This is a genomic window from Curtobacterium sp. MCBA15_013 (assembly GCF_001865095.1).
Lineage (GTDB): Bacteria > Actinomycetota > Actinomycetes > Actinomycetales > Microbacteriaceae > Curtobacterium.
Genome location: NZ_MJGQ01000015.1, coordinates 57877 through 114820, shown reverse-complemented (window position 1 = coordinate 114820; position 56944 = coordinate 57877). Strand labels below are relative to the sequence as shown.

At 72.1% G+C, this 56944-nt stretch carries 50 protein-coding genes (2 of these 50 running past the window's edge); 30 read left to right on the top strand and 20 right to left on the bottom strand.

What is annotated here, in order from left to right:
• From BIV01_RS10040 to BIV01_RS10005, 8 genes are all read right to left on the bottom strand, one after another.
• On the bottom strand, positions 1-1904 hold the 5' portion of the coding sequence (locus tag BIV01_RS10040) for a bifunctional rhamnulose-1-phosphate aldolase/short-chain dehydrogenase (RefSeq protein WP_083413942.1). Its footprint begins 184 nt before the window's first position; 1904 of the gene's 2088 nt are visible here — the first part of the coding sequence; it begins with the start codon at positions 1902-1904; its stop codon lies off the left edge, out of view.
• A 5-nt stretch (positions 1905-1909) separates the two neighbouring features.
• Positions 1910-3079, bottom strand: a complete 1170-nt coding sequence (gene rhaI, locus BIV01_RS10035; protein ID WP_071302718.1) for an L-rhamnose isomerase — start codon at positions 3077-3079, stop codon at positions 1910-1912.
• A gap of 189 nt (positions 3080-3268) precedes the next feature.
• Positions 3269-5584, bottom strand: coding sequence for a family 78 glycoside hydrolase catalytic domain (locus tag BIV01_RS10030; protein WP_071302717.1), 2316 nt, complete (start codon positions 5582-5584; stop codon positions 3269-3271).
• Positions 5585-5705: 121 nt separating this feature from the next.
• Complete coding sequence (locus tag BIV01_RS10025; RefSeq protein ID WP_071295632.1) at positions 5706-6509, bottom strand: carbohydrate ABC transporter permease; 804 nt, start codon at positions 6507-6509, stop codon at positions 5706-5708.
• Between the two features lie 86 nt (positions 6510-6595).
• On the bottom strand, positions 6596-7450 hold the full coding sequence (locus BIV01_RS10020) for a carbohydrate ABC transporter permease (RefSeq protein ID WP_083295454.1): 855 nt from the start codon (positions 7448-7450) through the stop codon (positions 6596-6598).
• Positions 7451-7529: 79 nt separating this feature from the next.
• The gene (locus tag BIV01_RS10015) at positions 7530-8852 is read right to left on the bottom strand and encodes an ABC transporter substrate-binding protein (RefSeq protein ID WP_070418239.1); all 1323 of its coding nucleotides are present in this window, start codon (positions 8850-8852) and stop codon (positions 7530-7532) included.
• 437 nt (positions 8853-9289) lie between these two features.
• Positions 9290-10384 (bottom strand): LacI family DNA-binding transcriptional regulator, encoded by a 1095-nt coding sequence (locus BIV01_RS10010; RefSeq protein ID WP_071302716.1) that lies wholly within the window; start codon positions 10382-10384, stop codon positions 9290-9292.
• Positions 10385-10731: 347 nt separating this feature from the next.
• Positions 10732-11742, bottom strand: a complete 1011-nt coding sequence (locus BIV01_RS10005; RefSeq protein WP_071302715.1) for a LacI family DNA-binding transcriptional regulator — start codon at positions 11740-11742, stop codon at positions 10732-10734.
• Between the two features lie 123 nt (positions 11743-11865).
• On the opposite strand from BIV01_RS10005, the gene BIV01_RS10000 reads away from it, so the two are divergent.
• From BIV01_RS10000 to BIV01_RS09985, 4 genes are all read left to right on the top strand, one after another.
• Positions 11866-13227 (top strand): MFS transporter, encoded by a 1362-nt coding sequence (locus BIV01_RS10000; RefSeq protein ID WP_083413939.1) that lies wholly within the window; start codon positions 11866-11868, stop codon positions 13225-13227.
• Between the two features lie 56 nt (positions 13228-13283).
• Positions 13284-13625 (top strand): L-rhamnose mutarotase, encoded by a 342-nt coding sequence (locus BIV01_RS09995; protein WP_071302714.1) that lies wholly within the window; start codon positions 13284-13286, stop codon positions 13623-13625.
• Positions 13626-13728: 103 nt separating this feature from the next.
• Positions 13729-14643 (top strand): metallophosphoesterase, encoded by a 915-nt coding sequence (locus BIV01_RS09990; RefSeq protein ID WP_071302713.1) that lies wholly within the window; start codon positions 13729-13731, stop codon positions 14641-14643.
• A 147-nt stretch (positions 14644-14790) separates the two neighbouring features.
• Positions 14791-15852: an NADP-dependent oxidoreductase gene (locus BIV01_RS09985; RefSeq protein WP_071302712.1), complete on the top strand. Its 1062-nt coding sequence runs from the start codon at positions 14791-14793 to the stop codon at positions 15850-15852.
• Here BIV01_RS09985 and BIV01_RS09980 read toward each other — a convergent pair.
• The 3 genes from BIV01_RS09980 to BIV01_RS09970 are packed head-to-tail and all read right to left on the bottom strand — an operon-like array spanning position 15849 to position 18743.
• Positions 15849-16739 carry an ABC transporter permease gene (locus BIV01_RS09980; RefSeq protein WP_071302711.1) on the bottom strand — a complete coding sequence of 297 codons (891 nt, stop codon included), beginning with the start codon at positions 16737-16739 and terminating at the stop codon, positions 15849-15851. The two genes, BIV01_RS09985 and BIV01_RS09980, sit on opposite strands and share 4 nt — an antisense overlap.
• A complete protein-coding gene (locus BIV01_RS09975) occupies positions 16726-17676 on the bottom strand; it encodes an ABC transporter ATP-binding protein (RefSeq protein ID WP_071302710.1) in 951 nt (316 codons plus the stop codon). The genes BIV01_RS09980 and BIV01_RS09975 overlap by 14 nt, the downstream gene beginning before the upstream one ends.
• Positions 17673-18743, bottom strand: coding sequence for a LolA family protein (locus BIV01_RS09970; protein WP_071302709.1), 1071 nt, complete (start codon positions 18741-18743; stop codon positions 17673-17675). Before BIV01_RS09970 ends, BIV01_RS09975 begins: the two co-directional genes overlap by 4 nt.
• 122 nt (positions 18744-18865) lie before the next feature.
• Between BIV01_RS09970 and BIV01_RS09965 the strand changes: the two genes are divergently transcribed.
• Complete coding sequence (locus tag BIV01_RS09965) at positions 18866-20344, top strand: FGGY-family carbohydrate kinase (protein WP_071302708.1); 1479 nt, start codon at positions 18866-18868, stop codon at positions 20342-20344.
• Between the two features lie 83 nt (positions 20345-20427).
• Here BIV01_RS09965 and BIV01_RS09960 read toward each other — a convergent pair whose 3' ends face one another.
• The 4 genes from BIV01_RS09960 to BIV01_RS09945 form a co-directional block, all read right to left on the bottom strand.
• Positions 20428-20910 (bottom strand): ribose-5-phosphate isomerase, encoded by a 483-nt coding sequence (locus tag BIV01_RS09960; RefSeq protein ID WP_071302707.1) that lies wholly within the window; start codon positions 20908-20910, stop codon positions 20428-20430.
• Entirely contained in the window at positions 20907-22649 is a 1743-nt protein-coding gene (locus BIV01_RS09955) for a dihydroxyacetone kinase family protein (protein WP_071302706.1), read from the bottom strand. Before BIV01_RS09955 ends, BIV01_RS09960 begins: the two co-directional genes overlap by 4 nt.
• Positions 22650-22720: 71 nt before the next feature.
• On the bottom strand, positions 22721-24034 hold the full coding sequence (locus BIV01_RS09950; protein ID WP_217642546.1) for an MFS transporter: 1314 nt from the start codon (positions 24032-24034) through the stop codon (positions 22721-22723).
• Positions 24035-24062: 28 nt separating this feature from the next.
• On the bottom strand, positions 24063-25199 hold the full coding sequence (locus BIV01_RS09945) for a zinc-binding dehydrogenase (protein ID WP_071295623.1): 1137 nt from the start codon (positions 25197-25199) through the stop codon (positions 24063-24065).
• Between the two features lie 105 nt (positions 25200-25304).
• On the opposite strand from BIV01_RS09945, the gene BIV01_RS09940 reads away from it, so the two are divergent.
• Together BIV01_RS09940 and BIV01_RS09935 are read left to right on the top strand one after the other, a co-directional pair.
• Positions 25305-26111 carry a GolD/DthD family dehydrogenase gene (locus tag BIV01_RS09940; protein ID WP_071302705.1) on the top strand — a complete coding sequence of 269 codons (807 nt, stop codon included), beginning with the start codon at positions 25305-25307 and terminating at the stop codon, positions 26109-26111.
• A gap of 25 nt (positions 26112-26136) precedes the next feature.
• Positions 26137-27099, top strand: a complete 963-nt coding sequence (locus BIV01_RS09935) for a sugar-binding transcriptional regulator (protein WP_070418254.1) — start codon at positions 26137-26139, stop codon at positions 27097-27099.
• 72 nt (positions 27100-27171) lie between these two features.
• On the opposite strand, the gene BIV01_RS09930 is transcribed toward BIV01_RS09935, so the two are convergent.
• Entirely contained in the window at positions 27172-27696 is a 525-nt protein-coding gene (locus BIV01_RS09930) for a DinB family protein (protein ID WP_071302704.1), read from the bottom strand.
• Between the two features lie 189 nt (positions 27697-27885).
• Here BIV01_RS09930 and BIV01_RS09925 point away from each other — a divergent pair, with 189 nt between their 5' ends.
• Complete coding sequence (locus BIV01_RS09925) at positions 27886-29406, top strand: MFS transporter (protein WP_071302703.1); 1521 nt, start codon at positions 27886-27888, stop codon at positions 29404-29406.
• Positions 29407-29584: 178 nt separating this feature from the next.
• On the opposite strand, the gene BIV01_RS09920 is transcribed toward BIV01_RS09925, so the two are convergent.
• Positions 29585-30607, bottom strand: a complete 1023-nt coding sequence (locus BIV01_RS09920) for a GTP-binding protein (protein ID WP_071302702.1) — start codon at positions 30605-30607, stop codon at positions 29585-29587.
• Positions 30608-30667: 60 nt separating this feature from the next.
• On the opposite strand from BIV01_RS09920, the gene ykgO reads away from it, so the two are divergent.
• Entirely contained in the window at positions 30668-30790 is a 123-nt protein-coding gene (gene ykgO / locus BIV01_RS09915) for a type B 50S ribosomal protein L36 (RefSeq protein ID WP_022905672.1), read from the top strand.
• Positions 30791-30818: 28 nt separating this feature from the next.
• Positions 30819-31475: a histidine phosphatase family protein gene (locus tag BIV01_RS09910; protein ID WP_071302701.1), complete on the top strand. Its 657-nt coding sequence runs from the start codon at positions 30819-30821 to the stop codon at positions 31473-31475.
• Between the two features lie 73 nt (positions 31476-31548).
• On the opposite strand, the gene BIV01_RS09905 is transcribed toward BIV01_RS09910, so the two are convergent.
• Positions 31549-33291, bottom strand: a complete 1743-nt coding sequence (locus tag BIV01_RS09905) for a glycerol-3-phosphate dehydrogenase/oxidase (RefSeq protein ID WP_071302700.1) — start codon at positions 33289-33291, stop codon at positions 31549-31551.
• A gap of 180 nt (positions 33292-33471) precedes the next feature.
• On the opposite strand from BIV01_RS09905, the gene BIV01_RS09900 reads away from it, so the two are divergent.
• From BIV01_RS09900 to ald, 4 genes are all read left to right on the top strand, one after another.
• Positions 33472-34434, top strand: coding sequence for a sugar-binding transcriptional regulator (locus tag BIV01_RS09900; RefSeq protein WP_022905765.1), 963 nt, complete (start codon positions 33472-33474; stop codon positions 34432-34434).
• Between the two features lie 50 nt (positions 34435-34484).
• Positions 34485-35471: an AraC family transcriptional regulator gene (locus BIV01_RS09895; protein WP_083413936.1), complete on the top strand. Its 987-nt coding sequence runs from the start codon at positions 34485-34487 to the stop codon at positions 35469-35471.
• A gap of 9 nt (positions 35472-35480) precedes the next feature.
• Complete coding sequence (locus BIV01_RS09890; protein WP_071302698.1) at positions 35481-36869, top strand: FAD-binding oxidoreductase; 1389 nt, start codon at positions 35481-35483, stop codon at positions 36867-36869.
• A 120-nt stretch (positions 36870-36989) separates the two neighbouring features.
• Entirely contained in the window at positions 36990-38090 is a 1101-nt protein-coding gene (gene ald, locus BIV01_RS09885; RefSeq protein WP_071294590.1) for an alanine dehydrogenase, read from the top strand.
• Positions 38091-38213: 123 nt separating this feature from the next.
• Here ald and BIV01_RS09880 read toward each other — a convergent pair whose 3' ends face one another.
• Entirely contained in the window at positions 38214-39017 is an 804-nt protein-coding gene (locus tag BIV01_RS09880; RefSeq protein WP_070418264.1) for a tryptophan-rich sensory protein, read from the bottom strand.
• Between the two features lie 189 nt (positions 39018-39206).
• Between BIV01_RS09880 and BIV01_RS09875 the strand changes: the two genes are divergently transcribed.
• The 9 genes from BIV01_RS09875 (at position 39207) to BIV01_RS09835 (ending at position 48866) form a co-directional block, all read left to right on the top strand.
• Positions 39207-40190 (top strand): magnesium and cobalt transport protein CorA, encoded by a 984-nt coding sequence (locus BIV01_RS09875; RefSeq protein ID WP_070418265.1) that lies wholly within the window; start codon positions 39207-39209, stop codon positions 40188-40190.
• A 106-nt stretch (positions 40191-40296) separates the two neighbouring features.
• Positions 40297-42552, top strand: coding sequence for an alpha-galactosidase (locus BIV01_RS09870; RefSeq protein WP_071302697.1), 2256 nt, complete (start codon positions 40297-40299; stop codon positions 42550-42552).
• Positions 42553-42651: 99 nt separating this feature from the next.
• Positions 42652-43944: a chloride channel protein gene (locus BIV01_RS09865; RefSeq protein WP_071302696.1), complete on the top strand. Its 1293-nt coding sequence runs from the start codon at positions 42652-42654 to the stop codon at positions 43942-43944.
• Between the two features lie 97 nt (positions 43945-44041).
• Entirely contained in the window at positions 44042-44254 is a 213-nt protein-coding gene (locus BIV01_RS09860; protein WP_070418268.1) for an antitoxin, read from the top strand.
• 121 nt (positions 44255-44375) lie between these two features.
• Entirely contained in the window at positions 44376-45668 is a 1293-nt protein-coding gene (locus BIV01_RS09855) for a SufS family cysteine desulfurase (RefSeq protein WP_071294586.1), read from the top strand.
• The gene (gene sufU / locus BIV01_RS09850) at positions 45665-46114 is read left to right on the top strand and encodes a Fe-S cluster assembly sulfur transfer protein SufU (protein WP_071302695.1); all 450 of its coding nucleotides are present in this window, start codon (positions 45665-45667) and stop codon (positions 46112-46114) included. Before BIV01_RS09855 ends, sufU begins: the two co-directional genes overlap by 4 nt.
• The gene (locus BIV01_RS09845) at positions 46111-46755 is read left to right on the top strand and encodes a uridine kinase family protein (protein WP_254790700.1); all 645 of its coding nucleotides are present in this window, start codon (positions 46111-46113) and stop codon (positions 46753-46755) included. The genes sufU and BIV01_RS09845 overlap by 4 nt, the downstream gene beginning before the upstream one ends.
• Positions 46756-46939: 184 nt before the next feature.
• Entirely contained in the window at positions 46940-48343 is a 1404-nt protein-coding gene (locus BIV01_RS09840; RefSeq protein ID WP_071302694.1) for an LLM class flavin-dependent oxidoreductase, read from the top strand.
• Positions 48344-48347: 4 nt separating this feature from the next.
• Complete coding sequence (locus BIV01_RS09835; protein WP_071302693.1) at positions 48348-48866, top strand: GNAT family N-acetyltransferase; 519 nt, start codon at positions 48348-48350, stop codon at positions 48864-48866.
• A gap of 4 nt (positions 48867-48870) precedes the next feature.
• On the opposite strand, the gene BIV01_RS09830 is transcribed toward BIV01_RS09835, so the two are convergent.
• On the bottom strand, positions 48871-49446 hold the full coding sequence (locus BIV01_RS09830; RefSeq protein WP_083413933.1) for a VOC family protein: 576 nt from the start codon (positions 49444-49446) through the stop codon (positions 48871-48873).
• Between the two features lie 179 nt (positions 49447-49625).
• On the opposite strand from BIV01_RS09830, the gene BIV01_RS09825 reads away from it, so the two are divergent.
• The 7 genes from BIV01_RS09825 to BIV01_RS09795 all read left to right on the top strand — a co-directional run.
• Positions 49626-50345, top strand: coding sequence for a VIT1/CCC1 transporter family protein (locus BIV01_RS09825; RefSeq protein ID WP_071302691.1), 720 nt, complete (start codon positions 49626-49628; stop codon positions 50343-50345).
• Between the two features lie 167 nt (positions 50346-50512).
• On the top strand, positions 50513-52072 hold the full coding sequence (locus tag BIV01_RS09820) for an NCS1 family nucleobase:cation symporter-1 (protein WP_070418275.1): 1560 nt from the start codon (positions 50513-50515) through the stop codon (positions 52070-52072).
• A gap of 49 nt (positions 52073-52121) precedes the next feature.
• The gene (locus BIV01_RS09815) at positions 52122-52886 is read left to right on the top strand and encodes an aspartate/glutamate racemase family protein (protein WP_071302690.1); all 765 of its coding nucleotides are present in this window, start codon (positions 52122-52124) and stop codon (positions 52884-52886) included.
• Positions 52883-54280 carry an allantoinase AllB gene (gene allB, locus BIV01_RS09810; RefSeq protein ID WP_071302689.1) on the top strand — a complete coding sequence of 466 codons (1398 nt, stop codon included), beginning with the start codon at positions 52883-52885 and terminating at the stop codon, positions 54278-54280. The genes BIV01_RS09815 and allB overlap by 4 nt, the downstream gene beginning before the upstream one ends.
• 43 nt (positions 54281-54323) lie before the next feature.
• Entirely contained in the window at positions 54324-55583 is a 1260-nt protein-coding gene (locus BIV01_RS09805; RefSeq protein WP_071302688.1) for a pyridoxal-phosphate-dependent aminotransferase family protein, read from the top strand.
• Positions 55580-56839, top strand: coding sequence for an allantoate amidohydrolase (locus BIV01_RS09800; RefSeq protein ID WP_071302687.1), 1260 nt, complete (start codon positions 55580-55582; stop codon positions 56837-56839). Before BIV01_RS09805 ends, BIV01_RS09800 begins: the two co-directional genes overlap by 4 nt.
• Positions 56836-56944 carry the beginning of a MurR/RpiR family transcriptional regulator gene (locus BIV01_RS09795; RefSeq protein ID WP_071302686.1) on the top strand. The gene runs 725 nt beyond the window's last position, so only the first 109 of its 834 coding nucleotides appear in the window; it begins with the start codon at positions 56836-56838; its stop codon lies off the right edge, out of view. Before BIV01_RS09800 ends, BIV01_RS09795 begins: the two co-directional genes overlap by 4 nt.

Below are 56944 nucleotides of genomic sequence, written 5' to 3'. Positions count from 1 at the left end.
TTCGCCCGGTTCGCACCCCAGCCGGACGCGAAGATGCCCGAGCCACGGACGACACCGTCGGGGTTGATGCCGTTGACGCGCACCCCGTGCTCACCGAGTTCGGCCGCCAGCAGTCGGACCTGGTGCGCCTGGTCGGCCTTGGTCGCCGAGTAGGCGATGTTGTTCGGGCCGGCGAACACCGAGTTCTTCGACGAGATGTACACGATGTCGCCGCCGAGGCCCTGCTCGATGAGGACCTTCGCGGCCGCCTTCGACACCAGGAACGAGCCCTTCGCCATGACGTCGTGCTGCAGGTCCCAGTCCTGCTCGGTGGTCTCGAGCAGGCTCTTGCTGAGGCTCAGCCCGGCGTTGTTCACGACGAGGTCGAGGCCGCCGAAGTGCAGGAGCGTCTGCTGGACCGCGTGGTCGATCGCGCCGGCGTCCGTCACGTTCGCGGCGACGCCGATCGCCGTGTCGGTGTTCCCGATCTCGGCCGCGGCCTCCTGCGCCTTGGCGAGGTCGAGGTCCGCGATGACGACCGCGGCGCCCTCGGCCGCCAGGCGCTTCGCGATGGCCTTGCCGATGCCGCTCGCGGCTCCGGTGACGAGGGCGATGCGCGTGGCGAGCTTCTTCGGTGCGGGCATGCGCTGGAGCTTCGCCTCCTCGAGGGCCCAGTACTCGATGCGGAACTTCTCGGCCTCGTCGATGGGGGCGTAGGTGCTGAGGGACTCCGCACCACGCATGACGTTGATGGCGTTCACGTAGAACTCGCCGGCGACGCGGGCGGTCTGGGCGTCCTTGCCGTAGGAGAACATGCCGATGCCCGGGACGAGCACGATGAGCGGGTCGGCGCCGCGGATCGCCGGGCTCGTCTCGTCGGCGTGCCGGTCGTAGTACCCCTGGTAGTCGACGCGGTACTGCTCGTGGAGCTCGTGCAGGCGCGCGGTCTGCTCCTCGACCGTCGCCGTGGCGGGCAGGTCGAGGATGAGCGGCTTCACCTTGGTGCGGAGGAAGTGGTCCGGGCAGCTCGTCCCGAGGGCCGCGAGCTCCTCTGCCCGTGACGACGCGAGGAAGTCGAGCACGACGTCGCTGTCGGTGAAGTGACCCACCACCGGCTTGTCGTGCCCGGCGATGCCCCGGATCGTCGGGGCGAGGGCTGCGGCACGCTCGCGGCGCTCGTCCGTCGGCAGCGCCTCGAAGCCGCGGCGGACGGGGCCGAACGGCTGGTCCTTCCCGTGTTCGGCGATGAACGCCTCTGCCGTGTCGATGATCCAGCGGGAGTTCGCCTCGGCCTCGGCGCTGGTGTCGCCCCAGGCGGTGATGCCGTGGCCGCCGAGGATCGTGCCGATCGCCGCGGGGTGGTCCCGCTTGACCGCCGCGATGTCGAGCCCGAGCTGGAACCCCGGTCGGCGCCACGGCACCCAGACCACCTTGTCGCCGAAGACCTGCTCGGTCAGGGCCGGGCCGTCGGCGGCGGTCGCGATGGCGATGCCGGCGTCCGGGTGCAGGTGGTCGACGTGCGCGGCGTCGACGAGGGCGTGCATCGCGGTGTCGATGGAGGGTGCTGCGCCACCGCGACCGAACAGGGTGTGGTCGAACGCGGCGACCATCTCGTCCTCGCGCTCCACGCCGGGGTAGACGTCCTGCAGTGCGCGGACCCGGTCGACGCGCAGGACTGCGAGGCCCGCCGGGGTGAGGGTGCCGAGGTCGCCCCCGGAGCCCTTCACCCAGAGCAGCTCCACCGGTTCGCCCGTGACCGGGTCGGTGTCGGTGCCCTTGGCGGAGGTGTTGCCGCCCGCGTAGTTCGTGATCCGCGGATCCGAGCCGAGCGCGTTCGAACGTGCGACGAGCGCACTGATCGTGGTGTCTGCGTCGGTGCCGTGCGTTGCGGGGTCCACCCGTGCCTCCAGTCCTGTGCTTGTCATGATGTCTACGCGCCCCAGCCGGCCTGGACGCCGCCGACCCGGTCCTCGGCGATCTGCCGCTGGTAACCGGAGTCGAGGTAGGCGCGCATCGGGTTCGCAGGGAGACCGCGGGATTCGCGCCACGCGGCGAGGTCGGCGCGGACGTCGGTCTGGTACGCGTCCATGAAGATCTCGTTCGCGCCGAGGACGTCGTGCGCCTCCTGGGCGGCGGTCAGTGCGACGCGGTCGAGGAGCAGTGCTCGGGCCGTCATCTCCTGGACGTTGAGCACCGAGCGGATCTGCCCGGGGATCTTGTCCTCGATGTTGTGGCACTGGTCGAGCATGAACGCGACGTCGGGGTTGTCGTAGCCGCCGCCGCGGATGACCTCGACGAGGATGCGGAACAGCTGGAACGGGTCGGCGGCGCCCACGATGAGGTCGTCGTCGGCGTAGAAGCGCGAGTTGAAGTCGAAGCTGCCGAGCTTGCCGAGGCGGAGGAGCTGCATGACGATGAACTCGATGTTCGTGCCGGGGGCGTGGTGGCCGGTGTCGAGGCAGACCATGGCCTTCTCGCCGAGCGCCGCCGTCTGCACGTAGCTCGTGCCCCAGTCCGGGACGTCCGTGTGGTAGAACGACGGCTCGAAGAACTTGTACTCGAGCACGAGGCGCTGGTCCGGGCCGAGTCGGTCGTAGATCGTGGTCAGCGAGTCGTGGAGGCGGTCCTGGCGGGAGCGCATGTCCTCCTGGCCGGGGTAGTTCGAGCCCTCGGCGAGCCAGATCTTCAGGTCGCGGGAACCCGTGGCGTCCATCACGTCGATGCAGCGCAGGTGGTGGTCGATCGCCTTCTGCCGGATCGTCTCGTCGACGTGGGTCAGGGCGCCGAACTTGTAGTCGTCGTCCTGGAACGTGTTCGAGTTGACGGTGCCGAGGGAGACGCCGTGCTCTTCCGCGTGGCGCTTCAGGTCGGCGAAGTCGTCGACGAGGTCCCACGGGATGTGGAGCGCGACGGTCGGTGCGAGCCCGGTGTACCGGTGGACCTGGGCGGCGTCGGCGATCTTCTCGTAGGGGTCGCGCGGGGTGCCGGGGGTCCCGAACACCTTGAAGCGGGTGCCGGAGTTGCCGAACGCCCAGCTCGGGAGCTCGATCGCCTGCCGGGCCAGCTGGTCGGCGACGGAGCTGAAGTTCGCTGATGTCATCGTGTCACTTCCTCGTGTCGATTGAATCGTTTCATACGGTACGTGCTGCGCGGGGTTCGCGCAAGCCGGGGTGTGGTCGCGCGCTCCGTGGTGGCGGTTCGGGGCGGTGCTGCACAACCACAGTGCGTTCGAACCGCGCGATCGCGCGGCGCAACGTGACTTTGGTTGTGCGCCGCCCCGCGGCGGCCGCTACCCCGCGGGGACCGCGGCCGGCGCGCGCAGCTCGTGCGTGCCTCCCGACACGCGCTGCTCCGCAGCACCCGGCAGCCGCACCACCGCGGTGACGCCCTCGGGCACGGTCACCCGCACGAGCAGCTCCCCGTCGACGAGCTCCCACCGCACGGCGACGTGCCCGTGCACGGTGTCGAGCGAGGTCGACGCCCACGTGAGACCGCCTCCGGGCTGCGGCGCCACGAGCACCGACTCGTACCCGGGCGTCAACGGCGCGAGACCACCGACCACGCGGTGCATCCAGTCCGCCACGGCACCGAGCGCGTAGTGGTTGAACGACGTCATCTGGCCCGGGTTGATCGTGCCGTCCGGGAGCATCGAGTCCCACCGCTCCCACACCGTCGTCGCGCCCATCGTCACCGGGTACAGCCACGACGGGCACTCGGTCTGCAGCAGCAGCCGGTACGCGTCCTCGAGGTGTCCGGTCTGCGTCAGCGCATCCGTGATGAACGGCGTCCCGGCGAAGCCCGTCGAGATCCGGTACCCGGACTGCTCGACGAGCTCCGCCAGACGGTCGCCGGCCGTGGCCCGCTCCGCCTCGGACAGGATCCCGAACACGATCGCGAGCGTGTACACGGTCGTGCAGTCGGACAGGATCCGACCGTCGTCCTGCAGGTAGTGGGTCCGGAAGCCGGCCTGGAGGCGCGACGCGAGTTCCCGGAACTCGCTCGCCTCCGCCTCGTGGCCGCCCAACAGCTCGGCCGCGTCCGCCGCGATGGTGGCGGACCGGTACGCGCAGATCGTCGCGACGACGCCCTTGTCGGCCTTCGCCGCCGCGGGGTCCTCCGGCGGGGCGTCCGGGTCCAGCCAGTCGCCGAACTGGAACACGGTGTCCCACAGGTCCTCGGGGGAGAGGTGGTCGCGGATCCGCCGGAGGTGCGCGGCCATGGACGGGAACTGCTCCTCGAGCACCGCGGTGTCGCCGTACGCCTGGTAGAGCGTCCAGGGCACCCACACCCCGGCGTCCGACCAGACTGCGGTGGCGTCGGGCTTGCCGAAGTCCTCGGCGGGCGAGTACTTCAGCACGTCCGGCACGACGAAGGGGATGATGCCGTCGGCGTGCTGCTGCTCGAGCCACACGTCGCGGAGCCAGTCGCCGAGGAACGCCCGCGTGTCGAAGAGGTACGAGGCCGTCGGCGCGAACGCCGCGATGTCGCCGGTCCACCCGAGTCGTTCGTCGCGCTGCGGGCAGTCGGTCGGCACGCTGAGGAAGTTGCCCTGCATGCCTCGCACCACGTTGTCGTGGAAGGTGTTCAGCAGCTCGTGGCTCGACTCGAACGTGCCGGTGCGGGGGAGGTCCGACCCGACCTGCACCGCGGTGAGGGCGGTGCGGAGCTCGTCGAGCGTGCCGGGCCACCCGTCGACCTGGGCGTACCGGAAGCCGTGGAACGTGAAGCGCGGCTCGAAGACGTCCTGGCCGTCCCCGCTGAGGGTGAAGTGGTCGGTGGCCTTCGCGGTGCGCAGGGGGCGCGTGCCGAGCTCGTCGTGCTCGAGGACCTCGGCGTGCTGCAGGGTCAGGACCGTCCCCGCCGGGCCGGACGCGGTCACCCGGATCCAGCCGACGAGGTTCACGCCGAAGTCGACCAGCGTGGCGCCGGCGGGGCTCGTCCAGACCTCGACCGGGGCGATCTCGGCGAGCGGTCGGACGGGCGGCACGGTGTCGGCGACGAGCTCGCGCTCCCCGAGGTCCACCGTGTGCACCGTGCTCGTGCGGCCCTCGTGTCCGTCCACACTCGGCACCGTCACGTCACCGGGCGTGAGGAAGGAGCCGTCGCGCAGGCGGGCATCGACGTCCTCGCCGTCGTAGAGCTGGTCGGCCGTGATCGCACTCGACAGCGCCTGCCAGTCGGTGTCGGTCGCGACGAGCTGCTCGTGGCCGTCAGCGAAGGTGACGCGGAGTTCGGCGAACCCGGCGACCTCGTCGGCGTACCAGCCGCCACCGCCGCCCCAGGCGAGGCGTCCGGCGGCCCAGCCCTTGCCGAGGACGAGCGCGAGGACGGCGGCGCCGCCCGGCTCGGCGTCGGTGAGGTGTGCCGTGACGTCGTGCGAGACGACGCGGACGCGCCACTCGTAGCTCGTCCACCCCGGTTCGAGCAGGTGGTCGGAGACGCGCTGCCCGCCGAGCCAGGCCTCGACGACGCCGAGGGCGCTGACGTCGAGGGTCGCGCTCGTCACGGCGCCGTGGCCGTCGTCGAGGGTGAACTCCCGGCGCAGGATCGGTGCGCTCCCGAGGTCGGCGTCGCTCGCGATGAACGGTGCTGTCCAGGCGGTCATGTGGTGTGTCCTTTCACGCGACCGGTCGTCGTCGACCGGTGCGGGGGTCGTGGGCCCGGCCACCCGCCCGCGGGGGCGGGGTGGTGGAGGCGGGTCGCGCCTCCAGGCCGTGGATCGGGCGTCAGCCCTTGACGGCGCCGCTCGTCATGCCGGCGACGATCTGACGGTTGAAGAAGATGTAGAGGATCAGCGGCGGGATCGTGATGAGCAGCACGTCCGTGAACAGCAGGTTCAGCTGGCTGACCGACTGGCTCTGGAACGTGTACAGCGTCTGCTGCACCGTCGCGTTCTCCGAACCCGGCAGGAAGTACAGCGGGTTCGTGAAGTCGTTGAACACGGTCACGGACTGCACGAGCACGACCGTGATGATGACCGGCTTGAGCAGCGGCAGGACGACCCCGAAGAACAGGCGGATCGGACCGGCGCCGTCGAGCACGGCTGCCTCGTCGAGCTCCTTGGGGATCGTCGCGACGAACGCCCGGAAGAGCAGGATGCAGAACGAGAGGCCGAAGGTCGCCTCGATGAGGATCATCCCGCCCATGGTCTTGAACAGGTTGAGCCCCTGCAGCACCCAGATCGTCGGGACGATCGCGGGCGGGACGATGAGGCCGGCCAGGACGAAGAAGTTGATCAGACCGTTCCACTTGCTCGGCCGCCGTTGCAGGACGTAGCCGACCATCGCGGAGAACACCACCATGATGATGACGCTCCCCACGGTGAGCACGGCGCTGTTCAGGAACGAGCGCAGGATCCCGCCGTCGCCGGTCTGCATGACCGCCACGAGGTTCTGCCACAGCTGCCACTGGGTCGGCAGGCTGAAGCCGAGCTGGTTGGCCTCGGCCGGGCTCTTCGCGGCCTGCAGCAGGACGAAGACGAACGGCACGAGGAAGACCACGAAGCTGACGACGATCGCGACGATGCCGATGACCCACTTGCGTGCGGTGTGCGGGCTTCGTCGGCGCGGGGTGGGCGTCTTCGCGGCGCCGGCGCGTCGGCCGGTGGTGATCGCGGTCACAGGTCCGCCTCCTTGCGGTTGATGAGCCAGGAGATCGGGACCATGATCGCCGTGACCACGATGAACAACACGACGTTGCCGGCGGTCGACAGCCCGTAGAACCCGGCCTGGTACTGCTTGTAGATCACGCTCGCGATGACGTCGCTCGTGAAGCCGGGTCCGCCGCCGGTCATCGCCCAGATGAGGTCGAACGACCGCAGGCCGCCGATGAGCGACAGGATGATGACCGTCCCCATCGCCGGGCGGGACAGCGGCAGCGTGATGTTCTTGAAGATCGTCCACGCGCTGGCGCCGTCGACCCGGGCGGCCTCGAAGTACTCCTGGGGGATCGCCACGATGCCGGCGATGAAGATGAGCGTCGCGATGCCGACGCCCTTCCAGACGTCCACCGCGGCGACGCTCCAGAGGGCGAGGGCCGGGTCGGTCAGCCATCCAGGTGTGGGGAGGCCGACTGCCCCGAGGGCGCCGTTGATGATCCCGTGGAAGGGGTCCATCAGCGCCTTGAACGTGATGCCGATGCCGATGGTCGACACCAGCACGGGGAAGAACACCACCGCTCGGAGGTACCCGCGCCCGAGCACGGGGCTCGTGAGGAGCAGGGCGAGGGCGAGTCCGAGGACCACCTTCGCCGCGCTCGTCACGAACCCGTACTCGAACGTGTGCACGAACCCGGAGACGAGCTGCGGGTCCTGGAAGAACCGGACGAAGTTGTCGAAGCCGATGAAGGTCTGGTCGAACAGCGTCCAGCGGGTGAGCGAGAAGTAGAACCCCGCGAAGGTCGGGACCGCGAAGAACACGACGTAGAGCGCGATCGCCGGGATGAAGAACCAGGCCGGGTAGAACGAGCGCATGCGGCGCCGTGCCGGCCCGGGGCCTGCCTTCGTGGTCTGCGGCGGGGCCACCGCCGTCGTGAGGGTCGCGGTCACCGGATCACCAGCCCTTGATGCCGAGCTGCTGGGCCTGCTGGACGACGTCGTCGTCGTACTGGTCAGCGCCCTTCGCCGCGTTCGTGATGCCCGAGCCGACCTGCACGCAGATCTTCTCGAGGTTCGGGCCCTTGATCGGGGAGAGGAACTCGAGTGCCGGGCTCGCCTTGCCGTCGTCGAGGTACTTCTGCAGGTCGCCGATCATCGGCGGGACGGAGTCGGGCAGGGTGCAGGTCGAGATGACGTACGGGCCACCGGGGGTGCCGGTGTCGTTCTGCACCTTGCAGCCCTCGGACGAGTTCGCGAAGGCGACGAACTTCTTGGCGGCCGCGAGCTTGTCACCCGTGGTCGTCTTCGGGATGTAGAGGCCGTTCGGCTCCCAGATGGTGAGGTTCGTGTCGTCCGCGTTCTCCGCCGGGAGGGCGAAGGCACCGATGTCGTTCACCGCGTCGGGCGAGTCCTGCTGGATCGCCGAGATCGCGTTGGTCAGCATCGGGTACTGGGCACCCTTGCCCTCGGCGAGCATCTTCAGGCCGTTCGCCTGCGTGGCGGACGCGTAGTCCTCGTTGTAGAGGTCCTTGTCCTTGCCCTCCTGGAGGTGCTGGAACCCGGCCAGTGCCGGCTGCTCCGCGTAGGACTCCTTGTGCTTCGTGTACTGCGTCGCCCAGTTCTTCTGCTGCGCGGTGATGTTCGCGAAGTCGCCGAGGACGAACAGCTGGCTGGTCCAGGTGTCGCCGTAGGTCTGGATGATCGGCGCGATGCCGGCGTCCTTGATCTTTTCGCTGTTGCTGATGAAGTCCGCCCACGTGGTCGGGACGCTCAGGCCGAGGTCCGCGTAGACCTTCTTGTTGTAGAGGACGGCGCCGCCGAAGCTGGTGCCGAACGGTGCGCCGTACATGCCCTTGTCGGTGCTGACGACCTTGGTGAACTGCGGGTCGACGTCCTTCGCCCAGCTCTCCTTCGAGAGGTCGACGAGCGTGTTGTCCGGGTTGAGCGCCTGCATGAGCGAGCCGGAGTTGTAGTTGAAGACGTCGGCCATCTCGCCGGTCGACAGCCGGGTCTTCACCAGGTTGTCGCCGTCGGTGCCCTGCGGCTTCGTGTCGAACTTGACGGTGATGTCGGGGTTCGCCTTCTCGAACGCGGCGATGAGCGGCTTCGCGGTGGCGGCGGTGGCCTCGGCGTTGTCGGCGAGGTACGTGATCGTGACCTTGCCGCCGCCGCTGCCGGTGTCGGCGGAGCCGCCCGACGAGCACGCGGCCAGGCTGCCGATGAGGACCGCGGCGCCGCCGATGGCGAGCAACCTGGTGGTCAGGGGACGAGCGGACATTCCTTACCTCCTCGTAAGGCCCGGGACTGGGGGAACCCGGGTGAAACGGACCCGGTCACCGCGCCGATGCGGTTCCCGGTGGTGCTGTTTAGAACGTTTCAATCGGAATGGAACCATGCGGATTGAAGCGTGTCAATCACCGATCCTGATTCGTTACCCAAGTGCGCGGTCCCGCCGGCCGCTGGGGCCGGGAGGCGCGGGGCGGGCCGGCGGGCGGGGCGCGCTAGGCGGGGTGGTCGCGAGTTTTCGCGCTGGCCGACAGTTCACGGGGCCGGCGGCGCGTGAGGTGTCGCTCAGCGCGAAACCTCGCGCGCGCGGGCCACCGCGCGAGACTCGCCTCGGCGGACACTTTCGCGGCTCCGCGCCCGCGAAACTGTCCGCCTCCGCGAGACTCGGGAACGCCGAACGCCGAACGCCGAGCGCCGCGCGCGCCCCGCTCAGGCCTCGGTACGCCTCGGGTCGCTCGGCGCCGTCCGGGCAGCCACCTCGGCCGCCCCCGCCCGCCCGAGGGTGCTCTCGCGCGGCACCAGCTCGCTCCCGAGCACCACCGTCCGGTGCACGTGCTCCGCGGGGTCCTCGTCGAGTTCGGCCAGCATGAGCTCGACCGCCGCCGCGCCCATCTCCGACCCGTGCATCGTCACCGACGTCAGCGGCACGGCGCCGCCCCACGCGACCGAGTTGTGGTCGCAGCCCGACACCGGGATGTCCTCCGGCACCCGGATCCCCGCCGCGCGCAGTTCGGACACGACCGCCATCGCCAGCAGGTCCGTCACGCCGAGGATGCCGTCCGGCCGCTCGTCCACCGGCATGGCGGCGATGCGTGCACCGGCGTCGGTCCCGCCGGGAGGGTCGATGTCTCCCGCGTCGATGTCGACGAGCGTGACCTCGGGGTGGGCGGCGACCGCACGGCGCACCCCAGCCCGCCGACGTTCGACGGGCTGCAGCTCCGCGCGGGCGCTGACGAACCCGATGCGTCGGCAGCCGCGCTCGATGAGGTGCTCCGTCGCGAGGAACGCCGCTTGCTCGTTGTCCACCACCACCGAGCACGCATCGACCTCGGTCGGCTCGAAGTTCACGTAGACCACCGGTCGCCCGTGCCGCCGCGTGGTCTCGACCTGCTCGCGGGACTGGGTCATCGGGGCGAGCAGGATCCCCGACACACGTGCGCTCTCGAGGAACGCGAGGTGCTCACCCTGCGCCTGCAGGTCGTCCTCGCTGCTCGTGATGAGCAGGGTCAGCCCACGCTCACGCGCGGCGAGCTGCGCACCGTTCACCATGTCGCTGAACAGGGAGTTGCGGAGGGACATCACGACGAGCCCGATCGCCCGCGTGCTCCCCGAGGCGAGTGCCCGCGCGTTGCGGTTCGGCGTGTACCCGAGGTCGGTGATCGCGGCACGGACCCGCGCTGCGGTCGCGTCGGCCACGCGTTCCGGGTGGTTCAGCACGTTCGAGACCGTCGCGAGCGAGACGCCCGCCCGAGCGGCGACGTGGTGCACGCTCGGCGGTCCGTCGCGCCGGGGGACATGCACCATGCTCCGATCGTAGGCGGACCGGCGCGCCCTCCCGGCCATCCGCCGGACAGGACGGCGGACCGGCGCGCCCTCCCGGCCATCCGCCGGACGCGAGGTGGGCCCCACCAGCCGGTTCCGGCGCACCGCGCCAGCGGGGCGACGGCCGTGACTGGAGGCGCGGTGCGGCGCCGACCCGCGCCTCCCGTCCGACGCGGCTCGCCGCCCCGTTCGCCAAAGCGACGGTGTGCCGCGAACGGTTGCCTGGGGTCTGTCGCTCTGCCGTCACGGACGCCACGGCATGCCTGTGTCCTGTCGCTCCGGCGGCACGATCACGGGCGCGCGGCGAAGCGCGCAGCGCGCAGCGCACTTCAGCGCTCGGCGACGGTGGACTGCCGCACGACGAGCTCGGGCGTGAACTCCACGTGCAGCTGGTCCGTGCCCTGCCCCTGGTCCACCTGGGCGAGCAGCAGCTCGATCGCCCGCCGCCCGAGGTCCTGCGCCGGCTGCCGCACCGAGGTGAGCGGGACGACCGCGGCCTCGGCGAACGCGATGTCGTCGTACCCGACGATCGCGATCTCCTCCGGAACCCGGATCGACCCGCGCATGATGAACGCCTGTTCGAGGCCGACGGCGAGCAGGTCGTTCGCCGCGAACACCGCGTCCGGGCGGTCGGCGGCCGGGCGGGTCTGGATCTCCTCGCCGACGCGCCGACCCTCGAGGACGGAGAGCGACGTGGTCGGGATCACCTCGAGCGCCGCACCCGCCGCCTCGGCCGCGGCGACCGCGCCGGAGTGGCGGTCGGTGACCTGCCGGATGCCGAACGGGCCGCCGACGAAGGCGATCCGCCGGCGTCCGATCGCGGTGAGGTGCGTGACGGCGATGCGGCCTCCGGCGACGTCGTCGACGGAGACGGACGCGAAGTGCTCGTCGTCGGCGCGGCGGTCCACGAGGACCACGGCGGTGCCCTGGTCGCGCAGGCGCTCGAGGCGGCCGAGGTCGTCCCCGGCGGGGGAGATGAGGAGTCCGGCGACGCGGCGCTCCTCGAAGAGGTCGACGTAGGTGTGCTCGCGGTCGACCGACTCGTCGGAGTTCCCGACGAGGACGGCCAGGCCCTTCTGCATGGCCGCGTCCTCGGCGCCGCGGGCGACGTCGGTGAAGAACGGGTTCCCGCCGTCGAGCACGATGAGCCCGACGGTCGAGCTGCGGCCGGCGCGGAGCTGGCGGGCGGAGTCGTTGCGGACGAACCCGAGTTCGGCGATCGCGGACTGCACGCGTTCGACGGTCCCCGGTGCCACCTTGTCGGGACGGTTCAGCACGTTCGAGACGGTGCCGAGTGACACGCCGGCGAGCGCTGCGACGTCCCGAACGCTCACTGCCATGGGGTCATCCTGGCATCGGGGCGGGCGTTCCGGTGGAGCGACTTGCCCTCCGGCCGAACGACGAGTACCGTCTCCGCAGCACCGTTGAAACGATTCACTGACGAACACGCGAACGGAGGACCAATGGCGGTCCGTATCGGAGCCCGCAACACCACGGGCTGGAAGGCGACGATCTCGGTCGCCATGTCGAACTACATCGAGTCGGGGTCGATCATCGCGATCGCCACGAGCCTCAGCCTGTGGCAGGCGCAGTTCCACGTCGGGGACCTGCAGGTCGGGCTCCTCGCCAGCCTGTCCGCGAACGCGTTCGGCGCAGCGGCCGGTGCCATCGTCGGCGGACCCCTGTGCGACCGCTACGGCCGGAAGTTCATCTACACCTACGACCTGCTGCTCTACATGCTCGGGATCCTGCTCGCGGTGTTCGCCGGCAGCTACGGCATGCTCCTCGTCGGGTTCATCCTCACCGGCATCGCGGTCGGTGCGGGCGTCCCCGCGAGCTGGACCTACATCGCCGAGCAGGCCCCGGCCGACAAGCGCGCTGCCCACGTCGGGACCGCGCAGCTCGCCTGGTCGATCGGCCCCATGGTCGGCTTCGCCCTGGCCATCGCCGCCGCGCCGCTCGGGCTCCTCGGCAGCCGCCTGATCTTCGCGCACCTGTTCGTCGTCGCCGCGATCGTGTGGTGGCTGCGACGCGGCCTGCCCGAGTCCACGATCTGGAAGGACGAGCGCGCGGCCACCGGCTCCGCGAACTTCTTCCACGGCTTCACCCAGCTGTTCAGCCGCCGCAAGAACCTGACCGCGATGCTGTTCCTGTTCGGCGTCTACGCGCTCTGGAACACCGTGGCCGGGCAGGCCGGCATCTTCCAGCCCCGCGTCTACTCCGCCACCGGCGTGACGAGCGTCACCGAGCAGTACGGGCTGCAGATCCTCGTGTGGGGCTGCACCGTCGCCGCGACGTACTTCGGGTTCATGCGCTTCGCCGACCGGATGAGCCGGAGGCTGCTCTACGCGATCGGCGCCGCGCTCGCGGTCGTCGCCTGGGCCGTCCTCATCTACGCGCCCGCGAACCTCGGCACGCTGCTGTTCTTCGCGATCGCGTGGGGCATCTCGTCGGGCATCGGCGCGCAGGCGTTCTACGGGCTCTGGACGAGCGAGCTGTTCGCCACCCGGTACCGGGCGAGCGCGCAGGGCGTCCTGTTCCTCGCCGCGCGGGTCATGGTCGGGCTGCTGAGCATCTGGTTCCCGCTCCTGCTCTCCGACATCGGGCTCCGTGCACTCGGCGGGCTCATCCTCGGTCTGCTCGCGCTGTCGTTCCTGATCGGGACGATCTGGGCGCCGCGGACGCAGGGCAAGACCCTCGAGGAGATCGAGGCCGAACGCTACGGCACCGTCACCAGCGCGACCGGCACGGTCCGCACGCCCGAGGAGCACGCCGCGCGCCAGCAGGCGCTGCGGGGTGCGCGAGACGAGCGGACGCCACGGTGAGCGACGCGGACCAGCGTGATCCGCGCCTCCCGGACGGCACTGGAGGCGCGGATCACGTGACCCGCGTCTGCTTCCGCCTGCAGGTGGGGACCGAGCACCTCGACGCCTACCGCGAGCGGCACGCCGCGGTCTGGCCGGCGATGCTGCGGGCGATCGCGGCCGCGGGACGTCGGAACTACTCGCTGTTCCTCGACGACGACGGCCTGCTCATCGGGTACTACGAGACGGACTCGGTGGCGGATGCCGACGCGTCGCTCGCCGCGTCCGAGGTGGCCGCCGCGTGGGAGGCGCACATGCAGGACCTGTTCGACGGCGCGGCCGGGCGGGCGGACCAGGCGGCGCGCGTGCTGCCGGAGGTCTTCAACCTCGAGGACCAGCTCGCGTCGGGCGCATCGTGAGCAGGAATGGTCGGGTCCCGTCGCCGGACCCGACCATTCCTGCTCACCGAACGACGCCCGCGGGGCACCGGGGACTGCAAGGCACCCTCGCTACCGTGGGGCCATGCAGCAGCCCGCAGCCGGGACCCTCCGCGTCCTCCACCTGTCCGACACCCACCTCACGGGCGACGGTGCCCTGCACCAGGGGTCCGTCGACACGACCGCCGCGCTCGAGGGCGTGCTCGCCCGGGTCGACGGCGTCCCGGGGATCGGGCTCGTGGTGGTGTCCGGCGACGTGTCCGAGGACGGCACTCCGGAGTCGTACGCCGCGGTGCTCGAGCGCGTCGGCGGCTGGGCGGAACGCCACGGTGCGGCGCTCGTCACCGTCCCGGGCAACCACGACCTCCGCGAGGGGTTCCGACAGGTCCTCGCGAACGGCCACGTCCTCGGCGAGGGCGGCCGGCCGCTCATGCACACCATGGAGTACCACCCGCCGACCGTGCCGGTCTGGGGGCAGTCCCTCGTCGCGGGTCGGCGGATCGTCACGGTCGACACGAGCGTCCCCGGGGTCGGCTACGGCGAGATCGCCGAGGCGTCGCTCGAACGACTCCGCGCCGCGCTCGCCGGCGACCACGCGCCGCACGGCACCGTCGTCGTGCTGCACCACCCGCCGCTGCCGGCACCGACCGCGCTGCACGAGGCCCTGCGACTCCGCAACCCGGAGGCACTCGCCGACGCGATCCGCGGCTCCGACGTCCGGGTCGTGCTCGCCGGCCACTACCACCACCACTTCGCCGGGACCCTCGCGGGCGTGCCCGTGCTCGTCGCGCCCGGTGTCGCGAACGACACCGACGTCACCGGCGCCTACGAGGAGGAGTCCGCGTACGTCGACTCCGGAGCGCTCGTCGTCGACGTCGCCGAGGACGGCTCGGTCTGGTCGACCCCGGTCCGCGTGCCGCGCCCGGACGCGGACCCGCTCGCGTTCGCGCTCGACGCGGACACCGTGGCGCGCGTCATCGAGGCGTCCACCGGGCAGTAGACGCGCGGTTCGTCGGACGGGAGGGACGGTGCGGGCCCGCACCGTCCCTCCCGTCCGTCGTGTGCGGACGCCGGTACCCCGCGCGTTCGGGTTGCAGTCGGGAACTCCGAGTAGGCCGGTGGCACACCTGGAGCGAAGGAGCACCCCATGCGGATCGGCAGTGCAGTGCAGTACGACCGGTACGGCGACTTCGACGTCGTCGAGCTCGTCCCGCAGGAACGCCCGGAGGCGGGTCCCGGCGAGATCGTCGTCGAGATCGTCGCGGCGGGGCTCAACCACATCGAACGGTTCCTGCGGGAGGGCAAGCTCCAGGACCACATCGAGCTCACGTTCCCGGCTCGTCAGGGCGTCGACTTCGCCGGCATCGTCCGGGCACGCGGCGACGGGGTCAAGGACCTGCGCGTCGGCGACGAGGTGATGGGGCACGCACCGAACGGCGGGTCGCACGCCACCTGGCTCGTCGTGCCGCGCGCTGCCGTCATCAAGAAGCCGGAGCACGTCGGCTGGGAGGTCGCCGGCGGCCTCTACCTGGCCGGGTGCACCGCGGTGTCGGTCGTCCGCAGCCTCAAGCTCGGACCGGAGGACACCGTCGTCATCACCGCCGCGGCCGGCGGCGTCGGGCACATCGAGTGCCAGCTCGCGCACGACGCCGGGGCGACCGTCATCGCGCTCGGCAGTGCGCGCAACCACGACTACCTCCGCCAGATCGGCACCCTGCCCGTCGTGTACGGCGAGGGCGAGGAGGAACGCATCCGTGCGATCGCGGACGGCCGCCCGATCACCGCGTTCATCGACAACCACGGCGAGAGCCGGGCCGAGGAACTCGCGGAACGCCTCGGCGTCGCACCGGGGCGGTTCGTGTCGTCCGAGGCGCGGCGCGACATCGAGATCCGGTTCCTGCGGGCGCCGGCCGAGGACGAGGAGACCCGGGAGCTCCTGACCCTCCTCGCGAAGGCCGTGCAGGACCGTCGCGTGCAGGTGCTCATCTCCGGGTTCTACCCGTTCGAGTACATCGTCGAGGCGTACGAGGACCTCGCCGAGATGAAGTCCCGCGGCAAGGTCGTGATCGGGATGCAGACCGTCGAGACCGGTGCACGGATGGACTGGTACCGCTCGGAGAAGGCCCGGGACCTGCGCGACCGGTACGCCGACGCGCGGGGGAACGACTCCGAGACGATGGCGGGCGGGTCGGCTAACCCGAGCGCCTAGCTCAGGACGTCCTTCGTGGTGAACCGGCTGTACGCCAGCGCGCCGAAGACGACGACGTAGCCGAGCTGGAGCACGGCGTTCGACCCGAACGAGTCGAACGCGATCGGGTCGCGGAGCAGGTCGCCGAACCCGAGCCACTGGTGCGAGAACAGGTACGGGTGCAGCCAGTCGAGCTGCGGCAGCTGGTCGAGCACCTGGGACGCCCCGGCGAGCACCACCGTCGCGGCCATCGCACCGACCGGCACGCTCGTCAGGGTCGAGACGAACAGCCCGATCGCCGACAGCCCGAGCATCGACAGCGTCACGTAGAGCGCGAGCAGCACGGCCCGGCCGGCGTAGGACCAGCCGTCGACCTGCGTACCCGAGAGCAGGGTCACCGGGCCGATCGGGAACAGCACGGCGCCGATCGCGGCCCCGACCAGGACGATGAGGAGCGTCGCGGCGAGGCAGAACGCCACCGCCCCCGCGTACTTGACGAGGATGAACCGCACGCGGCCGGTCGGGGCCACGAGCAGGTAGCGGATGGTGCCGTGGCTGGCCTCGCCCGCGACGGTGTCACCCGCGACCACGCCCACGGTGAGCGGCAGGAACAGCGGGATCGACACGGTCAGCGCGGTGAACGCCACGAACAGCCCGTTGTTCGTGATGTCGCCGAGGAACGCGGGACCGCCCGAGTCGTCGCCGGTCGTGAGCCGGACGGCGACGGCGATGAGGATCGGCACGAGGGCGAGCGCCCCGAGCATCGCCCACGTGCGGCGGCGTCGGAAGACGAGGGCGAGCTCGGACCCGAGGAGTGCGAAGGGGCGCTGGCGGGGACGCGGGGAGGCGCGGACGTCGTGCGACTGCGGGTCGTCCGTCGGCACGGTGGCGGCGTCAGGCTGCGACATCGAAGCCCTCTCCGGTGAGGGCGACGAAGAGGTCTTCGAGGGTGCCGCCGCCGACGGTGAGCCCGCGCACCCGGACGTCGGCGCGGACGAGCTCGGTCGTGATGGTCTCGGGCAGGACCTCTGGTGGCAGATCGGCCACGAGGACGTCGGCACCGCCCTCGTGCCGCGGGGTCAGGCCGAGACGGCTCAGCACGGTGCCGGCCTGCCCGAGGTCGGGCGTCCGGACCGTGACCGTCCGGGCACCGGCAGCGCGGAGCTCGTCGAGCGGCCCCTGCGCGACGAGCTTGCCGGTCCGCATCACGGCGGCGTGCGTGCACACCTGCTCGATCTCGGCGAGCAGGTGGCTCGAGACGAACACGGTCGTGCCGTCGTCGGCGAGGGAGCGGATGAGGTTGCGGACCTCGCGCGTGCCCTGGGGGTCGAGGCCGTTCGTCGGTTCGTCGAGCACGAGGAGGTCCCGCGGGGCGAGCAGGGCGTTCGCGAGCCCGAGCCGCTGCTTCATGCCGAGCGAGTACGCGTGCGCCTTCTTGTCGGCCGCGTGCGAGAGCCCGACGCGGTCGAGTGCGCTCGCCACCCGGGTCTTGCGGGTCCGTGGGTCGGAGGTGGGGTCGGCGGCGTCGAACCGGAACAGGTTCGCGCGGCCGGAGAGGTACGGGTAGAACGCCGGACCCTCGACGAGGGCACCGACGCGCGGCAGGACGTCGTGGAGGGCCTTCGGCATCGGTTCGCCGAGCACCTCGATCGTGCCGCCCGTCGCGCTGGAGAGCCCGAGGAGCATGCGGATCGTCGTCGTCTTGCCGGAGCCGTTCGGCCCGAGGAAGCCGAACACCGCGCCGCGCGGGACGGCGAGGTCGATCCCGTCGACCGCGCGCTGCTTGCGGAAGACCTTCGCCAAGCCGGTGGTGCGGATCGCGAGGGCTGTGTCGGGCGCGCTCACTCGGCTGCGGCGACCAGCGCCGACACCGGGACCGCGCCCGCGAGGACCCGGCCGTCGTCGGTGAGGTAGACCGAGACGAGCGAGGTCTGCACCGCGCGACCGCCGTCGACCGAACGGGTCAGCTGGTCGAGCAGCCCGCTGGCGTCGTCGCCGAGCGCGGTCTGGTCGACCGAGCCCTTCGGCAGTTCGGCGATGGTGCTCCAGCCCGTCCCCGTGACCGTCGGCTCGTCGCCGGTGCGTCCGTGTCGGTGCTGCGCGTCGCCCGTGCCGTGGGCTGCCGCGTCGGAGAGGTCCTTCGTCTCGACCGTCGCGCCCGTGGGCGGCGTGAAGTCGAACAGGCGTGCGGCCGGCGCGCCGTACTGCAGGCTCGTGAAGCTGACCTCGACGGCGGGGTCGGACTGGCCCTTCGCCTCGATCGTGGCGCGCAGCGGGAGGCCGGTCTGCTGGTCGACCGCCAGGTGCACGGACCCGACGAGCGTGCCCGTCGACTTCGGCGTGAGGGTGATCTGCCAGGCGTCGTGGCCGGCGACCCGGACGTCCTTCGGCTTCGACACCGTGGTGCTCGGCGTGATCGCGTCGATAGCCTGCTTCGCGATGTCGGACGGCGTCGCGGCGCCGGACTCCGGCGTCCGGGCGTCCTTCGGGAGGGTGACGTGCGTCGCCGTGCGCTCCTTCGAGTCCCAGGTCCAGACGTCGGACCCGTTCCGGACGAGGTCCTGCTCGGCGAGCTGCTGCGTCAGCTGGACGCGCTGCTTGTCGGGGCCGTCGACGTAGACGCGGGCCGTGTGAGACGAGGTGAGGAGGCCGAGCGCGTCCGAGGCGTCGCCCTCGAGCGAGGAGCCGCCGGACCCGGTCGGGAGCTCCGGCAGGCCGAGGTCGCTCGTCTGCACGAGCTTGCCGGAGTACTTCGCGTCGGACGACCCCGCGATGCTGGCGATGACGTCCGCCGCGCTCGGGTTCGTCCCCGCGACCGGGTCGCTCGACGCGTTCGCGATCATCGGCGCAGCGACGGCGCCGGCGACGACGACCGGTGCGATGACGGCGGGCAGCCAGGCTGACTTCTTCATCGGTTTCCCCTCGGTGGAGCATTCGGAGTCGGCAGTACGGTACGTCGGCCCGCCGACAGTGGGCTGGGCGTTCGTAGACTCGGGGGCGACCGACGCGGGTCGGTGGCGGCGAAGGAGGCGGCATGCGGGCGGTGCTCGGTCTGGACATCGGGACGTCGAGCACGAAGGCGCTGCTCACGCGGTTCGACGGCACGGTGATCGCCGAGGTCGGACGACGGCACGAGGTCGACCGGCCGGAGCAGGGGCTCGTCGAGATGGACGCCGCGGTGTGGTGGGACGAGTTCACCGCCCTGACCTGTGAGCTGCTCGAGCGGGTGCCGGACGCCGAGGTCGAGGCCGTCGGCGTGAGCGGCATCGGCCCGTGCGTGCTCCTCACCGACGACGCCGGGGAACCGCTGCGGCCCGCGATCCTGTACGGCGTCGACACCCGGACGGCCGAGATGCTCCCCGCCGTGACGGCAGAGCTCGGCGGCGAGGACGCGGTGCGTTCCCGGTGCGGCTCCGCCCTCAGCACGCAGGCGGCCGGGGTCAAGCTCGCCTGGGTCGCCCGGCACGAACCCGACGTGTGGGCGCGTGCGGCGCGGTTCACGATGCCGTCGTCACGCGTGGTGGAGCTGCTGACGGGGGAGTACGTCCTCGACCACCACTCGGCGAGCCAGTGCACACCGCTCTACGACGTGCACGAGGACACCTGGATCGACGCGTGGTGCGAACGGCTCGCGCCGGGGCTCGCCATGCCGCGACTGGTCTGGTCGGGTGACCGGGCCGGCACCGTGACGGCCGCTGCGGCTGCGGCCACGGGCCTCCCGGTCGGCATCCCCGTGACGGCCGGGACCATCGACGCCTGGGCCGAGGGCGTGAGTGTCGGAGCCGCCGTGCCCGGGCGGATGTTCCTGCAGTACGGGACGACGATGTTCATGATCGCGCCGACCGACGAGCCGGTCTCGGTGCCGGGGATGTGGACCACCGTCGGGACCCGTCCGGGGCAGCCGAGCGTCGCCGGTGGGATGGCGACCTCCGGGGCGATCACCGACTGGCTCCGGCGGCTCGTCGACGGCGAGTGGTCGACGATGCTCGAGGAGGCCCGCTGCGCCGGCATCGGGGCGAACGGCCTGCTGATGCTGCCGTACTTCGCGGGCGAGCGGACCCCGATCGCGGACCCGGACGCACGCGGGGTGATCGCGGGCCTCACGGTGCGGCACACCCGCGGTGACCTGTACCGGGCGACGCTCGAGGCGACGGCCTACGCGGTGCGGCACAACGTCGAGGTGCTGCGCGAGGCCGGGGTCGAGGTCCACGAGCTCGTCGGCGCCGGCGGCGGGCTGCTCGGACGGCTCTGGCCGACGATCGTCTCGGACGTCACCGGGCTGCCGCAGACGGTCCCGAGCGTGACGATCGGTGCGTGCTACGGGTCGGCGTTCCTCGCGGCCGGGCTCGTCGAGGACGTGGACGTCACCGCGTGGAACCCCCCGGCCGCGCGCATCGAGCCCGATCTCGCGGCGACGGCGGCGTACGAGCCGGGCTACCGCGACTACCGCGAGCTGTACGCGGCGACGAAGGCCGTCGTGCACCGGTTGGCCGCGCGCGGTCGCACGCACTGACGAACCACGAATCCGACATCGAACCAGGCTCGGCGGCCCGTTCGATGTCGGATTCGTGGTTCGGAGCGCCCTACGCGAGCGCGCTAAGCGGACGCGTCCACGCCCGCCGGCGCGCTGCCGTCGTACTCGCAGATCGCCGCGACCTTCGACGCGCTCGCGGACGAGCGGTCGAACTCGTAGCCGAGCCACTCCTTCGCCATGCGCCGGGCGACCTCGACGCCGACGACGCGCTGGCCCATGCAGAGGACCTGGGCGTCGTTGGACAGGATCGAGCGCTCGACGCTGAACGAGTCGTGCGCGGTGACGGCCCGGATGCCGGGGACCTTGTTCGCGCTGATCGCGACGCCGAGTCCGGTGCCGCAGATCAGGATCGCCCGGTCCGCCTCGCCGTTCGCGACGAGCCGTGCGGCGTCGACGGCGACGTGCGGGTAGGCGGTGTGCCCCTCCGCGTCGACCCCCACGTCCACCACGGACTCCACCCGCGGATCGGCGAGCAGGTCGGCCTTGATGATCTCCTTGTAGTCGAACCCTGCGTCGTCCGAACCGACCACGAGACGGTACGTCATGCGTGTGTCCCTTCCTTGTCTGCTGCACGGGTGGCGAGGACCTCGCCGACCCGCGTGAGGATCATCCCCATCGAGGTGGCACCCGCGTCGGGTGTCCCCAGGCTCTTCTCCGCCAGCGGTCGGGCACGCCCGACCTTCGGCTTGAGGTCTGCGGTCGCAGCGGCTTCCGTGACCGCGACCTGCGCGGCAGCCTGCCACGCCTCGGTGAGCGGCGTGCCAGCCTCGACGCCGCTCCGCAGGTCGTCGACGAACGGGAGCAGCGCGTCGAGCAGCGTCTTGTCCCCGCGGGACGCCCCGCCGAGGTGCACGATCGAGTCCGCGAACGCCTGCGCCGCCTCGACGACGTCGGACGCCTCGTACGCGGAGCGGTCGTCGCGGAGCGACCGGCCGAACGCCTCGAGCGCGGCACCCCACAGGACCCCGGAGGTGCCGCCCGCGAACTCGGCCCACGCGTCACCGGCGCGTCCGAGGACGAAGGCGACCCCTGCCTCCTGGCCCGCCCGGTCGACCGCCTTGCGGGCCGCACCGATCCCCTTCACCATGCCGCGTCCGTGGTCGCCGTCCCCGGCGACCGCGTCGATGCGGCCGAGCTCTTCCTCGTGCTCCCGCAGGAGCGCGTCGATCGCCTCGATCGCGGCGCGCGCCGTCTGCGCGGCCTGCCTGGAGGCGCCACTCGCGTCCGGCACGACCGTCGCCTCGTCCTCGGCTGCGTCCACGGCGTCGGCCGGCACGAGCGCCGCGACCGGCGCCGCCACCTTGCGGTACGCGGGCGTGTACGCGTCGGCCCTCCACAGCGCCTCGAGCTCGTCGTCGAGCCACTGCAGGGTGAGCGAGCAGCCGCCCATGTCGAGGCTCGTGACGAGTTCACCGACCTCGGGTTCGACGACCTCGATCCCGGCGTCCTGCAGGAGCGGGAGCACACGGCCCCAGAGCAGGAAGAGCTCCTCGTACTTGGTGTCGCCGAGACCGTTCAGGATCGGCGCGACCCGGGTGCCGGCGGCGTCCGGGCGGTCCGCGAGCAGCCGCTCGACGAGGAGCGACGCGAGTTCGGTCGCACGGAGGAGCGGGACGTCCTCGATGCCCGGCTCGCCGTGGATGCCGAGCCCGAGGCCGAGGTGGCCCTCGGGGACGGTGAAGAGCGGCTCGGTCGCGCCGGGCATCGTGCAGCCGGAGAACGCGACGCCGATGGTGCGGGTCGCCCGGTTGGATGCGGTGCCGATGCGCTCGACCTCGTCGAGGTCGGCTCCGGCGGCCGCCGCGGCACCCATGGCCTTGAAGACCGAGAAGTCACCGGCGATGCCGCGGCGCTTCGACTCCTCGTCGGCGCTGGCGATGTCGTCGGTGACGACCACGATGCGGGTGTCGATGCCCTCGGCGTTCAGCCGCTCGGCCGCGAGCCCGAAGTTCATCGTGTCGCCGGCGTAGTTGCCGAACGACAGCACGACGCCCTTCCCCTGGTCCGCCGCCTTGGCGACCGAGTAGACCTGCGCCGTGGACGGCGAGGTGAAGATGTTGCCGACGACGGCCCCGGTGGCGAACCCCGGCCCGACCACGCCGCAGAACGCGGGGTAGTGGCCGGAACCGCCGCCGACGACGACCGCGACCTGCGGCTCGGCGCCCTCCGTCGGCAGGGCGACGACGCCGCCGTGGACACCGCGGACCCGGTCGGCGTAGAGGGCGAGCCAGCCCGCGAGCTGGTCCTCGGCGAACTCCTCCGGGTCGTCGTGGATCGTGGTCATGGTGCTTGTCCTTCGCATCGAGTGGGGGTGGTGCACCGGGCGACGGCGGGACGGCCGCCGTCGCCCGGGGTTCAGTGTCCTCGGTCTCCCTGCGGGACCTTGAGGAAGTGGATCATCACGAACGCGCAGGCGTACAGGCCGACGAACGTCCAGGTCACGGCCTGGCCGCCACCGCCCAGGGCGAGCACCGCGGCGACGACGCCCGTGCCGAGGAACGCGGCTCCGCCGGCGGCCGTGGTGTACATCGCCATCGCGGCGCCCTTGTGCTCGGGGGCGAGCGCCGGCATGATCGCGCCCATCGGGACGAAGCCCGCGAGCAGGCAGCCGAACACGCAACCGGCGACGACGGAGAGCACGTAGCCCCAGTCGGACCCGGCGGGGACGAGCTGCGGGACGTACCACCAGGCGATGAGCCCGAGGGCGGACCCGACGATGCCGAACCACTTGACGGTGCGCTGCCAGCCGATCTTGTCGCCGACCCAGCCGAACAGGGCGTTCACGAGGATGTTCGTCGCGTAGACGCACACCGTCATGAGCAGCCACCGGCTCTGGCCCCAGCCGCGCTCGTTCGCGATCACGGCCGGGAGGATGACGAACATGCCGAACTCCGGCGCGGTGTTGATCAGACGGACGAGGAAGCCCATCAGGATCTTCGGTCGCGTGGCCGTCAGGCGGATGCCGCTCGTCAGCACGCGCCAGGCGCTCTCGCCCTCCGGCGCGATGCGGGAGAACCCGTTCGGCAGGCGCACCCCGAACAGCAGGATGAGGAACCCGATCACGACGAGGCCGATCGAGGCGATCATCGCGCCGGTCTCACCGACCGTGCCGCCGCCGAACACCGGGATGGCGCCGATCGCGAAGAGCGAGCCGAGCGTGGGCAGGCCGCCGGTGAAGGCGACGTAGAACCAGCCGACGGCCGAGCCGTTGCGCTCCACGGGCGTCGTGATGTTCACCCAGACCAGGAACGCGAAGGCGAACAGCGGGTACCCGAAGCCGCGGATCGCGTAGGCGACGGCGGCGAACGGCACGCTGCCGAGTCCGAGGGCGATGAGGAACAGGACCTCGAACACGACCCAGACGGCGAACCCGAGGATCATCACCCGTCGCGGACCGATCAGGTCGGCGAGTGCGCCGGAGACGTAGCTCCCCACCAGGGCGGCGAGGCTGTAGAACGTGACGATCGTCGCGACCGTGGCCTCGGGGGAGCCGAGGACCGCGACCATGTGCGGCGTGATGAAGTTCGACTCGACGCCGTTGCCGGTCATGAAGACCAGGACGGCGAGGAAGCCGAGGGCGAGCGGGCGGGGGATGCCCATCTTGTCGAGCCGGCCCTCGGTGCGGGGCATCGTCGGCGCACCGGTGGCGTGCTGTGTCGTCGTTGACATGCTTGCTGACTCCTGTGGTGGCTGCGGCTCAGGCCTGCAGGGACGGGATGATCGAGACCTTGACGCTCGCGCCCGCGGAGTCGCCGACGAGGTCGAGGGCCTCCTGGAAGCGCTCGAGCGGGAACTGGTGCGTGCAGATCTCCGACATCGGCAGGGTCTCGGCCTCGAGCAGCTTGATCGCCGCCGGCCAGGTGTGCGGGCCGAGGTGGGCACCGCGGACGTCGAGCTCCTTGTCGTCCGAGATGATCGACCAGTCGACGGACACGTTGTCCTTGAAGACCGAGTACTCGACGAACGTGCCGAGCTTGCGGAGCAGGTTGAGGCCCTGCGGGACCGCGGACGGGTGCCCGGTCGCCTCGATGTAGACGTCGGCGCCGTACCCGTCGGTGAGTTCCTTGACCCGGGCGACCGCGTCGTCCTGGGCGATGTTGATCGTGATGTCGGCACCGACCTTGCGGGCGAGTTCGAGCTTGTCCTCGACGACGTCGAGCGCGATGATCCGCAGCGGGTTCTTCTGGCGAGCACCGGCGATCGCGGAGAGCCCGATCGGCCCGGCGCCCGCGATGACCACGGTGTCGCCGAACTTGATGTCGCCCCGCTCGACGGCGTGGAACGCGCACGAGAGCGGCTCGGCGAACGCGGCGACCTGCCCGGGGAGAGCGCTCGACACCGGGTGGGTCAGGGCCTTCGCCGGCACCAGGACGTACTCGGCCATCGCGCCGTCGTAGCCCTTGAAGCCGAACATGTCGTGCACGTTGCACATCCAGTACGCACCCTCGAGGCAGTAGCGGCACTCCCAGCACGGCACGATCTGCTCGCAGGCGATCCGGTCGCCCACGGACACCCCGCGCTTGGTGAGGGCCGCGTCGTCACCGGCGACGATCGTGCCGACGAACTCGTGTCCTGGGATCCGGTCCTTCTCGGCCCAGGCGGGGCGGTTCTCGTCGCCCCAGAACTTCGCGGCGCCGTGGTAGCACTTCAGGTCGCTCGCGCAGATGCCGACGGCGTCGGTGCGGAGCAGGAGTTCGCCGGGTCCGGGGGTCGGGACGGGGCGGGTCTCGAGGCGGTAGTCCTCGGGTCCGTGGACCACGACGGCGCGCATCGTGGTCGGGATCTCGGTGGGCGTCGCGGCCGTGGTGGTCGCGTTCTCGGTCGTCGTCGACATGAGCTGCTCCTTCGTCGGGGTGCTTCGGCGACGACTGTACACCCCGCGGAACGTTTGTCCAGAACACAATTTCTGGTACGGTCGGCGCAACGCAAGGGAGCGAACATGACCACCGACTTCGCCGCAGCCCTCCGACCGGGCCCGGACACGATCGACCTGACGAACGACTTCAGCGGCCGCACGGCGGTGGTCACGGGCGGGGCGTCCGGCATCGGCAACGCGATCGCCGTGGCCCTCGCGTCCCGCGGCGCCCGGGTCGCCGTCGTCGACGTGCGGGCGGACGGCGCAGCAGCCGCCGCGGCAGCGCTGCCGACCCCCGGCGAACCGGCCCACCTCGGCCTCGGCTGCGACGTCACGGACGAGACGTCGGTGGCCCGCGCGGTCGCCGCCGTCACCGGTGCCGCCGGCGGGATCGACGTCCTCGTGAACTGCGCCGGCGTCGCGCTGCTCGCCCCCGCCGAGGACCTCGACCCCGGTGCCTGGGCCACGACCATCGACGTCAACCTCACCGGCACCTACCGGGTCGCCCAGGCCGTCGGGCGCCACATGCTCGCCGCCGGGTACGGCCGGATCGTGAACATCGCCTCGCAGGCAGCGCACGTCGGCATCGACGGCCACGCGGCGTACTGCGCGTCGAAGGCCGGTGTCATCGGGCTCACCCGCGTGCTCGCGCTCGAGTGGGGCGGACGGGGCGTCACCGTCAACACCGTGTCGCCGACGGTCGTGCTGACCGACCTCGGCCGCGCGGCCTGGGCGAACGAGAAGGGCCTGCGCCACCAGGACGAGATCCCCACCGGACGGTTCGCGACACCCGACGAGATCGCCGCCGCCGTCCTGTTCCTCGCCGGGGAGTCGAGCGCCATGGTGAACGGCGCCGACCTCCGCGTGGACGGCGGGTTCACGATCCGCTGACGCGTGCCAGGGCTACGATCGCCCCATGTCCGCCGAGAACCCCGCCGCCGAGGGTGCCCGGACCCGCTTCCCGCTCGACACCGTCTACCAGGCCGCGCGGATGTACTACCTCGAGGACGCCACCCAGGTCGAGATCGCCTCGCGCCTCGGAGTGTCCCGTCCGACGGTCAGCCGGCTCGTCGCCGAGGCACGGAAGGCCGGCCTGGTCCGGATCGAGGTCGTCGACCCGTTCCAGGACGAGACCGTCGCGCTCGCCGAACGGCTGCAGGTGGTGCTCGGACTCCGTGCCGTGCACCTCGCCGCCGTGACGCACACCGCCACGCTCGGCGCCGACCTCGCCGCCCCGCTCGCCGCCGCGGTCGAGGGGATGGGGCTCGTGCCAGGTGACGCCGTGCTCATGTCGTCGGGTCGGACGGTGTACGACGTCGCCCACGCCGGCATGCCGCAGCTGCCGGGCGTGCAGCTCGTCCCGACGGTCGGCGGGCAGGCCGACCCGATGCCGTGGTTCCAGACGAACGAGATCACCCGCGCCGCCGCCGAGCACTCCGGCGCGATCCCGGCGTTCCTGTTCGCGCAGGCCCTGCCGTCACCGGCGATGCGGTCCTCGCTCGACGAGGACCCCGCGTTCCAGCACGTCGTCGGCCTGTGGGGTCGGGCGAAGGGCGCCATCCTCGGCATCGGCGCGCCGACCCCGACCCGGGACGCACTCGCGCGGGGCGTCCCGGTCGAGGACGCCGTCTTCGACCAGGCGGCGGGTGACGTCTGCCTCAACTTCTACGCCGCGGACGGCTCGGCGATCGAGTTCCCGGGCAGCGACCGGATGGTGCGCACCTCCCGCGAGGTCCTCTCCGCCGTCCCGCACGCGATCGGCGTCGCGGTCGGTGCCGCGAAGGTGTCGAGCATCGTCGGCGCCGTCCGCGGGCGTCTCGTCAACGAGCTGGTCACCGACGCGGCCACGGCGCGCGCCCTGCTGGACGCGCTCGCCTGAGCGGTTCCCACCTGTGGGCCTGGAGGCGCGGTGCGGGCCCGCACCGCGCCTCCAGGCCCACAGGCGGTACGTCTACTGCGCGCGCCGCACGTCCCACAGGTGGTGCACCGGGTCGTGCGCGGAGTAGGTGGCGAGCGTGGCGACGGTGAACGCGCTGCCGTCCGACCGGAGGCCGGTGCGTCCCAGCTGGTCCTCCCGCACGTCGTCGAAGGCCCGGGCAGCACGGTGCGCCGCCTCGCCGAGCTCCCGCACGACGGTGGCGGGGTCCTGCTCGCCGTAGCGGTCCTCGACGGCCGTGGCGTCCTGGTCCCAGTTCGGGAAGGTCGGGGCGTCCTCGGTGAGCATGAGCGTCAACCGCTCCGCCATCTTCCGGTGGACGTCACGCACGTGCGCGGCGTACTCGAGCGGTGACCAGGTGTGGTCGTCGGGGCGGTCGCGCACGTCCTCTCGGTCGAGGACCGCCGGCCACGCCGAGGTGTTCGCGTCGATGATCCCCGGGACGTCGTGGATCGTGACCGCACTGCCGTCGTAGCCGCACTCGGGGCACGCGGACTCGATGACCCACGTCCAGTTCTTCGTCTCGGGTTCGATCGCCATGAGTGGATGTTATGTGCTCGTTACCGTCCGTCCCGATCCGCGTGCCCGAGGCGATCGGCACTGACCCCCGTTCGGGTGACACGCCGGTTCCTGTGAATCACCGGCCAATGACATTTCGGTTGCTCGGTAACGTCGTCCGCTGTTCCCGGGCCGGTACCCGTCGGCCCGCCGATCCTCGAGGAGAGATGCATGGGCTCCGATCCCAGCAGTACCCCCACCCGACCGCACCGACGCCTGCGCGAGAGCGACGTCACCGTGGTCGACAAGAGCATGATGCGCCGTGCCGTGAGCGGCATGGTCGTCGGCAACACCATGGAGTGGTACGACGTCGGCGTCTACGGCTACCTGGCCGTCACGATGGGGAAGGTCTTCCTCCCCACTGCCGAACCCTCGGTCCAGATCCTGTTCAGCCTCGGTGTCTTCGCGGCGACGTACATCGCCCGGCCGCTCGGCGGCATCGTGTTCGGTCGTCTCGGCGACCGCATCGGGCGGCAGAAGGTCCTCGCGACGACGCTCATCATGATGGCGGCGTCCACGTTCCTCATCGGGGCGCTGCCCGCCTACGCCACGATCGGGGTGTTCGCGCCGATCGTCCTCGTCGTGCTGAAGCTCGCGCAGGGCTTCTCGACCGGCGGTGAGTACGCCGGGGCGACGACGTTCGTGACCGAGTACGCGCCGGACCGTCGCCGCGGCTTCTTCGCGAGCATCCTCGACTTCGGCAGCTACCTGGGCTTCGCGCTCGGGGCCACCGTCGTGTCGGTGCTGCAGCTCACCCTGGGCGAGGAGGCGATGACCACCTACGGCTGGCGCTTCCCGTTCCTCGCTGCCGGGGTGATCGGCGTCGTCGCGATCTCCTTCCGCCTGCGCATCGAGGAGTCGCCGGTGTTCCAGGCCACCCAGGCCGCGCAGGAGGCCGCGTCCGAGACCCGTGCCTCGCTGTCCGGGGAGCGCCCGGCGAACGTGTTCGTCATGGTCCGCGACCACTGGCGCCCGATCGTCATCGCCGTGATGCTCGTCGCCGCGTCGAACACCGTCGGGTACGCGCTGACCTCGTACATGCCGACGTACCTCACCGACTCGCTCGGCTACTCGGCGCTCGACGGCACGCTGCTCACCATCCCGGTGCTCGTGCTGCTCGCGGTGATGCTCCCGCTCACGGGCAAGCTGTCCGACAAGCTCGGCCGTCGCGTCGTGATGTGGATCGGTGCCGCGACCACCGTCGTGCTCGTCGTCCCGGCGTTCCTGCTGATCGGGCACGGCGCGCAGTGGTCGACGCTCGCCGGGCTCGGGCTCCTCGCGCTCATGACGGCGCTGTGGGTCTCGAACCAGGCGGCCTCGCTGCCGGCGCTGTTCCCGACGTCGACCCGGTACGGCGGCATGGGGTTCGCCTACAACATCGCGATCGCGGTGTTCGGCGGGACCACGCCCCTCATCGTGCAGGCCCTGCTCACGGCGACGGGCGACGAGCTCGCGCCGGCGTACTTCCTGATGGCGATGAGCGTCGTCGGGGCGATCGGGGTGTTCTGCATGAAGGAGTCCTCGCGACGCCCGCTGCCGGGGTCGATGCCGGCGGTGGAGACCGCCGAGGAAGCCCGCGAGCTCGTCCTCACGCAGGACACGAACCCGAACCTCGACCTGGGGGACCTGCCGTTCGCCGCCGAGGACGCTGCCCGCCGTGCGCGCGAGCGGGAGATGAGCGCGGTGCGCTGACGCGTCCTGCTGACGCGACCACGGACGGGAGGCGCGGTGCGGGTCCGACCCGCGCCGCGCCTCCCGTGCGTGCGTGCGTCTGTGCGCATGGTGCGACCTTCCACCAGTCGATCGACGCGTGTCTCGTCGGATGATGCGCGCGCACCGACCGAGCGCGCACCCGCACCCGCCGCGGGCGTCACTCGTGCCGGTGCTCCTCCGACGGGTCGAGCGCCGGCCACACCGGGAACGGGTCGGCCCACGTGCGCCACACCTCCGGCCCCGCGAGCAGCTCGTCCGACGTGAGGAGCGCCCCGTCCAGCGCCCGCTCGATCGCCGGCACGTCCAACCGCTCGCCGACGAACCAGAGCGCCTGCCCGATCGGCGCGTCCGCGTCCCACGACGGGTTCGCGGTCGGGTCGAGCGCCAGCATCGCCCCGAGGCTCGACCACGACCCGACGTGGTCCGGCCGGGAGGCGAGCCGGAAGAACCCCCGGGACCGCAGCACCCGGCCGTTCCGCCCCGCGGCCAGGTCCCGTTCGATCACCGACGCGAGGCGGCCGGGGTGGAACGGCAGCGGCTCCCGGTAGCGCAGCGCGACCAGGCCGTCCCGCGGATCCCGTCCGACCGAGCCCGAGAGCGCCCGCATCCACCCCGCTCCCTGGGCGAGGACCCGCGCCGCCCCGCCGTTCGACGCGGGCAGGTCGGCCGCGCTCCGGATCGACGAGAGCGCCACGACCACCGCCTGCGGGGCCAAGCGGTGGAGCAGCGCGAGCAGTCCGCGGCGGCGCTCCAGCGGCACCGGGCCGACCCGGTCGAGGACGATCACCGTGGCGTACTCGACGAGCGACGCCACGCGGTCGGCCGCGACGAACGCGTCGTCGACCTCGGACCAGAGCAGGTGCGCCACGTCGTCCGCGCGCAGCACGCTCACCACGTGGCGGAGCACCCGGTCGTCGCCGGTCTCCGCGCGCGCGGCGTTGGCGAGCATCATCCCCACCGCCCGGGTGTCGGCGCCCGGCGGGAGCGTGACGACGAGTCCGTGGTCGGCATCCGGCCCGCAGACCCGGTCGAGGTGCTCGGCGCGGTCGGCGACGGCTCGGACCGCGGCGACGGCGTTCGCGGGCGCGTGCACCCGGTGGCCGGTCGCGAGCCGGACGGCCACGCGGTCGGCGTCGACGTCGTGCAGGGCGGAGACGAGGGTGATGGCGGCGGGACGCATGTCGGCTAATGTACATGATCATCGTTCTCAACAATGAGACACCGACGCAGGAGGTCGCTCGTGAAGGTCCGCAACTCGCTCAAGGCGCTCAAGAAGATCCCGGGGTCGCAGGTGGTCCGCCGCCGCGGCCGTGTCTACGTCATCAACAAGCAGAACCCCCGGTGGAACACCAGGCAGGGGTGACGTCACCGGCGTTCCGTAGGGTGGCTCCATGCGACTGCTGCTCATCCGCCACGGCCAGACCCCAGCGAACGTGAACGGCGTGCTCGACGCCGTCGTCCCCGGACCGGGCCTGACCGAACTCGGGCAGCAGCAGGCCGACGCCCTGCCGGCAGCGCTCGCCGACCGGGGGATCGAGCGGCTGTTCGTCTCGACGATGGTCCGCACGCAGATCACCGCGGCGCCCCTCGCCACGTCGCTCGGCCTCGAGCCGGTGGTGCTGCCGGGCCTCCGCGAGATCGAGGCCGGCGACACCCAGGGCAAGCGCGACCAGGTGTCCGTGCAGACGTACATCTCGACCGTGCACGGCTGGTCGCTCGGGGATCGCACCACCCGGATGCCCGGTGCCGAGAGCGGCGTCGAGTTCTTCGCGCGCTACGACGACGCGGTCCGGCAGATCCTCGAGACCGGCGTCGACGTGGCGGCCGCGGTCAGCCACGGAGCGGCCATCCGGACGTGGGCGAGTGCCGCGGCCGACAACACGCCGGACCACTTCGGCACGAAGCGCCACCTCGAGAACACCGGGATCGTCGAGCTCGAGGGGTCGTTCGACGACGGCTGGCGCCTCGTCGACTGGGAGGGCGAGCCCGTCGGCGGCGAGCAGCTCATCGACCGGACGGCGCAGGACCCGACCGGCGAGCGGTTCTGACGCGACCAGCAGACAGACGGGAGGCGCGGTGCCAGCTGGCACCGCGCCTCCCGTCCGTGGTCAGTCGCGTGGACTACGCGAGCTGCGAGGCGGACGTCAGCGGCACGATCACCCGGTGCGCTTCGCGCAGGACGTCGAGCGTCTGCTGGACCTCGTCCGCACGCTCCTCGGGCGTCCAGCCGAGCGACCCGGCGAGCACGTCGGCCAGCTCGTCGAGCAGGTCGATCGTGACGCCGCCCACGAACGCGAGGTTCGTGCGGCGCAGCACCACGTCGACCAGGTGCACGGCCTGCTCGTGCTCCGCGAAGTACGCGACCTCGGCGCGGGTCAGCGCCGGGTCCGACTCGAGGGGCTCGACCGGTCCGTCGACCAGGACGTCGACGACCTCGGCGGCACGGGTGCCGTAGCGCTCGAGCAGCCCCTCGACGACGGATGCGTCGAGACCGTCGCGGTGCGACTTGATCCACAGGGCGCGCTGGGCGTCCGTGGTCGGGAAGTCCTTGCCGCCGCCGATCGCCATGCCGGTCGTGTCGACCGTCCGGGTGATGCCGAGCTTCGTCGTGACGTCGGTGGAGAGGTGCGCGGCGAGGGCGCGGAACGTGGTCCACTTGCCGCCGACGAGCGACAGCACCGTGGTCCGCGGCAGCCCGGCGATCGGGGTGTCCACGATCCGGTAGTCACGCGAGACGAAGCCGGGGGCGGTGTCCTCGTGCCGGGGGAGCGGGCGGATGCCGGAGTAGCTGTAGACGATGTGGTCGCGGGTGAGCGCGATCTGCGGGAAGACGTGCTCCACCAGGCTGAAGAAGTAGTCGATCTCCTCGTCGGTGGTGGTGACGGGCTTCGCCGGGTCGGCGTCGATGTCCGTCGTGCCGATGAGCACCCGGCCCTTGAGCGGGTAGATGAGCACGATGCGGCCGTCGTTGTTCTCGAAGAACAGCTCGCGGCCCTTCGTCGCCTCGAGCAGCTCGGGGTTGTCGACGACGATGTGGGAGCCCTTCGTGCCGCCCATGAACTTCGTCTCGCCGCCGAACGCCTGGTTCGTGAGGTCGGTCCAGGGACCGGACGCGTTCACGACGACGTCCGCCGTGAAGACGAACTCCTCGCCGGTCTCACGGTCGCGGAGCAGGACGCCACCGTCGCGGGTCCCGGCGGCCTCGACGTAGTTCACCGCACGGGCGGTCGACGCCGAGCCCTCGCCCGTCGCCGCAGCGAGGCCGTCCTTGAGCACGTCGAGCGCCAGGCGCTCCGGCTCGTGCACCGAGGCGTCGTAGTAGGTGCCCGTGTACTTGAGCTCCTTGTTGAGCGCCGGCATGTCCGCGAGCGCGGCCTTCTTCGTGAGGAAGCGGTGCTTCGGGACCGAACCGCCGTCGCGCGAGAAGGAGTCGTAGATCGTCATGCCGATCTTGATGAGCGCGGCACCGCGCTCCTTCGTCGAGCGCTGCTTGTGCGTGAGCATCCGCAGCGGGGCGTTCATGATGCCCGAGAACGTCGAGAAGATCGGCATCGTGGTCTGCAGCGGCTTGACGTAGTGCGGGGCGATGCGGATGAGGCCGTTGCGCTCCTGCACGCTCTCGCGGACGAGGCGGAACTCGCCGTTCTCGAGGTACCGGATGCCGCCGTGGATCATGTGGCTCGACGCGGCGGACGCGCCCGAGGCGTAGTCGCCGCGCTCGACGAGGGCCACGTCGACCCCCTGCAGGGCGAGGTCGCGGAAGGTGGCGATGCCGTTGATGCCGCCACCGACCACGAGGACCTGTGCGTTCGGGCGCTCCGTGAGCGCGTTCACCGTGTTCCGGGGCTGCGTCTTCTTCGACATTGCTGCGTCGCTTCCTTCGTGGGTTCCGTGGTGGTTCGACCTCGATCGTGCGCCTCCGTGAGAAGGCGGGCAACTCGCGTGCACGAACGTGCAGCACACGTGTCCGGACGGGCCGATCGAGGGTCGGGAGGCACGACAGGGGTTGCAGAGGCTGTGCACGTCCGTGCATGCTCGGTTCCCATGAGTGACGCAGCGCAGCCCATGCGCACGCAGCAGGCGCTGCGCGCCGCGCATCTGTACTACCTGCAGGACCTGACGATGGACGCGATCGCCGACGAGCTCGGCACCTCGCGGTCGTCGGTCTCCCGCCTGCTGAAGTACGCGCGGGACACCGGACTCGTCGACATCCAGATCCGCTCGCCCCTCGACCAGGCCGCGGCGCTCAGCCGGAGCATCCGATCGCGCTTCGGGGTGCACGCGCACGTCGTGCCGGTGCCGGACCACACGAGCGACGTCGACCGACTCGAACGCGTCGCCCTGTCCGCTGCGCGCATCCTGACGCAGTACGTCGAGTCGAACATGGTGATCGGGATCTCGTGGGGCTCGACCGTCAGCGCGGTGAGCCGCTACCTCGTGCCGAAGACCACGCACGGCTCCACGGTGGTGCAGATCAACGGCGCCGCGAACACCCGGACGACGGGCATCGTCTACGCGTCCGAGATCCTGCGGCGGTTCGGCGAGGCGTACGGCGCGTTCGTGCAGCAGTTCCCGGTCCCGGCGTTCTTCGACGACCCGGCCACGAAGCAGGCGCTCTTCCGGGAGCGTTCGATCCGCCGGGTGCTCGACCTGCACGAGCGCATGGACCTCGTCGTCTTCGGTGTCGGAGCGCCCCAGGCCCCGGTGCCCTCGCACGTGTACTCCGGCGGGTACCTCGACCCGTCCGACCGCGACGAGCTGACCAAGGCCCAGGTCGTCGGTGACGTCTCGACGGTGTTCTACCGCGCGGACGGCTCGTGGAAGGACATCGGGGTGAACGCCCGAGCCGGGGCTCCGGACCTCGACACGATCAAGCGTGCGCCGCGCCGGGTCTGCGTCGTGGCAGGACGCTCGAAGGCCGCGTCGCTGAAGGGCGCCCTCGCCGCCGGGTTGATCACCGACCTCATCCTCGACGAGAGCGTCGGGCAGGCGATCCTGCAGCCCTGACCTCGGGGGCGCGGTCCGGTTTGTCGGTGGTGCCCCGTAGGTTCTCGACCATGGTTGCCACGATGGACACCCGCCACTCCGGTGACGCCTGCAGCGACGGGGACACGCGGTACTCGCGGCGGATCGCCGGCACCGACGTCGACCAGGCGCTCGCCTTCTTCACCGGGGACTACGACTTCCGCTCGCCCGCGGTCCGACGGACCCACCGCGACACCCGCTGGGACTTCGCCGGCGTGGGCGACGAGCTGTTGTCGCTCCGGTCCTCGCGCTTCCTGGTCGACCTGCGGAGCGACAGCCGTGTCGACGACGCGTTCCTGATCGCTTGGATGCGCAGCGGGTCGAGCACGATCACGTACGGCGGGAGCTCCCACGAGCTCGAACCGGGCGTCCCGGTCGTGCTGCCCTTCGCCGACACGTACGAACTGCACCACCGCGACATCGGCCTCAACCTGGTGCACCTCGACGCCGCGTTCGTGCGCTCGATCGTCGGCGAGGACGACTTCGCCTTCGAAGCGCTCCGCCGACCGACCGCCGACGGCATGCGGGCGTGGCAGTCGGTGGTGCGGGCGCACTCGTCGACCTGGCTGGACGTCGGGCACGAGCTCAGTGCGGTGACGCAGCGTGACATCGCCGAGGCGTTCGCGAAAGCGGCGGTCGCGGCCTTCCCCGAGCGGAGCCGCTGGCGCACGACGGTCACCGGCAGCGGGCCCGAGCACGAGCGGGTCCGCCGTGCGCTCGAGTACGTCCACGAGCACGCGCGCGACGCGATCGGGACGCCGGAGATCGCCGCGGCGGCCGGGCTCAGCCCGCGCGGCCTGCAGCAGTCCCTCCGCCGGCACCTCGACCAGACGCCGGGCGACCTGCTCCGCAGCGTCCGGCTCGACGGTGCCCGTGCCGACCTGCTTCGTGGCGATCGCGACGACACCTCGGTGGCCGACATCGCCCGGGCGTGGGGCTTCGGGCACCTCGGGCGCTTCTCGGCCACGTACCGGGCGCGGTTCGGGGAACTGCCGAGCGAGTCCCTCCGCGCTCGGTAGCGTGGCGGGATGGACACCGTCGTCACCGCCCTCCGTTCCGCGCTCGCCGACCCGGACGGCGTGGTCGTCCGGACGGAGCGCGGTGTGCTCGACGCGGCACGGACGGACAAGTCCGGCTGGATCGCCCCGGGCGGCCCCGTCGCCGTGGTCGAGGCCCGGACGGTCGAGCACGTGCAGGCGACCCTCCGGACGTGTTCCGGGCTCGGCGTCCCGGTCGTCCCGCGTGGCGCCGGCACCGGGCTCGCGGGCGGGGCGAACGGCACCGAGGGCACCGTCGTCCTGAGCGTGGCGCGCATGGACCGCATCGTCTCGGTGTCGACGGAGGACGAGTACGCGGTGGTGGAGCCCGGCGTGCTGAACGGCGACCTGAACGCGGCCGTCGCCGAACACGGCCTGCGGTTCGCGCCCGACCCGGCGAGTGCGGCCATCGCGAGTGTCGGCGGGAACATCGCGACCAACGCCGGCGGCCTGCGGTGCGTGAAGTACGGCGTCACGAGAGAGGCAGTGCTCGGGCTCGACGTCGTCCTCGCGGACGGGCGGCTCGTCGCCACCGGACACCGCACCGTCAAGGGCGTCACCGGCCTCGACCTCACGGCGCTGCTCGTCGGGTCGGAGGGCACGCTCGGGGTGATCGTCGGCGCGACCGTCCGGCTCGTGCCGATCCCGGCGGGGGAGCCGGCCACCCTCGGCGCCGTCTACCCGACCGTCGAGGCCGCCGCCCGCGCCGCGGCGTCCGTCGTCGCCGGGGCGGAGCGTCCGTCGACGGTCGAGCTGCTCGACGCCGCAGCACTCGAGGGGATCGCGGCCCACCTCGGGCCGCAGGTGATCGCGGAGACGGTGGGGAGCACCGCGGCGGGCGGGGTGTTCCTCCTCGTGGAGTACGACGGGCCGGGTGCGACGGAGGCGGCGCTGGGAACCGTGCCGCGCCTCCAGGCCGAGGGCGGGACCGTGCACCTGGCCGGGTCGGCGGCGGAACGCGACCGCCTGCTGACGATCCGTCGGTCGTTCCACCCGGCCATGGAGGCGCGTGGCCGGGTCCTCATCGAGGACGTCGCGGTGCCGCGCAGTCGGCTCGCCGAGATGTTCGCGCGTGTCGAGGCCATCGGGGAGCAGTACGGCATCGCGATCCCCACCGTCGCGCACGCCGGGGACGGCAACCTGCACCCGAACTTCGTGTTCGAGGGCGACGAGGTGCCGCAGCACGTGTGGGACGCGGCGGACGCGATGTTCCGGGCGGCGATCGAGCTCGGAGGGACGCTGACGGGGGAGCACGGCGTGGGGGTGCTCAAGCGGCGGTGGATCGGCGACGAGCTCGGCGACGACGTGCTCGAGCTGCAGCGGGGGATCCGACGGGTGTTCGACCCCGCGGGGATCCTCAACCCGGGCAAGGTGTTCTGACGCCGAATCTCGGCACACGGAACCGGGCCACATTGCTCAGATGTTCGGCCGAAACAGTCCTGTAACGAACCTCGGCGCATCGTGGGTGTCGAACGCGCACCGCCCATGAAGGAGTCAGTGATGCTGATCGGCGTCCCCACCGAAGTCAAGAACAACGAGTTCCGCGTCGCCGCGACACCCGCCGGCGTCGCCGAGCTGGCGCTGCACGGACACGAGGTGCTCGTGCAGTCCGGAGCCGGTGACGGGTCGTCCTTCCCGGACGCCGAGTACGCCGCGGCCGGGGCCACCATCGTCCCGACGGCCGCCGAGGTCTGGGCGCGCGCCGAGATGGTCCTGAAGGTCAAGGAGCCGGTCGCCGCCGAGTACGCCTCGATCCGACCAGGGCAGGTCCTGTTCACCTACCTGCACCTCGCCGCGGACCGGCCGCTGACCGACGCGCTGGTCGAGTCCGGGGCGACGGCCATCGCGTACGAGACCGTGCAGCTGCCGGACCGGTCGCTGCCCCTGCTGTCGCCGATGTCCGAGATCGCCGGGCGGTTGTCGGCGCAGGTCGGCGCGAACCACCTGATGCGGGCGAACGGCGGGCGCGGGCTCCTGCTCGGCGGCGTGCCCGGCACCCCGAAGGGCCGCGTCGTCGTGATCGGCGGCGGGGTCGCGGGCGAGCACGCGGCGACGATGGCGCTCGGCCTCGGCGCCGAGGTCACCGTGTTCGACATCAGCCTGCCGCGCCTGCGGGCGCTGGACGCCCGGTTCGACGGACGCATCACGACGCTGCGGTCCTCGGCGCACGCGATCGCCTCGGCCCTGCGCGAGGCCGACCTCGTCATCGGGTCGGTGCTGATCCCCGGGGCGTCGGCGCCGAAGCTCGTGACCGACGCCATGGTGGCGGACATGCAGCCCGGGTCGGTGCTCGTCGACATCGCGATCGACCAGGGCGGGTGCTTCGAGGGATCGCACCCGACCACGCACGACGACCCGACGTTCGCCGTGCACGACACCGTCTTCTACTGCGTGGCGAACATGCCGGGAGCGGTGCCGCGCACCTCGACGATCTCGCTGACGAACGCGACGCTGCCCTACGCCGTGGCGATCGCGAACCAGGGGTGGGAAGCGGCGACCGCTGCCGACCCGGCCCTGGCGCTCGGGGTGAACGTGCACGCGGGCCAGGTCGTGAACGCCGCCGTGGCGGCGGCGCACGGCCTGGCGGCCGCGGCGCGCTGAGCGCGGGCGCGCGCCGCGCCGCGCCGCGGCGCGCAGTTTCGCGCTGAGCGACAGTTCACGCGGCCCGTGGGCCGTGAACTGTCGCTCAGCGCGAAACGTCGGAAGCGCAGCCCGGCGCGCCGCTCAGGCGGCCGCGACGCGCGCCGGCGCAGCCGCGCCGCGCCACCCCGCGCGCGCCCGCACCACGAGCGTCACGACGACCGCCGCAGCCGCGGCCACCACCGCCGCGACGGCGGTCGGCGTCGACACGAGCGGCCCGTCGAGCCGCGCGACCGCGACCCACGCCAACCCCCACGCGAGCGACGCCGTCGGCGCCAAGCGCCCCCGGCCCCACACCGCGAGGAGCACTCCGACGAGCCCGGCCACGAGCGCGATCACCACGCCCCAGACGTCCAGCGACAGCCCGAAGCCCCGGAAGCCCGCGGCCGTCAGCACCGCGGCCGTGTTCGCCGCCGTCGCGACGCACACCCACCCCAGGTAGAGCCCGAACGTGCCGTCGGTGACGATCGCCTCGACGATCCCGGACGGCCCCGACCGCCGCAGCAGCACGAACGTCCACACCAGCACGGCGAGCAGCGCGACGATGATCGGCTCGCTCAACCACAGGAACCCGAACTGCACGCTCAGGATCCACGCCGCGTTGAGCAGGAGCGAGAGCACCGCAGGCACGGTCAGCCGCGCGTGCCGGTCGTCGTCGGCGGTGCGGAAGCACTGACGGATCGCGTAGGCGAGCAGCCCGACGTAGATGACGCTCCAGATCGAGAACGCCGGCCCGTCCGGCGCGATCGCTGTCGACGAGGCCGAGAGTGCTCCGCCGGCAGCGTCCTGGATCGGCGTCCCGCCAGCAGCTCCCGAGCCGACGAACGCGCCGACCACCGCGACCACCGCGCTCACCGCGACTGCGATCCGCTTCCAGATCCTCTTCATGTCAGCTCCTTTCGTCAGCATGCTGATGACCTGCACCGTAGGCGCGTGGCCGGGCCCGGCGCGCAGCGCACGTCCAGCAGACGGGGGACGGGCCGGACTGGAGGCGCGGTGCGGGCCCGACCCGCGCCTCCTGGCCCGCACGTCGGTCGCGTCCGACCCCCGCACGCTCGCCCTGCGTACGGTGGTGACGTGTCTGTCGAACTGAACACCGTCTACGTCGACCGGATCGCCCCGATCCCGAGTCCCTCGCTCGACGACACCTTCCGCATGCTCGAGGACCAGGGAGCGAGCGCGTGCATCGTGCTCCACCAGCCCGACGCCGAGGAGCTCGGCGACGTCGCGGTCGCCCTCGGCCTGCACGAACTCGCGGTCGAGGACTCCGCCGAGGGGCACCAACGGCCGAAGCTCGAGCGCTACGGCTCGACGCTCTTCGTCGTCCTCAAGCCCGCGCTGTACAACGACCAGCAGGAGGAGGTCGCGTTCGGCGAGGTGCACGCCTTCGTCGGGGAGGACTTCTTCCTCGTCGTCGTGAAGGCCGACCCCCGTGGCAAGCAGACCGTCCCGCGGGCACTCCAGCGGATGAGCGGCAAGCCGGGACTCGTGACGGTGGGCCCGCAGGCGCAGCTCTGGGCCCTGATGGACTCGATCGTCGACGGGTACGTGCCGGTGATCGACGGCCTCGAGGAGGACATCAACCAGATCGAGGACCAGCTCTTCGCGGGCGAGGCCGGGGTCTCCCGTCGCATCTACGAGCTGTTCGGCGAGGTCGTGGACTTCCAGCGCGCCGCCCGACCGCTCATCCACATCATCGAGAACCTGCACCGCGGGGCGGAGAAGTACCACCTCCCGGTGGAGATGCAGCGCCGGTTCCGCGACGTGCTCGACCACGCGATCCGCACGGTGGAGCGCCTGGACACGTTCCGGCAGCTGCTGCAGAACGCGCTGACGGTCGACTCGACCCTCGCGGCGCAGAAGCAGAACGACGACACGAAGAAGATCTCGGGCTGGGCGGCGATCCTCTTCGCCCCGACGCTCATCGCGGCGATCTACGGCATGAACTTCACGCACATGCCGGAGCTCTCCTGGACGTGGGGGTACCCGCTGGCGATCGTCGCGATGGTGGCGTTCGCCGCGGTCCTGTGGGTGGTGTTCAAGGTCAAGCGCTGGTTCTGACCCGGATCCGTGTGCATCCGCACACGCCGTGCGCGCGTCGACTTGCTGGGAGCGCTCCCAGAGCGCAAGACTCGTCGAGCCGTCATCGTCGCCGACTGGAGCACTCATGCCGCACGACCTCGTCCACCTGACCGCCGGGGGCGTCTCCCTCGTCCTCGACTGCCACGACCGTGCCCTGCCCGCGGTGGTGCACTGGGGCGCGGCGCTCGGTCCGCTCGACGACGCGGAGCTGGCGGCCCTGGCCGAGGCGGACGTGGCACCGGTCGCGCCGAACGAGGCGGACGTGCCGGTCCGGCTGGCGATCCTGCCCGAGCCGCACCGGGGGTGGACCGGGCGACCGGGGCTGTCCGGGCACCGGGACGGGCGCGACTGGTCCCCGGCGTTCACGGTCACCGAGCTCGAGGTGACCGGCGCCGCCGACACCGCGGGCACCGCCGACATCGCGGGCACCGCCGACATCGCGGGTGCCCGCACCGACACCGCCGGCGCCGCCGACGCCGCGGCCCCCCGCACCGGCGCCACCGGCACCGCCGGCACCGCGGGCACTCCCGCCCCCGCCACCGTCACCGCCCACGCCGTGGACGCCACCGCCGGCCTCGCCCTCCGCCTCACCGTCGAGATGCTCCCCTCCGGCCTCGTCCGCACCCGCGCCGCCGTCACCAACACGGCCGCCGGCACCTACGCCGTCGACGACCTCACCCTGGCCCTCCCGGTCCCGTCGCACGCCCGCGAGGTCCTCGACTTCGCCGGCCGCTGGGGCAAGGAACGCACCCCGCAGCGCCGCGAGCTCGTCGTCGGCACCCACGAGCGCGAGGGCCGGAAGGGCCGGACGGGCGCCGACGCCGCCACGGTCCTGAGCGTCGGCGTCCCCGGGTTCGGCTTCGCCCACGGCGAGGTCTGGGGCGTGCACACGGCGTGGAGCGGCAACCACCGGCACCTCGCGGAACGCCTCGCCACCGGCCGCCAGGTCGTCGGGGGCGGTGAACTCCTGCTCCCCGGCGAGGTGCGCCTCGGCACCGGGGACAGCTACGAGGGACCGTGGGTGTACGCCACGTACGGGGACGGCCTCGACGACCAGGCCCGCCGCTTCCACCGGTGGCTCCGCAGCCGCCCGCAGCACCCGAGGACGCCCCGCCCGGTGACGCTCAACGTCTGGGAGGCGGTCTACTTCGACCACGACCTCGCCCGGCTGACCGACCTCGCCGAGCGCGCCGCACGGCTCGGGGTCGAGCGGTACGTGCTCGACGACGGGTGGTTCCGGCACCGTCGCGACGACCACGCGGGCCTCGGCGACTGGTACGTGGACGAGGACGTCTGGCCGGACGGACTCGGTCCGATCGTCGACCGGGTGCGGGCGCTCGGCATGCAGTTCGGGCTGTGGTTCGAGCCCGAGATGGTCAACGAGGACAGCGACCTCGCTCGAGCCCACCCGGAGTGGATCCTGCAGGCGGACGGCCGCCTGCCGGTCCGGTCCCGGGACCAGCAGGTGCTGAACCTCGCGATCCCCGAGGCGTTCGCGTACCTGCTCGAGCGCATGACCGCGGTCATCGGCGAGTACGGCGTCGACTACGTCAAGTGGGACCACAACCGCGACCTCGTCGAGGCGGGCCACCCCGGCGGCGGCGCAGCGGTCCACGAGCAGACCCTGGCGGCGTACCGGCTCATGGCGACGCTGAAGGAGCGGTTCCCGGCGCTCGAGATCGAGTCCTGCTCGTCGGGTGGCGCCCGCGTCGACCTCGGCGTGATCGAGCACACCGACCGCGTCTGGGTCTCGGACGACATCGACCCGCTCGAGCGCCAGCAGATGCACCGGTGGACGCAGCAGCTCCTGCCCCCGGAACTGCTCGGCTCCCACGTCGCGAGCGGCCGGAACCACACGACCGGCCGGGTGCACGACCTGGCGTTCCGTGCCGGGACCGCGATCGTCGGGCACTTCGGCATCGAGTGGGACCTCGCGCAGGCGACGGACGCCGAGGAGACGGCGCTCGCCGAGTGGATCGCGCTGCACAAGGAGTGGCGGGTGCTGCTGCACGGCGGCGACCTCGTGCGCGTCGACGAGGTCGACGAGACCCGGCTCGTGTCCGGCACGGTCGCCGCCGACAAGCGGCAGGCGCTGTTCTTCTTCGTCAGCACCGGCCGGTCCGAGGTGTCGGGAACCGGCCGCGTCACCTTCCGCGACCTCGACCCGGACACCGCGTACCGGGTCGACCCGGTCGTGGTCGGCGACGGGCACGGCATCGTGCCGCCGTCGTGGTGGTCGGGGAGCCGGGTGTTCCGCGGGCGCGCGCTCGAGAGAGTCGGCTTGCAGCCGCCGCTCGTGCCGGCCGACTGCGTGGTGCCGTACCGGCTCACGGCCGTCTGACCGCAGCGGGTCCGGCCCACCGCCCAGGAGGCGCGGCTCGGCCCGGCAGCGTCCGCCCGGTCGCGGGGGCGGTGCCGACGTGCCGCTAGGCTTCCGGTCATGCCGCACCCTGGACACGCGACACGTGCGACCCCGGTCTGGGCACTCAAGCTCGCGGTCGTCACCGGACTGGTGGGGGTGGCAGGCGGCATCGCCGGCATCTCGGTGTGGCTCGCGCTGCAGCTCATCCAGTTCGTCGCGTTCGGGTACCCGTTCGGCGGCCACCTCGAGGCCGCAGACGCACCGAGTGCCCTGAACCGCTTCCTCGCCCTCGTCGCCGCCGGCCTCCTGACCGGCGTCGCCTGGTGGGCGCTCCGACGCTGGGGCCGCCCGGTCGTCTCCGTGCCCGCGGCCGTCGGCGGGAAGCGGATGCCCGCCCTCGCGACGGTGGCGAACGCGGGCGTGCAGATCCTGGCCGTGGGGCTCGGTGCCTCGATCGGCAAGGAGGTGGCGCCGCGCGAGATCGGGGCGTGGCTGTCCCAGCTCGTGACGGCACGGGCCGGCCTGACCGCCCGCGAGACGAAGATCCTCGTCGCCTGCGGTGCCGCCGCCGGTCTGGCCGCGGTCTACGACGTCCCGCTCGGGGGCGCCCTGTTCGCGGTCGAGGTGCTGCTCGGCGAGCTCACCTTCGCGACCGCGCTGCCGGCCTTCGCGACGAGCGCGGTCGCGGCGTTCGTGGCACGCCTCGTGATCCCGGACGAGGTGCTCTACCACGTGCCGGCGATGCACCTCTCGCCGTCGCTGCTCGTCTGGGCGGTGATCGTCGGGCCCGTCCTCGGGTTCGCGGGCGTCGGCTTCGTGAAGCTCACGAACCGACTGCAGGGCCTCGCGCCGAAGGGGTGGCGGCTCATCGTCGTGCTGCCGGTCGTCTTCGCCATGGTCGGACTCATCGCCGTGCCCTTCCCCGAGATCCTCGGCAACGGGCGGGCGCTCGGTGTCCTCGCGATGAACGCCTCGCTCGAGGACGGCTCCGTCGCCGGGCTCTCGCCGATCCTGTTCCTGCTCGCGCTCGGGGTCATCCGCACGATCACGACCTCGGCGACGATCGGTGCCGGGGCCGTCGGCGGCACGCTCACCCCGTCGATCGCGATCGGCTCCGCGGTCGGCGGCGGACTCGGTGGCCTCTGGCTGCTGCTCTGGCCGACCGACGGGCCGAGCCTCACGGCGTTCGCGTTCATCGGCGCCGCGGCCTTCCTCGCGACGACGATGCGGGCGCCCTTCACGGCCCTCGTGCTCGTCGTCGAGTTCACCCAGCAGGGGACCGACATCCTCATCCCCTCGCTCCTGGCGGTGTCCGGGTCGGTCGCCGTCGGCTACGTGCTCGCCCGCCGACGCAGCGCGCAGATGGTGTGAACACTTCGTCACGATCCGGCACACCCGACGGGCCACGGGCCTACGATCGGCCGCACGACGGGGCACCGGGCTCCGTACCGGCGACGAGGAGCAACCGATGGCGGGGTTCGACGACATCACGAAGAAGGCCCAGGACTTCCTGCAGGACAACAAGGTCCAGGACGCCCTGAAGAGCGAGAAGGCCGAGGACATCAGCGACAAGGTGCTCGGCGGTGTCGCCGACGCGGTCAAGAAGGCCACGGGTGGCAAGTACGACGACAAGATCGACGGCGCCCGTGACGCGGCGGACAAGCAGATCGGCAACGAGTGACGCGGTTCCCGCGCACCGTACGGACGGCCCCGGACCACGTGTCCGGGGCCGTTCGCCGTCAGCGGTACCCGTCCGACTGGACTCCGGGCCGCGAGCAGACCACCATTGTGTGGTGACTGTCGTGGCGCCCAACCAACCGCTCACCGAGTCCGAGGTCGAGGCGATCAAACGGGACTTCCCGATCCTCCAGCAGGAGGTGAACGGGTTCCCCCTCGCCTACCTCGACTCCGGGGCCACCGCCGAACGACCCCGCCAGGTGCTCGACGCCGAACGACGTTTCCTCGAGCACGACAACGCCGCCGTGCACCGCGGCGCGCACACCCTCGCCGCGCTGAGCACCGACGCGTACGAGGACGCCCGGGCCACCGTCGCCGGGTTCGTCGGGGCGGCGTCACCGTCCGAGGTCGTGTGGACCGCGAACGCCACCGACGCCCTCAACCTCGTGGCGTACGGCATCGCGAACGCCAGCCGCGGCCGTGGGGGACCGGACGCCGAGCGCTTCCGCATCGGACCCGGCGACGAGGTCCTCGTCACCGAGGCCGAGCACCACGCCAACCTCGTCCCGTGGCAGGAGCTCGCCGCGCTGACCGGTGCGACGCTCCGCTGGGTCCCCGTCGCGGACGACGGCACCTGGACGGCCGAGGACGCCGTCGCCCTGGTCTCCGACCGCACGAAGGTCGTCGCCTTCGCCCACGTCTCGAACGTCACCGGCATGGTCGCCCCGGTGTCGGCCGTCGTCGCAGCCGCCCACGCGCACGGTGCCCTCGTCGTCCTCGACGCCTGCCAGTCCGCACCGCACCGGCCGCTCGACGTGCAGGCGCTCGGCGTCGACTTCGCGGCGTTCTCCGGGCACAAGATGCTCGGGCCGAACGGCATCGGCGTGCTCTGGGGCCGCCACGAGCTGCTCGACGCCCTGCCCCCGTTCCGGACCGGCGGCTCGATGATCACCACGGTGACGATGGAGCACACCGACTTCATGCCGGCACCCGAGCGGTTCGAGGCCGGCACCCAGCCCGTGTCGCAGGCCGTGGCGCTCGCCGAGGCAGTCCGCTACCTGCAGGGCATCGGCATGGAGCGGGTCCGTGCGCACGAGGAGCACCTGGCCGAGCGCATGCTCACCGGACTCGCCGCGATCCCGGGCATCCACGTCGTCGGTCCGCCCGCCGGCGTGCCGCGGTCCGGTCTCGTGTCGTTCGACGTCGACGGCGTGCACGCCCACGACGTCTCGCAGTACCTCGACGCGCAGGGCATCGCGGTGCGCTCCGGCCACCACTGCGCCCAACCGTTGCACCGTCGGCTCGGCCTCGTCGCCACCAGCCGTGCGAGCACGTACGTCTACACGACCGAGCAGGACGTCGACCGGTTCCTCACGGCCGTCGGCGAGGTCCGCGGCTACTTCGGAGCGACCGCATGAGCGCCCTCGACTCCCTCTACCAGCAGGTCATCCTCGACCACGCGAAGGCCCGGCACGGCGACGGCGAGCTGCCCGACGCCGACGCCGAGCACTTCGAGCGCAACCCCACCTGCGGCGACGAGATCACCGTCCGCGTGCGCCTCGAGCCCGGCACCGACCGCATCGCCGGTCTCGCGTGGCAGGGCGACGGCTGCTCGATCTCGATGGCGTCGGCGTCGGTCCTCACGGACATGGCGGTCGGTCGCACGGTGCCCGAGCTGCTCGCGCTCACCGAGGAGTTCCGCACGATGATGCGGTCCCGCGGTGCGGGCGAACCCGACGAGGACGTGCTCGAGGACCTCGTCGCGTTCCACGGCGTCTCGAAGTTCGTCATGCGGGTCAAGTGCGGGATGCTCGCGTGGGTCGCGGCCGAGGCCGCCGCGCGCGAGGCCGCAGCGCCCCGGTGACGGGTCCTGGTACCGCGGCCCGCGAGCCCGCACCGGCGGACGCCGAGGCGATCACCGACCTCGTCGCGGAACGACGGCGCCGGTCCGTCCGACCGCTCGTCGTCGGGATCTCGGGCTACTGCGGCTCCGGCAAGTCGACTCTGGCGCGGCGCCTCGTCGAGGCGCTGCCCGGCGCCGTCCGGATCCGCGGGGACGACTTCCTCGAACCGACGCGGTCACACCGTCGCTCGACGGACTGGGACGGGGTCGATCGAAGGCGGCTCGTCGGGACGGTGCTCGAACCGCACCGCGCTGGTCGGGCCGGTTCGTTCCGCCGGTTCGACTGGGGGAAGCGGACGCTCGGCGCAGAGGAACCACTGCCCCGCACCGACCTCGTCGTGGTCGACCTGATCGGGCTCTTCCATCCCGATGCGCTGTCGCACCTCGACATCCGGATCTGGTGCGACGTCGACATCGAGACGGCGGCGGCGCGTGGCCAGGCACGAGACCGCGCACTGGGGCGCGACCACGCCCGACTGTGGCGAGACGTCTGGGTGCCGAACGAGCGGGACTTCGAGCGCCGGTTCGCGCCGATGGCGCAGGCCACCGCCCTCTGGGACGCATCGGGGCCCGGTGCGCGCGAGGCGACCACGCGCTCCTGACGCGACCGGTCTGCGGTCCCGGAGGCGCGGGGCGGCCCCGCCCCGTCCCTCCCGTCTCGGCCGTCGTGCCGCTGGCGCGTCACGCCGGTACCGGCGGGTGGGGCCCACCTCCCGGACCGCAGCCCCACGTCACGGTTCGTCACCTTCCGCCGTCCGCCCCGGGACGGCACGTACCGTCACGCCCGTGAGCACGAGCAGCGAGCACCGTCAGATCCGGTTCAACGCCTTCGACATGAACTGCGTGGCGCACCAGTCCTCCGGGCTCTGGCGGCACCCGCGGGACCGGTCCCGGCACTACAACGACCTGTCGTACTGGACCGACCTCGCGCAGCTGCTCGAGCGGGGCAACTTCGACGGGATCTTCATCGCCGACGTGCTCGGGACGTACGACGTCTACGGCGACTCGAACGAGGCCGCGCTCCGCACCGGGTCGCAGGTCCCCGTGAACGACCCGATCCTGCTGGTGTCCGCGATGGCGTCGGTGACCGAGCACCTCGGCTTCGGGATCACGGCGGGGACCGCGTACGAGCACCCGTACCCGTTCGCCCGGCGCATCTCGACGCTCGACCACCTCACGAAGGGCCGCATCGGCTGGAACGTCGTGACCGGGTACCTGCCGAGTGCCGCGCGGAACATGGGGCAGACCGACCAGCTCTCGCACGACGACCGCTACGACGTCGCCGACGAGTACCTCGAGGTCCTCTACAAGCTGTGGGAGGGCTCGTGGGAGGACGACGCCGTGGTCGAGGACCGCGAGACCGGCGTCTTCACCGACCCCGCGAAGGTCCACCCGATCGAGCACCACGGCACGCACTTCGACGTCCCGGGCATCCACCTGTCCGAGCCGTCGGTCCAGCGGTCGCCCGTGATCTACCAGGCCGGGGCCTCGCCGCGCGGCATCCGGTTCGCGGCCGAGAACGCCGAGGCGGTGTTCGTGGGCGCACCGACCGTCGAGCAGCTCGCGTCGACCGTGCGGAAGGTCCGAGACGCCCTGGAGGCTGCTGGTCGCGACCGGTACGCCGCCCGCGTCTACACGCTGCTCACCGTCATCACCGACGCCACCGACGAGCTCGCCCAGGCCAAGTACGAGGACTACCTGTCCTACGCCTCGGAGCTCGGCGCGCTCGTGCTCAACTCCGGCTGGATGGGCGTCGACCTGTCGCAGTGGGACCTCGACGAGCCGCTCGGCGACGTCGAGTCGAACGCGATCCAGTCCGCAGCGGCGAACATCGCGGCGGCCACCGGGTCCGACGGGTCGAAGTGGACGATCCGGGACCTCGCCCGGCACACGGCGATCGGCGGCCTCGGCCCGGTCGCGGTCGGCGGCGGGGCGACCATCGCCGACCGGCTCGTCGAGATCCAGGAGCAGACGGACGTCGACGGGTTCAACCTCGCCTACGCGGTGACCCCGGGGACGTGGGAGGACGTCATCGAGTTCGTCGTGCCGGAGCTCCGTGCCCGCGGCGTCTACCCCGACGGCTACGAGCCCGGATCGCTGCGGCACAAGCTCCACGGCCGCGGTGACCGGCTGCCGGCGGAGCACCGCGGGGCGTCGTTCCGGGTGGGGCAGTCCGCAGCCGTACGCTGAACGGGTGATCGGGTCGTCGTTCGTCGTGCGTGCCGCCGTCGAGGACGAGGCCACCGCGTGCGTCGACCTGTGGACGCGCGCCGTCGCCACCCGTGACGGCGTGCCCGAGTCGGATGCGGTGCGGGAACGCGCTCGGTCGAAGTTCGCGGTGCCCCGCGTCGCGCTCGTCGTGGCGTCGACGGAGCCGGACCGTGGTGCGGCCGCGGCGATCGCCGGGTTCGCGCTCGTCACCGCTCCGGGGACGGGGCGTCCGGGGGACCCGGAGGACGCGGCCTACCTCTCGCTCCTCGCCGTCGACCCGCGGGCCCAGGGGCACGGACTCGGACGGTCCCTGCTGCTGGGAGCCGTCGCCGAGGCCGGAGCCGCGGGCCACCGCCGAGCCCTGCTGCACGCGCTGGACGACAACGCGCCGGCGCTCCGGCTGTACGGCAGCGCGGGGTTCCGTCCCGTTGGCGACCCCTTCGCGCATGCTCTGAGCGGTCGGCCGACCCGGGTCTGGGTCGCCGACGGCGTCGACGACTGAGCCGTCAGGACGGTTGGGGCTCCGGCTCCGGCCGGGGAACGGGCAACGCGTCCGCCGCGCTCGGCCACGGCGCCCACTTCGCCCGTGGTGCGACGAGCAGGTACGGCTGCGGCGTCGGGTAGCTGACGAGTTCGAGCGTCGAGCCCCACGGGGTCCGGGTGTACACGAACCGGTTGCCCTCGCCGACCTCGAGGCCGCGGAGGTCCCGAGGATCCGAGTTGCGGGTGCCCCCGGCTGCCTCGATGCGGGCGAGCGTGCCGTCGAGGTCGTCCGTGTACATCGCGAGGTGCTGCCACCCGAGGTCCGCGGGGTGCACGGGACGGTGCTGGTCCGGTCCGAGGTACTCGAACAGCTCGAGCCCCGGTCCGTCCGGCAGCGCGAGCATCCGCATCGCGCCCTGAGCCATCGTCGACGGGATCCCCAGGTAGCGGTGCGCCTCGGCCGTCGCGTTCGGCTCCTCGGTGCGGCAGCGCATGTCGTACAGCACGACGGCGTCGAACGCCGCCTCGAAGAACGCCGTGGCGGCATCGATGTCCGGCACCGTGACGCCCACGTGGTCGATCCTGATTCCCGCGCTCATGGGCCGATCCTGACATCCGGGCGCCCGCACGTTCCGCCCGGGTGCCGAGGGTGCGGTGCCGATGCGGCTTCCCGCACGCCGCAGACCGGTGAGGTGAGGCTGCCCTCACCGGAAAACCCCTGATCAGGGTAGCCTCACCATGCTGGCGCCGACCCGCGCCGAGTGGCATCCTGACTCGCATGTCGACCGCTGCGGACCTCGTCCTGCCCTCCACGGACCACGACGCCACGAGCGCCGCCCGGCTCAACTGGCTGCGCGCCGGCCTGCTCGGGGCCAACGACGGCATCGTCTCGGTCGCGGCGGTGCTCGTCGGCGTCGCCGGAGCCGGCGCGGGGACCGGTCCGGTCATCGCGGCGGGCACCGCTGCCCTCGTCGGCGGTGCGGTCTCGATGGCCCTCGGCGAGTACGTGTCCGTCAGCGGTGCCCGTGACGCCCAGCGCACCGGCCAGGCCGCCCACCAGGCCGAGCTCGAGGCGGAGTCGGAGGACGCCGGCACGATCGCCGCCCACTACCGGAGCCTCGGCGTCGACCCGGCCGTCGCGAGCGCCGTCGCCGACGAGCTCGTCCGACCCGAGGTGCGCCGTCGACGGGCAGCGGTCGCGCTCCGCGATGCCGAGGACGAGGTGGTCAGCCCGTGGCGTGCCGCCTGGGTGTCGGCGGCGACCTTCACGACCGGTGCCGCGCTGCCCTTCCTCGCGACGCTCCTCAGCCCCGAGCCCGCCCGCGTGGCGGTGACGGTCATGGCGGTGCTCGTCGCGCTCGCCGCCACCGGGACGACCGGTGCCACGCTCGGTGGTGCGCCGCGCACGCGGGCGACGATCCGAGTCGTGACCGGGGGAGCGCTGGCCCTGGCTGCGACGTACGCGGCCGGGGCGGTCCTCGGGGCGCACGCGCTCTGAGCCGGCAGACGGCGATCGGTGTCGGTGTCCGTGTCGGAACGATCGTTCCAGGACCGGCGTCACGACACACGACCGTTACACGGGGGTAACGGGCCGGGCGCAGTGTCTCCGTAGCGTCGTGGCAGAGGCGGGCACCGCTCGCCCTTCCCACTCCTTCGGAGGACGCCATGGCAACAGAGATCCAGCCCCCGGTCGCCGCGCCCCACGCCCCCCGCACGACGGCAGCACCCGCCGGTGCCGGCGTCGTCCGCCCCGGGTACGACCCGGCGCTCACCAACGAGGACCTCGCTCCGCTCCGCAAGCAGACCTGGACGAGCTACAACATCTTCGCGTTCTGGATGTCGGACGTGCACTCGGTCGGCGGCTACGTCACCGCCGGGTCGCTCTTCGCCCTGGGCATCGCCAGCTGGCAGGTGCTCATCGCCCTGGTGGTCGGCATCCTCATCGTGCAGGTGTTCGCGAACCTCGTCGCCAAGCCGTCCCAGCGCACCGGGGTGCCGTACCCGGTGATCAACCGCGCGGTGTTCGGCGTGCTCGGGGCGAACGTCCCCGCCATCATCCGTGGGCTCATCGCGATGGCCTGGTACGGCGTGCAGACCTTCCTCGCCGCCCAGTCGCTCAACATCGTCTTCCTCAAGTTCATCCCGGCCTCTGCGGGACTCCTCGAGCACTCGTTCCTCGGGCTCTCCGCGCTCGGTTGGATCTCGTACGCCATCCTCTGGGTCGCACAGGGCGCCCTCTTCTGGATGGGCATGGACGCGATCCGGCGGTTCATCGACTGGGCCGGCCCGGCGGTGTACGTCATCATGATCGCCCTCGCGATCTACCTCGTCAGCCGTGCCGGCATCGGGAACATCTCGTTCACGCTGTCCGCCGGTGCGCCGCTGTCGTTCGGCGCGAGCATCCCGGTGATGCTGTCGGCGATCGCCCTCGTGGTGAGCTACTTCTCCGGCCCGATGCTGAACTTCGGCGACTTCTCCCGCTACGCGAAGTCGTTCGACGCGGTGAAGCGCGGCAACCTCTGGGGCCTGCCGATCAACTTCCTGTTCTTCTCGGTGCTCACCGTCCTCTGCGCCAGCGCCACGGTGCCGGTGTTCGGCAAGCTCATCACCGACCCGATCGAGACCGTGCAGGCGATCGGGGCGCCCTTCGCGATCCTCCTCGGCGGGTTGACCTTCGTCACCGCGACCGTCGGCATCAACATCGTCGCGAACTTCATCAGCCCCGCTTTCGACTTCTCGAACGTGGCCCCGCGGAAGATCAGCTGGCGGGCGGGCGGCATGATCGCGGCCGTCGGGTCCGTCCTCCTCACCCCGTGGAACTGGTACGGCAACGACCAGGCGATCCTGTACACGCTGGGGGTCCTCGGCGCCCTGATCGGCCCGCTGTTCGGGATCCTCATCGCCGGCTACTACATCGTCGCGAAGCAGCGCATCGCCGTCGACGACATGTACACGAAGGACCCCGCGGCCCGGTACTGGTACGTCAAGGGTTTCAACCCGAACGCCATCTGGACGCTCGTCGTCACCGGTGCGGTGTCGGTCGCCAGCGCGGTCCTGCCGTCGGCGCTCGGCGTCGTCCCGTGGCTGTCGAACTACAGCTGGTTCATCGGGTGCGCCCTCGGCCTCGTCGTCTTCGTCGGGATGGAGCGCCTGCGTCCGAGCATGCCCGTGCTGGCCGCCGACGACCCGTCCGTCGACGACGGCGCCGCGGTCGGCCGGGCCTGACCGACCGAGCCGTTCAACCCGCACAACCCGCACCACCGGAAGGAACTCGATGCGCATCCGCGTCGTCAACCCCAACACCACCTCCTCGATGACCGCGGCGATCGGCAGCGCCGCCGCCGCGGTCGCCGGGCCCGGGACGATCGTCGAGGCCGTCAACCCCACCATGGGGCCGGCGTCGATCGAGAGCCACTACGAGGAGGCGCTGGCCGTCCCCGGGCTCCTCGAGCAGATCGCGCTCGGCGAGCAGGACGGTGTCGGCGCCTACGTGGTCGCGTGCTTCGGGGACCCCGGGCTCGACGCGGCACGCGAGGTCGCGTCCGGACCCGTCATCGGCATCGCGGAGGCGGCCTTCCACGCCGCCGCGATGCTCGGGCGCCGGTTCGGCGTGGTGACCACCCTGAGCCGGACCACCGGCCGGGCGCACGAGCTCGCCGAACGGTACGGGTTCGCGTCGCTCGTGACCGAGGTCCGGGCGTGCGAGGTCCCCGTGCTCCGCCTGGAGGACCCGGACTCCGACGCCCGGGCACTCGTCGTGGAGGAGTGCCGGGCCGTGCTCGCGGGCGGCGCCGACGCCGTGGTGCTCGGCTGCGCCGGCATGGCGGACTTCTGCGCCGAGGTGTCCCGGGCCGTCGGTGCGCCGGTCGTGGACGGTGTCGCGGCGGCCACCGTGCTCGCCGAGTCCCTCGTGCGCCTCGGGCTCACGACCGGGCGACGCGGCGAGTACGCGCCACCCCCGGCCAAGCCCATGGCGGGACTGCTCGCGGGGTTCGAGCGCCGGCCGATGGCGGGCGCGACGGTCGGGGCGGGCGCATGACGCGCCTCCAGGGCCCCGCCGGGGACACGACGGCCGCACCCGCACCCGCTGACCTGGTCCTGCGCGCCGGACGCGCCTGGATCGACGGCGTCTTCCGGCCGGCAGCCGTCGTCGTCCGCGACGGGCGGGTCGACGCCGTCGTGGCCGTGGACGAACCCGTCGACGCCGTCGAGGACCGCACCGTGCCCGACGCGCACGTCCTGCTCCCGGGCCTGGTCGACACGCACGTGCACGTGAACGAGCCCGGCCGCACCGAGTGGGAGGGGTTCGCCTCGGCGACCCGTGCAGCCGCACTCGGTGGCGTCACCACGATCATCGACATGCCGCTCAACTCGATCCCCGCGACGACGACCGTCGAGGCGCTCGAGGTGAAGCGCGCGAGCGCCGCGGGCCGCGTCGCCGTCGACGTCGGGTTCTGGGGCGGTGCCGTCCCGGCGAACCTCGGGTCGCTCGTTGGCCTGCACGACGCCGGCGTGTTCGGCTTCAAGTGCTTCACCGCGCCGTCCGGGGTCGACGAGTTCCCGCACCTCGACGCACCGCAGCTGCGCGCGGCGATCGAGGAGGTCGCCCGCATCGACGCCCTGCTCATCGTGCACGCCGAGGACCCCGAGTTCCTGGTCGACCACGCGGCGCTCGGCGGACACTACGAGGACTTCCTCGCCACCCGCCCGGTCGACGCCGAGCGGTCCGCGATCGCCCGAGTGGTCGAGGGTGCCCGCGAGACGGGCGCTCGCGTGCACGTCCTGCACCTGTCGGACGCCGGTGCGCTGCCGATGATCCGCGCCGCGAAGGACGACGGCGTGCGGATCACGGTCGAGACCTGCCCGCACTACCTCGCCTTCGAGGCCGGCACGATCCCCGACGGGGCGACCGAGTTCAAGTGCTGCCCGCCGATCCGCGACGACGCCAACCGCGACGCGCTCTGGGCCGGGGTCCTGGACGGGACGATCGACATGATCGTGTCCGACCACTCGCCCTCCACCGCGGACCTCAAGACCGACGACTGGGGGACCGCCTGGGGCGGGATCGCCGGGCTGCAGGTCGGCTTCCGTGCCGTGTGGACGGAGGCCCTGCGCCGCGGTGTCGCGCTCGAGCAGCTGCTGCCGCACTTCACGACCGGCCCGGCGGCGCTCGCCGGCTTCGCCGACCGCGGACGCATCGCGCCGGGCGCACTCGCGCACTTCGCGGTGTTCGACCCGTCCGCCTCGGCGGTCGTCGACGTGGCCGGGCTCGCGCACCGCAACCCCGTCTCGGCGTTCGCCGGCCTGGAGGCACGGGGTAGCGTCACCGAGACCTGGTTGCGCGGGCAGCTGGTCGCGACCGCGGACGGCGGCGTCACGTCCGTCAGCGGGGCGCTCGTCGACCGACCCGTGCTCGCGGGAACACCGCTGTAACGATCGTTCCGATACGATCTCCACCGGAACGAGAGGACCGAACATGCTCCCTGTGAACCCACCCGCCCGTCTGCTCATGGGACCGGGGCCGATCACCGCCGACCCGCGGGTGCTCCGTGCCCTGTCGACCCCGCTCGTCGGGCAGTACGACCCGTGGATGACCACCACGATGAACGAGACGCAGGAGCTGTACCGGCGGGTGTTCGGCACCACGAACGAGGCGACCGTCCTCGTCGACGGGACCTCCCGCGCCGGCATCGAGGCGGCGCTCGTCTCCCTGCTCGCCCCGGGGGACCGCGTGCTCGTGCCGGTGTTCGGGCGCTTCGGGCACCTGCTCGCCGAGATCGCCGGGCGTGCCGGGGCCGAGGTCCACACGATCGAGACCGAGTGGGGGCAGGTGTTCACCCCGTCGGCGATCGAGGACGCGATCGCGCGGGTGCGCCCGAAGGTCCTGGCGATCGTGCAGGGCGACACCTCGACCACGATGAACCAGCCGCTCGACGAGCTCGGAGCGATCTGCGAACGGTACGGCGTGCTGTTCTACACGGACGCGACCGCCACCGTCGGGGGCAACCCGCTCGAGGTCGACGCCTGGGGCATCGACGCCGTGAGCGCGGGGCTGCAGAAGTGCCTGGGCGGACCGTCCGGCAGCGCGCCGCTCACCGTCTCGCCGCGGGCCGTCGCCGTGCTCGACCAGCGTCGCAGCGTCGAGGCGGGCATCCGCGAACCCGGGGACGAGGTCGCCGACGAACCCATCCGGTCGAACTACCTCGACCTCGCGATGATCCTCGACTACTGGGGCCCGCGACGGCTCAACCACCACACCGAGGCCGCGTCGATGCTCTACGCCGCGAACGAGTGCGCCCGGATCCTGCTCGAGGAGGGCCGCGACGCCGTAATCGCACGGCACGAGACCGCCGGTCGCGCGATGACCGCCGGCGTGCAGGCACTCGGGCTCGGCGTCTTCGGCGACCTCGGGCACAAGATGCACAACGTCGTCGCGGTCGAGATCCCGTCGGACGTCGTCGGCGACCAGGTCCGCGCCGCGATGCTCGACGACCACGGCATCGAGATCGGCACGTCGTTCGGGCCGCTGCACGGACGGGTCTGGCGGATCGGCACCATGGGCTACAACGCGCGCAAGGACACCGTCGTGACGACCCTCGCCGCGCTCGAGCACGCCCTGCGCCGGGCCGGGCACGCGGTGCCGTCCGGCGGTGGCGTGGACGCGGCGCTCGACGTCTACGCCGGCGTCGGTGCCGGTGCCGTCGCCGGCGTCGTCGCTGCCGGGGTGTCGGCGTGAGCGCGCCGTCCGTGGTCCGGGCCTCCGCGACCGCCACCGCCGACGCGACGCTGATCGCCGGGTGGTGCGACGAACTCGCGACCGTCACCGAGGAGCCCGGCCGGATCACCCGCGTCTACCTCTCGCCGGAGCACGCGCGGGTCAACGCGATCGTCGCCGGCTGGATGCGCGACGCCGGCCTCAGCACCTGGCAGGACGCGGCGGGCAACCTGCACGGCCGCGTCGACGGTGCGACCCCGGACGCCCCCGTGCTGCTGCTCGGATCGCACCTCGACACCGTGGTGGACGCCGGCCGGTACGACGGGATCGTCGGGGTCCTCATGGCGATCCGGACGGTGGCGCGCGTGACCGCCGCCGGCCCGCTCCCCGTCGCGCTCGAGGTCATCGCGTTCTCCGACGAGGAGGGCACCCGTTTCGGCAAGGCGCTGCTCGGGTCCTCCGCGGTCGCCGGTGTCTGGGACGAGTCCTGGTGGGACCTCACCGACGGCGACGGAGTCACCCTCCGCGACGCCTTCACCCGCTTCGGGCTCGACCCGTCGCGCGTGCACGAGGCCGCGGTCGAACCGTCGGCGCTCGCCGGCTACCTCGAGGCGCACATCGAGCAGGGGCCGTACCTCGAACAGGCCGGTCAGGCGCTCGGCGTCGTCACGAGCATCGCGAGCGCGCGGCGGTTCACCGTCGAGGCCGTCGGCGAGGCGCGGCACGCCGGCGGTACCCCCTACGACCGCCGGCACGACGCCCTGCTCGCCGCTGCCGAGGCCGCCCTCGCCGTCGAACGGATCTGCCGGGCGTCGCAGCACGTCGGCACGGTCGGCACCATGACCGTCGAACCCGGAGCCGTGAACGTCGTCCCGGGGCTGGCACGGTTCTCGGTCGACCTGCGCGGGGAGTTCGACGAGGGACGCGACGCCGTGTGGGACGAGATCACGAAGGCGTTCGCGCTCATCGGCGAGCGCCGCGGCGTCAGCGTCGAGCCGACCGAGGTCCACCGTGCGCCGGCGGTGTTCTGCGCACCGCGCCTGATGGACGCCGTCCGGGCGGGCATCGAGTCGACGGGGGAGCCCCGTCCGATCGAGCTGTTCTCCCGCGCGGGACACGACGCCATGTCGCTCGGGCTCGTGACCGACGTCGCGATGCTCTTCCTCCGCAACCCGGACGGCATCAGCCACCACCCCGACGAGTTCGTCTCCACCGAGGACATCGCCCTCGGGCTCGACGCGCTCGCGGTCGCGGTCGGACGGGTGGCCGCAGCGTGAGCACCGCGGGCCCCGACGTCCGGGCGCGCATCGACTCGGTGTGGGAGCAGCTGTCCCCGGCCGAGCGACGCGTCGCCGCGATGGTGCGCCACGACCCCGAACTCC

Excerpts from the sequence above, each read along its gene's own strand:
- rhaI (WP_071302718.1), bottom strand. The coding sequence starts at position 3,079 with ATGACATCAGCGAACTTCAGCTCCGTCGCCGACCAGCTGGCCCGGCAG.
- BIV01_RS10030 (WP_071302717.1), bottom strand. The coding sequence starts at position 5,584 with ATGACCGCCTGGACAGCACCGTTCATCGCGAGCGACGCCGACCTCGGG.
- BIV01_RS10020 (WP_083295454.1), bottom strand. The coding sequence starts at position 7,450 with ATGCGCTCGTTCTACCCGGCCTGGTTCTTCATCCCGGCGATCGCGCTC.
- BIV01_RS10015 (WP_070418239.1), bottom strand. The coding sequence starts at position 8,852 with ATGTCCGCTCGTCCCCTGACCACCAGGTTGCTCGCCATCGGCGGCGCC.
- BIV01_RS10010 (WP_071302716.1), bottom strand. The coding sequence starts at position 10,384 with ATGGTGCATGTCCCCCGGCGCGACGGACCGCCGAGCGTGCACCACGTC.
- BIV01_RS10005 (WP_071302715.1), bottom strand. The coding sequence starts at position 11,742 with ATGGCAGTGAGCGTTCGGGACGTCGCAGCGCTCGCCGGCGTGTCACTC.
- BIV01_RS10000 (WP_083413939.1), top strand. The coding sequence starts at position 11,866 with ATGGCGGTCCGTATCGGAGCCCGCAACACCACGGGCTGGAAGGCGACG.
- BIV01_RS09990 (WP_071302713.1), top strand. The coding sequence starts at position 13,729 with ATGCAGCAGCCCGCAGCCGGGACCCTCCGCGTCCTCCACCTGTCCGAC.
- BIV01_RS09985 (WP_071302712.1), top strand. The coding sequence starts at position 14,791 with ATGCGGATCGGCAGTGCAGTGCAGTACGACCGGTACGGCGACTTCGAC.
- BIV01_RS09980 (WP_071302711.1), bottom strand. The coding sequence starts at position 16,739 with ATGTCGCAGCCTGACGCCGCCACCGTGCCGACGGACGACCCGCAGTCG.
- BIV01_RS09970 (WP_071302709.1), bottom strand. The coding sequence starts at position 18,743 with ATGAAGAAGTCAGCCTGGCTGCCCGCCGTCATCGCACCGGTCGTCGTC.
- BIV01_RS09965 (WP_071302708.1), top strand. The coding sequence starts at position 18,866 with ATGCGGGCGGTGCTCGGTCTGGACATCGGGACGTCGAGCACGAAGGCG.
- BIV01_RS09960 (WP_071302707.1), bottom strand. The coding sequence starts at position 20,910 with ATGACGTACCGTCTCGTGGTCGGTTCGGACGACGCAGGGTTCGACTAC.
- BIV01_RS09955 (WP_071302706.1), bottom strand. The coding sequence starts at position 22,649 with ATGACCACGATCCACGACGACCCGGAGGAGTTCGCCGAGGACCAGCTC.
- BIV01_RS09950 (WP_217642546.1), bottom strand. The coding sequence starts at position 24,034 with ATGTCAACGACGACACAGCACGCCACCGGTGCGCCGACGATGCCCCGC.
- BIV01_RS09945 (WP_071295623.1), bottom strand. The coding sequence starts at position 25,199 with ATGTCGACGACGACCGAGAACGCGACCACCACGGCCGCGACGCCCACC.
- BIV01_RS09940 (WP_071302705.1), top strand. The coding sequence starts at position 25,305 with ATGACCACCGACTTCGCCGCAGCCCTCCGACCGGGCCCGGACACGATC.
- BIV01_RS09935 (WP_070418254.1), top strand. The coding sequence starts at position 26,137 with ATGTCCGCCGAGAACCCCGCCGCCGAGGGTGCCCGGACCCGCTTCCCG.
- BIV01_RS09930 (WP_071302704.1), bottom strand. The coding sequence starts at position 27,696 with ATGGCGATCGAACCCGAGACGAAGAACTGGACGTGGGTCATCGAGTCC.
- BIV01_RS09925 (WP_071302703.1), top strand. The coding sequence starts at position 27,886 with ATGGGCTCCGATCCCAGCAGTACCCCCACCCGACCGCACCGACGCCTG.
- BIV01_RS09920 (WP_071302702.1), bottom strand. The coding sequence starts at position 30,607 with ATGCGTCCCGCCGCCATCACCCTCGTCTCCGCCCTGCACGACGTCGAC.
- BIV01_RS09910 (WP_071302701.1), top strand. The coding sequence starts at position 30,819 with ATGCGACTGCTGCTCATCCGCCACGGCCAGACCCCAGCGAACGTGAAC.
- BIV01_RS09905 (WP_071302700.1), bottom strand. The coding sequence starts at position 33,291 with ATGTCGAAGAAGACGCAGCCCCGGAACACGGTGAACGCGCTCACGGAG.
- BIV01_RS09900 (WP_022905765.1), top strand. The coding sequence starts at position 33,472 with ATGAGTGACGCAGCGCAGCCCATGCGCACGCAGCAGGCGCTGCGCGCC.
- BIV01_RS09895 (WP_083413936.1), top strand. The coding sequence starts at position 34,485 with ATGGTTGCCACGATGGACACCCGCCACTCCGGTGACGCCTGCAGCGAC.
- BIV01_RS09890 (WP_071302698.1), top strand. The coding sequence starts at position 35,481 with ATGGACACCGTCGTCACCGCCCTCCGTTCCGCGCTCGCCGACCCGGAC.
- ald (WP_071294590.1), top strand. The coding sequence starts at position 36,990 with ATGCTGATCGGCGTCCCCACCGAAGTCAAGAACAACGAGTTCCGCGTC.
- BIV01_RS09880 (WP_070418264.1), bottom strand. The coding sequence starts at position 39,017 with ATGAAGAGGATCTGGAAGCGGATCGCAGTCGCGGTGAGCGCGGTGGTC.
- BIV01_RS09870 (WP_071302697.1), top strand. The coding sequence starts at position 40,297 with ATGCCGCACGACCTCGTCCACCTGACCGCCGGGGGCGTCTCCCTCGTC.
- BIV01_RS09865 (WP_071302696.1), top strand. The coding sequence starts at position 42,652 with ATGCCGCACCCTGGACACGCGACACGTGCGACCCCGGTCTGGGCACTC.
- BIV01_RS09860 (WP_070418268.1), top strand. The coding sequence starts at position 44,042 with ATGGCGGGGTTCGACGACATCACGAAGAAGGCCCAGGACTTCCTGCAG.
- sufU (WP_071302695.1), top strand. The coding sequence starts at position 45,665 with ATGAGCGCCCTCGACTCCCTCTACCAGCAGGTCATCCTCGACCACGCG.
- BIV01_RS09830 (WP_083413933.1), bottom strand. The coding sequence starts at position 49,446 with ATGAGCGCGGGAATCAGGATCGACCACGTGGGCGTCACGGTGCCGGAC.
- BIV01_RS09825 (WP_071302691.1), top strand. The coding sequence starts at position 49,626 with ATGTCGACCGCTGCGGACCTCGTCCTGCCCTCCACGGACCACGACGCC.
- BIV01_RS09820 (WP_070418275.1), top strand. The coding sequence starts at position 50,513 with ATGGCAACAGAGATCCAGCCCCCGGTCGCCGCGCCCCACGCCCCCCGC.
- BIV01_RS09815 (WP_071302690.1), top strand. The coding sequence starts at position 52,122 with ATGCGCATCCGCGTCGTCAACCCCAACACCACCTCCTCGATGACCGCG.
- allB (WP_071302689.1), top strand. The coding sequence starts at position 52,883 with ATGACGCGCCTCCAGGGCCCCGCCGGGGACACGACGGCCGCACCCGCA.
- BIV01_RS09805 (WP_071302688.1), top strand. The coding sequence starts at position 54,324 with ATGCTCCCTGTGAACCCACCCGCCCGTCTGCTCATGGGACCGGGGCCG.